This is a genomic window from Marinomonas profundimaris (assembly GCF_000508165.1).
GTDB classification, from domain to species: Bacteria; Pseudomonadota; Gammaproteobacteria; order Pseudomonadales; family Marinomonadaceae; genus Marinomonas; species Marinomonas profundimaris.
In genome coordinates this window covers 1-56,761 of sequence record NZ_AYOZ01000010.1, presented here as the reverse complement: position 1 = coordinate 56,761, position 56,761 = coordinate 1, and the positions used below count along the sequence as shown (strand labels likewise).

The following is a 56,761-nucleotide window of genomic DNA, read 5'->3' as shown; positions in this document are numbered from 1 at the left end:
TATGGGGGGTGGATTCGTTCCTTGGTTGGGTCGTTTCTTCAGTTATTAGTTAGGAGTTGCTCATGACCAAACGATGGTATGTAGTACAAGCGTACTCAGGGTACGAAAAGCACGTAATGCGTTCGCTTGCTGAGCGAGTGCAGGTTATGGGGCAGGAAGAAAATTTCGGCGAGATCTTGGTGCCAACCGAAGAAGTGGTTGAGATCCGAGACGGCAAGAAGCGCAAGAGTGAAAGAAAGTTCTATCCAGGTTATGTGTTGGTTCAAATGGATATGAATGATGACTCTTGGCATTTGGTAAAAGGCACTTCTCGTGTGTTGGGCTTTATTGGTGGTACGGCGGATAAGCCGTCACCGATTACGACTCGCGAAGCAGATGCAATTCTACAGCGTGTTAGTGATGGTGTTGATAAACCTCGTCCTAAGACTTTGTTTGAAGTGGGTGAGGTCGTTCGTGTTAACGAAGGTCCGTTTGCTGATTTCAATGGTGTTGTGGAAGAAGTGGATTACGATAAAAGTCGAATCAAAGTGGCGGTGCTTATTTTTGGGCGCTCTACGCCAGTTGATTTGGAATTTAGTCAGGTTGAAAAGGCCTGATTTTGTTGAACGGGTAGCCTTACGGCTGTGACCCAATTGGAGTTAAAAAATGGCTAAGAAAGTCCAAGCTTATATCAAGCTACAAGTTAAAGCGGGTCAAGCGAACCCAAGTCCACCAGTTGGTCCAGCACTTGGTCAACATGGTGTGAATATCATGGAATTCTGTAAAGCGTTTAATGCCAAAACTCAAGGTGTTGAACCAGGTCTTCCTACGCCAGTTATTATCACTGTTTACAGTGATCGTAGTTTCACATTTGAAACGAAATCTACTCCTGCTGCTGTTCTTCTTAAAAAGGCCGCTGGTCTGAAAAGTGGTTCTCCACGTCCAAACACTCAGAAAGTAGGTACGGTTACTCGTGCGCAGCTTGAAGAGATTGTTGCTGCTAAGCAGGCTGATTTGACTGCTTCAGATATGGATGCGGCAGTTCGTACTATCGCTGGTAGCGCTCGCGCTATGGGTCTAGATTGTGAAGGTGTGATCTAATGGCTAAGTTAACTAAACGCGCTCGCTTGATCGCAGAAAAAGTAGAAACAACAAAGTTGTACTCTGTAGAAGAGGCTGTTGCTCTATTGTCTGAACTTTCTACTGTTAAGTTCAAAGAATCTATCGATGTATCTGTTAACCTAGGTGTTGATCCTCGTAAGTCTGATCAGGCTGTTCGTGGTTCTACTGTATTACCTAACGGTGCTGGTAAAGATGTTCGTGTTGCTGTGTTCGCGCAAGGCGCAAACGCTGAAGCTGCGAAAGAAGCTGGTGCAGATGTTGTTGGTTTTGATGATTTGGCTGAACAAGTTAAAGCTGGCAACCTAGATTTTGACGTTGTTATTGCATCTCCGGACGCAATGCGCATCGTTGGTCAACTTGGTCAGATCTTGGGCCCACGTGGTCTAATGCCTAACCCTAAAGTTGGCACAGTAACGCCAGATGTTGCGACTGCAGTTAAGAATGCAAAAGCAGGTCAAGCTCGTTACCGTACAGATAAAAATGGTATTATTCATGCAGCTGTTGGTTCTATCGAATTCGCTGCTGAATCTATCAAAGGCAACCTTGAAGCGCTTTTGGCCGACTTGCGTCGTGCTAAACCTGCTTCTTCAAAAGGTGTCTACATGAAAAAAGTGACTATGTCTTCTACAATGGGACCTGGTCTACAAATTGATTTAGGTACACTTAACGCAGTTAAGTAAGTATTTAGATCATGCGCTTTGGGGTCTGCCTTCATTTGTTTGTTGAGCAGGCCGTCAAAGACCGCAGGAACCTCTTGAGGGTTTAATGAAACGTTGAAAAATGTTTGTCCTGCGCAGATGGTGTGGCCCGATTCAGATTAACTGGATCTAACTCACCAGCAAGTACTTCGAGTAATCGAAGAGTTGGTAAAAATAGGGGAATTTATTCCCTGCTAATCCAGGAGAAAACCAGTGGCATTAGGTCTAGAAGACAAAAAAGCCATTGTCGCCGAAGTTAGCGAAGTTGCTAAAACTGCCTTGTCTGCAGTGGTTGCTGATTCTCGCGGTGTTACCGTGAGTAATATGACAGCACTACGCAAAGAAGCGCGTGAAGCGGGTGTTTATGTGCGTGTAGTACGTAACACTTTGGCTCGCCGTGCGGTTGAAGGTACTGACTTCGAATGTCTAGCTGAAAGCTTTGTTGGTCCTACGTTGATCGCTTTCTCTAACGAGCACCCAGGTGCGGCAGCTCGTTTGTTGAAAACGTTCGCAAAGGCGAACAGCAAGTTTGAAGTGAAGGCGTTGGCGTTCAACGGTGAGTTGATCCCAGCTGGCGACATTGATCGTTTGGCAACACTGCCTACATACGACGAAGCTATTGCGAAACTGATGAGTGTTATTCAGGGCGCAACAAGCAAGTTTGTACGTACTCTTGCAGCGGTTCGCGATCAAAAAGAGCAAGAAGCGGCTTAATACGGTTTACCGTATCCCTTCTTGATAAATATTTTGTTTTATTACCTTCGGGTAATTTTAAAGAATGCTAGGAATCTGAGTCATGGCTCTAACTAAAGAAGATATCATCAATGCAGTAGCAGAAATGTCTGTGATGGACGTTGTTGAACTAATTTCTGCAATGGAAGAAAAATTCGGTGTATCTGCAGCTGCTGCTGTAGCTGCGGGTCCTGCAGCTGACGCTGGTGCGTCTGCTGAAGAACAAACTGAATTTGACGTTATTCTTACTGCCGCTGGCGATAAGAAAGTAAACGTTATTAAAGCAGTTCGTGCAGCGACTGGCCTTGGCTTGAAAGAAGCTAAAGCAATCGTTGACGGCGCTCCAATGGCTGTTAAAGAAGCCGTTTCTAAAGAAGACGCTGCCGCTCTTAAAGCAGCTCTTGAAGAAGCTGGTGCATCTGTCGAAGTCAAGTAATGATACTTGTATTTCCAGATTTCGACCAATAGTCGAAATGGCTGGTGACTTTTTGTCACCGGCCTTTTTGGGTTTCTGAAACTCAAATAAAACTTAAAAGAATTTTCAAGTGGGAGATAATGCTCCCATAAATGGTAAGGCCTGATTTGGGCCTTTTGCGTCAATGTGCACAAGCTGGGGAATGCTGATGGCTTACTCATACACTGAGAAAAAACGTATCCGTAAGGATTTCGGTAAACTGCCGCCCGTTTTGGATGTGCCATACTTGCTGGCAATTCAGCTTGAATCCTACCGTAATTTTTTGCAAGAAGGTAAAACTCTTGCAGAGCGTGGGGAATTAGGTCTGCATGGGGCTTTTAAATCTGTCTTTCCAATGGTTAGCTTTTCTGGTAGCGCGGCGCTTGAATACGTCGATTACCGTTTAGGCAAGCCTGTATTTGATGTTAAAGAGTGTCAGTTGCGTGGTGTTACTTATGCAGCTCCTCTTCGCGTTAGAGTTCGACTCATCATTTATGATAAAGAGTCCTCTAACAAAGCAATCAAAGACATTCGCGAGCAAGAAGTCTACATGGGTGAAATTCCACTCATGACAGATAATGGTACCTTTGTAATTAATGGGACTGAGCGAGTTATCGTTTCTCAATTACACCGTTCTCCTGGTGTATTTTTTGATCACGATCGTGGTAAGACTCACTCTTCAGGTAAATTACTACATTCTGCTCGTATTATTCCTTACCGTGGTTCTTGGTTGGATTTCGAGTTCGATCCAAAAGATTGCGTATTTGTTCGTATTGACCGCCGTCGTAAGTTGCCAGCGACTATTTTGTTGCGCGCTTTGGGCTACGGCACGGAACAAATTCTAGATGCGTTTTTCGAATCTACTCGTTTCTACTTGAAGCGCGATGGCTTTGAGATGGATTTGGTTGCCAATCGTTTGCGTGGCGACACAGCGTTATTCAATATTGCTGATGCAAATGGCGAGCTAATTGTAGAAGAAGGTCGTCGTATTACGGCTAAGCACATTCGTGTCATGGAAAAAGCGGGTCTTGAACGCTTATCTGTGCCGCTTGAATACATGCTTGGTAAAGTGACTGCCAAAAATCTTGTTCATCCTGCAACGGGTGAGTTGATTGCGGAAGCAAACACGGAATTGTCTGTTGATTTATTGGAAGCTTTGGTTGCTTCTGGTATCACAGATGTTGATACGCTTTATACGAATGATTTGGACAATGGTCCATTTATTTCTGATACGTTGCGTATTGATCCAACGAGCAATCAGTTGGAAGCCTTGGTTGAAATCTACCGCATGATGCGTCCTGGCGAGCCGCCAACCAAAGAATCAGCTGAAGGCTTATTCCAAGGTTTGTTCTTCTCAGAAGATCGCTATGATCTATCTGGCGTTGGTCGAATGAAATTCAACCGTCGTCTAGGTCGTGATGAAGATACTGGCCCAGGCATTCTAGACAATGATGACATTGTTGCCGTATTGAAAACGTTGCTCGATATTCGTAACGGCAATGGCATGGTAGATGACATCGACCATTTGGGTAACCGTCGAGTTCGTTCTGTTGGCGAAATGGCCGAAAACCAATTCCGAGTTGGCCTTGTTCGTGTTGAGCGTGCTGTTAAAGAGCGTCTGTCTATGGCAGAAGCGGACGGCCTGATGCCGCAGGATCTTTTGAATGCGAAGCCTGTGGCGGCTGCAATCAAAGAATTCTTTGGTTCTAGTCAATTGTCTCAGTTCATGGACCAAAACAACCCGCTTTCTGAAGTAACTCATAAGCGTCGTGTTTCAGCGTTAGGGCCTGGTGGTCTGACACGTGAGCGAGCAGGTTTTGAGGTACGTGACGTACACGCCACTCACTATGGTCGTGTTTGTCCAATTGAAACGCCGGAAGGTCCAAACATCGGTTTGATTAACTCGCTGTCTACTTACGCGCGCACCAATAGCTACGGCTTCTTGGAAACGCCTTACCGTAAGATTGTTGATGGCAAGATGACAGATGATACCGTTTATATCTCTGCAATCGATGAAGCAAAATACGTTATCGCTCAAGCGTCTGCCAATGTAGATGCGGAAGGTCGTTTGGTTGATGAGTTGGTTCAGGTGCGTCATATGCACGAAACCACTTTGATTCCAAAAGAAAAAGTTAATTTGATGGACGTTTCTCCACGTCAGGTTGTTTCTGTTGCGGCGTCTTTGATTCCGTTCCTAGAGCACGATGATGCTAACCGTGCCTTGATGGGCTCGAACATGCAGCGTCAAGCGGTTCCAACACTTAAGGCGGATAAGCCTGTTGTTGGTACTGGTATGGAGAAGAACGTAGCGAAAGACTCTGGTGTTTGTATTGTTGCGAATCGCGGCGGTGTGATTGAGTCTGTTGATGCAAGTCGTATCGTTGTTCGTGTTAATTCAGAAGAAACGATCGCGGGTGAGGCGGGTGTAGATATCTACAACCTGACTAAATACGTACGTTCTAACCAAAATACCTGTATCAACCAGCGTACTTTGGTAATGAAAGGCGAAAAAGTTGCGTCCGGCGATATTATGGCGGATGGTCCTTCTGTTGATATGGGTGATTTGGCCTTGGGTCAAAACATGCGTATTGCCTTTATGCCTTGGAACGGTTTCAACTTCGAAGACTCGATCTTAGTGTCTGAGCGCGTAGTTGAAGAAGATCGCTTTACTTCGATTCATATCCAAGAGCTAACGTGTGTGGCTCGTGATACGAAGCTTGGGCCAGAAGAAATTACGTCTGATATCCCTAACGTGGGTGAAGGTGCGCTTTCTAAGTTGGATCAATCCGGTATCGTTTACATCGGTGCTGAAGTTGAACCAGGCGATATTCTAGTTGGTAAAGTGACGCCGAAAGGTGAAACGCAACTGACGCCGGAAGAGAAGCTTTTGCGAGCTATCTTTGGTGAGAAAGCGTCCGACGTGAAAGACACGTCTCAGCGAGTAAAGACAGGTACGCGCGGTACGGTTATCGATGTGCAGGTCTTTACACGTGATGGAATCGAGAAAGACGATCGCGCAAAATTCATCGAAAAATCGCAACTTGACCAAGTTCGTAAAGACTTGAATGAAGAGTTTCGTATTGTCGAGAAAGCGACTTTCGAGCGTTTAGCTGAAGCCCTAGTTGGTCAGCAGGCTGAAGGTGGTCCGAGCTTGGCTCGTAACGCCATCATTACGGAAGAGTACTTGGCGAATCTAGATCACCCTGAGTGGTTTAAAATTCGCGTTGCTAATGAAGAAGCAAGTGAGCAGCTTGAAAAAGCGCAAGCGGCTTTGATTGAGCGCCGTAAAGAGCTTGATGCCAAATTCGAAGATAAGAAACGTAAACTGCAAACGGGTGATGATCTTGCGCCTGGCGTTCTTAAAATCGTTAAGGTTTATGTTGCTATTAAGCGTCGTATCCAGCCTGGTGATAAAATGGCCGGTCGTCATGGTAACAAGGGTGTAATCTCTAAGATCATGCCTGTTGAAGACATGCCGTACGATGAAAATGGTGATCCAGTTGATATCGTATTGAACCCGCTAGGTGTTCCTTCGCGAATGAACGTTGGTCAGGTCCTAGAGACTCACTTAGGTGCAGCTTCTAAAGGGTTGGGTCGTAAAATCAACGAAATGCTTGCTGTAGAGCGAGAGAAAGCAGAGGCGGTTGCAGAACTGCGTAGCTTCCTTGATGAGATCTACAACGGCTACGAAGGCGACTTGAAGTGTGCGCGTACTGAAGATTTAGACAGCTTTACAGACGAAGAGATATTGACCTTGGCGGGCAACCTGAAAGGTGGTGTTCCAATGGCGTCTGGTGCCTTTGATGGTGCAAAAGAGTCTGAAATCAAACGTATGTTGCGCTTGGCTGGCATCAACGAAAGTGGTCAAGTTAAATTGTTTAACGGTCGTACCGGTGATGCTTTCGAGCGCCCTGTTACGGTTGGCTACATGTACATGCTGAAGTTGAACCATTTGGTCGACGACAAAATGCACGCACGTTCTACCGGTTCTTATAGCTTGGTTACTCAGCAGCCATTGGGTGGTAAAGCTCAATTTGGTGGTCAGCGTTTCGGTGAGATGGAGGTATGGGCGCTAGAAGCATACGGTGCCGCTTACACGTTACAAGAAATGTTGACAGTGAAATCCGATGACGTGAATGGCCGTACGAAGATGTATAAAAACATCGTCGATGGTGATCACAGAATGGAACCTGGCATGCCTGAGTCTTTCAACGTATTGGTGAAAGAGATTCGCTCTCTTGGTATCGATATAGAGTTGGAAGCCGAATAAGCACGAATCACATTTGACCTGCTGGGGAGCAAGACTCCCCGGCCTTATGAGTGGGGCGAATACTACATGAAAGACTTATTAGGTCTTCTAAAATCACAAGGACAATCTGACGAGTTTGATGCGATCCGTATCGGCTTGGCGTCACCAGATATGATTCGTTCATGGTCTTACGGTGAAGTTAAGAAGCCGGAAACCATCAACTACCGTACGTTCAAGCCAGAACGTGACGGTTTGTTCTGTGCAAAAATCTTTGGTCCTATTAAGGACTATGAATGTTTGTGTGGTAAATACAAGCGTTTGAAACACCGTGGTGTTATTTGTGAAAAATGTGGCGTCGAAGTAGCTCTGTCTAAAGTGCGTCGTGAGCGCATGGGTCACATCGAGCTTGCGTCGCCTGTTGCGCACATTTGGTTCTTGAAATCTTTGCCATCACGTATCGGTCTTATCATGGATATGACGTTGCGTGACATTGAGCGTGTTTTGTATTTTGAATCTTTCATCGTGATCGATCCAGGTATGACAACGCTTGATAAAGGACAATTGTTGAATGATGAGCAGTACTTTGAAGCGCTAGAAGAGTTCGGTGACGAATTCGATGCCCGCATGGGTGCAGAAGCGGTTCAGATGTTGCTTCGCGATTTAGATATGCCAGTTGAAATCAACAGCATGCGCGAAGAGCTAAACAGCACCAATTCTGAAACTCGTATTAAGAAGCTTTCTAAGCGTCTTAAGCTGGTTGAAGCGTTCTATCATTCTGGTAACAACCCAGAATGGATGGTGCTGGATGTATTGCCAGTACTTCCGCCAGATCTTCGTCCATTAGTACCACTTGAAGGTGGTCGTTTTGCGACGTCTGATTTGAACGACCTTTACCGTCGTGTGATTAACCGTAACAACCGTCTAAAACGACTACTAGAGCTGTCTGCTCCAGATATCATCGTACGAAATGAAAAGCGTATGCTGCAAGAATCTGTTGATGCGTTGCTTGATAATGGTCGTCGTGGTCGCGCAATTACTGGTTCTAACAAGCGTCCTTTGAAATCTTTGGCTGATATGATCAAAGGTAAGCAAGGTCGTTTCCGTCAGAACTTGCTTGGTAAGCGTGTTGACTATTCTGGACGTTCTGTAATCACAGTAGGGCCATCACTGCGTCTACATCAGTGTGGTCTACCTAAGAAAATGGCACTTGAGCTATTCAAGCCATTCATTTTCTCTAAGCTTGAACTTCGTGGCATGGCGACGACGATCAAAGCGGCGAAGAAAATGGTTGAGCGCGAAACACCTGAAGTGTGGGATATCCTTGATGAGGTTATCCGCGAACATCCAGTGATGTTGAACCGTGCACCAACACTTCACCGTTTGGGTATCCAAGCGTTTGAGCCAATGTTGATCGAAGGTAAAGCGATTCAGTTGCACCCACTTGTGTGTGCGGCATATAACGCCGATTTCGATGGTGACCAAATGGCGGTTCACGTTCCGTTGACGATTGAAGCGCAGTTAGAAGCACGTGCTTTAATGATGTCTACGAACAACATATTGTCACCTGCAAACGGCGAACCAATCATCGTACCTTCTCAGGACGTTGTATTGGGCTTGTACTACATGACCCGCGAAAAAATTAATGCGAAAGGAGAGGGCATGGCCTTTGCTGACATTAAAGAAGTACATCGCGCGTTTGGTGCTAAGCAAGTTGAATTGCATGCCAAAGTAAAAGTTCGTATCAATCAAGTTGATACAACGCTTGATGGCGATAAAGTTCCGTCCACGTTCATCGTTGATACAACTGTTGGTCGCGCTTTGTTGTTTGATATCGTGCCTGATGGCCTACCATTCTCTGTTGTAAACCAGAGTATGAAGAAGAAAGCGATCTCAAACTTGATCAACGAGTGTTACCGTAAAGTTGGCTTGAAAGAGAGTTGTATCTTTGCTGACCAGTTGATGTACACAGGTTTTGCTTATGCAACGTATTCTGGTTGTTCTGTTGGTGTTGACGATTTCGTTATACCACCAGAAAAAGCCGACATCATTGCGAAAGCGGAAGCGGAAGTTAAAGAAATTGAATACCAATATGCGGATGGTCTTGTAACGCAAGGCGAGAAGTACAACAAGGTAATCGATTTATGGTCTCGTACGAACGAAACCGTAACTGAAGCTATGATGAAAAACTTGGCAAAAGAGACCACTACCAACAAAGATGGCGAAGTGGTTGATCAGCAATCGTTTAACTCTGTTTATATGATGGCTGACTCCGGTGCCCGTGGTAGTGTTGCTCAGATGCGTCAGTTGGGCGGTATGCGTGGTTTGATGGCGAAACCAGATGGTTCCATCATCGAAACACCGATCACTGCGAACTTCCGTGAAGGTCTATCGGTACTTCAGTACTTTACCTCCACTCACGGTGCTCGTAAGGGTCTTGCTGATACGGCATTGAAAACAGCCAACTCTGGTTACCTAACGCGTCGTCTAGTAGATGTAGCGCAAGATTTGGTAATCACTGAAGTAGATTGTGGTTCCACAAACGGTATATCTGTTGCGGCCATGATTGAAGGCGGTGATGTTGTTGTTCCTTTGGGTCATCGTGTATTGGGTCGTGTTGTTGCTCAAGATGTGATTGATTCAAAAGGCAATGACGTTCTTCCAGCTGGCACTCTGATTGATGAGCATAATGTTCGTACGATCGAAGCGGCAGGTGTGGATGAAATGTTGATCCGCTCTGTGATCACTTGTAATACACGTCACGGCGTGTGTGCTAAGTGTTACGGTCGTGATTTGGCTCGTGGTCATCAGGTGAATATCGGTGAAGCAATCGGTGTTGTGGCAGCACAATCTATCGGTGAGCCGGGTACACAGTTGACGATGCGTACGTTCCATATCGGTGGTGCGGCATCTCGAGCGTCTGCAGTAGACAGTGTTCAAGTTAAGAGCGCGGGTACGGTTCGTTTTAATAAAATGAAGAGTATCGAGCGTCATACTGGTCACTTAGTGGTTGCGTCTCGTTCTTCTGAATTGGCGATCGCTGATGAAGCGGGTCGTGAGAAAGAGCGTTACAAGCTTCCTTACGGTGCGGTTTTGAGTGTACGTGACGGTGATCAAGTAACTGCGGGTCAAATCGTAGCAAACTGGGATCCACATACACACCCAATCGTATCTGAGATGGAAGGTCGTCTTGAGTTTAGTGGTATGGAAGAGAACGTGACGATTCGTCGCCAATCTGACGAAATGACTGGCTTGACTACCATCGAAGTTTTGGAAGTTCGTGATCGTCCTTCAGCAGGTAAAGATCTTCGTCCAATGATTGCGGTTGTTGATGCAGAAGGTAATCCTGTATTGATTCCGGGTACTGATTCGCCTGTACAGTACATGTTGCCTGAAAAAGCGCTATTGAGCTTGGATCACGGTGCAACAGTTAAGTCTGGTGAGGTTCTTGCTCGTATACCTCAAGAGTCTATCGGTAACAAAGATATTACCGGTGGTTTGCCACGAGTGGCAGACCTATTTGAAGCGCGTCGTCCGAAAGATCCTGCTGTTATGGCAGAGACAACGGGTGTTGTTAGCTTCGGCAAAGAAACAAAAGGTAAGATCCGTTTGGTTATCACACCACAAGATGGCAGTGATCCAATCGAGACGTTGATTCCTAAATGGCGTCAAATCAACATCTTTGATGGTGAAGAAGTGGCAAAAGGTGAAGTTATCGCCGACGGTCCTTTGAGCCCTCATGATATCTTGCGTCTTCAGGGTGTAGAGGCTTTGGCTGATTACATTACTAACGAAGTGCAAGAAGTTTACCGTTTACAAGGCGTTGTGATTAACGATAAGCATATTGAAGTTATTGTTAACCAAATGCTGCGTAAAGTAGATGTTGGTGAGTCTGGTGATACAGATCTTATCCAAGGTGATCAGGTAGAATTTACGAAACTGTTGGATGCAAACGAAAAAGCAGAAGCAGAGGGTAAATTCCCAGCGAAGTACGAGCGTGTACTTCTAGGTATCACGAAAGCTTCTTTGGCGACTGAGTCCTTTATATCGGCAGCATCTTTCCAAGAGACAACTCGAGTCTTAACAGAAGGTGCGGTAACTGGTAAAAAAGATCACTTACGTGGCTTGAAAGAAAACGTTGTTGTGGGTCGCTTGATACCAGCCGGTACAGGTTTGGCTTACCACAATGAGCGTAAGCGTAAAAAAGAGCTTGCGCTAGCAGCGAAGGAAGGAAGTGCGACAATTAGTGCCTCAGATGTAGAAGAAGCACTAAGCGCAGCACTGAAAGACTAGTTATTTGCTGCTAAATCGCAAGGGAGGTGATTTTTTAGTCGCCTCCCTATTGACTGTTTTATAGGCGCAAATTAAACTTGCGCCTCCTTAATTTTGGCGATTTCCGTCATAAGAATTGGATTTGTGGAGCTTGTCTAATGGCAACCGTTAACCAGTTGGTTCGTAAACCACGTAAACGTAAAGTGGCAAAGAGTGACGTTCCTGCGTTACAAGCTTGTCCGCAACGCCGCGGTGTCTGCACACGCGTATATACTACTACACCTAAAAAGCCTAACTCGGCTTTGCGTAAAGTATGTCGTGTTCGCTTGACTAACGGCTTTGAAGTTACTTCATACATCGGTGGTGAAGGTCACAACCTGCAAGAACACAGCGTAGTGCTGATTCGCGGCGGTCGTGTAAAAGATCTACCGGGTGTTCGTTACCACACAGTACGTGGTAGCTTGGATACTTCAGGCGTACAAAATCGTAAGCAAGGCCGTTCTAAATACGGTACTAAACGTCCTAAGTAAGCTAACGCTACTTAATTCATCGTTTAGACATAATTTTTTAATACAGTAAGGCCGAGCAATAATTGAATTGTCTCGGGCGAACCTGAAGAGGATATAGCTATGCCTAGAAGACGCGTCGTCGCTAAGCGTGAAATCCTTCCGGATCCTAAACACGGAAGCCAACTTCTCGCTAAATTTATCAACCATGTAATGGTTAGTGGTAAAAAATCTGTTGCAGAGAGCATTGTTTATAATGCATTAAACACTGTTGCAGAGCGCGCAAAAACAGATGAGCCAATGGCCATCTTTGAAAAAGCATTGGAATCTATCCAGCCAATGGTTGAGGTTAAATCTCGCCGTGTTGGTGGTGCGACTTATCAAGTCCCTGTTGAAGTTCGTCCAGTCCGTCGTGCAGCTTTGTCTATGCGTTGGTTGGTTGATGCTTCTCGTAAGCGTGGTGAAAAATCCATGGCTTTGCGTCTTGCAGGTGAAATTCTAGATGCTGCTGAGAACAAAGGTTCTGCTGTTAAGAAGCGTGAAGACGTTCATCGCATGGCAGAAGCTAACAAAGCATTCTCTCACTACCGTTTCTAATTATCCGGAGAAGGATACACAGTGGCACGTAAAACACCTATCAACCGTTACCGTAACATCGGTATTGTTGCGCATGTTGATGCAGGTAAAACGACGACGACTGAACGCGTTCTTTTCTATACTGGTTTGTCTCATAAAATTGGTGAAGTGCATGATGGCGCGGCAACAATGGACTGGATGGAGCAAGAGCAAGAGCGCGGTATTACGATAACTTCAGCAGCAACAACATGCTTCTGGGGTGGGATGAATAAACAGTTTGAGCAGCACCGTATCAATATTATTGATACGCCTGGGCACGTAGATTTTACTATTGAAGTAGAGCGTTCTTTGCGTGTTTTGGATGGTGCTGTAGTTGTGCTTTGTGGTTCTTCGGGTGTACAGCCTCAAACCGAGACAGTATGGCGTCAAGCAAATAAGTATGAAGTTCCTCGCCTGGTGTTCGTCAATAAGATGGACCGTACGGGTGCTGATTATTTATCGGTTGTGCGTCAATTAAAAACTCGTCTTGGTGCGAACGCGGTTCCAATACAGATGAATATCGGTGCTGAAGAAGACTTTAGTGGTGTAATTGATCTGATATTGATGAAAGCTGTAATGTGGAATGAAGAAGATCAGGGGATGACGTTCTCTTTAGAAGAGGTTCCTGCTGAACTGCTTGACGATGCGTTAGAGTTGCGTGAGCAAATGATTGAGGCTGCAGCGGAAGCGAATGATGAATTGATGGAGAAGTACCTCGAAGAGGGTGAACTGACTGTCAATGATATCAAAAGCGGTTTGAGGGCTCGTACGTTGACCAATGAGATTGTCTTGGTTATGTGTGGCTCAGCCTTTAAAAATAAAGGCGTACAGGCTGTTTTGGATGCTGTTGTTGAATATTTGCCTTCTCCGCTTGAAGTTAAGGCGATAGAGGGCACGCTTGAAGATGGTGAAACGGTTGTTACTCGTATTGCTGATGATGAGGCTCCGTTCTCTGCATTGGCGTTCAAGATAGCGACAGACCCATTTGTGGGTACGTTGACATTTATTCGTGTGTATTCAGGCATGTTGCGTTCTGGGGATGCGGTCTATAATTCTGTTAAGCAGAAGCGAGAGCGTATTGGTCGAATGGTGCAGATGCACGCAAATAATCGCGAAGAAATTAAAGAAGTGCTGGCGGGTGATATCGCTGCTGCCGTGGGTATGAAGTATGTAACCACGGGTGATACGCTTTGCGATATGAATGATGTTGTTGTGCTCGAGCGTATGGAGTTTCCCGAGCCTGTTATATCGGTTGCGGTTGAGCCTAGGTCTCAAGCGGATCAGGATAAAATGGGCGTTGCGCTAGGTAAGCTAGCGCAAGAAGATCCTTCTTTTCGTGTGGAAACGCATGAAGAAACGGGTCAAACGATTATTTCCGGTATGGGTGAGCTTCATCTTGATATTCTTGTCGACCGTATGCGTCGTGAATTTAAGGTGGAGGCTAACATTGGTAAGCCTCAGGTTTCCTATCGGGAGAAAATTCGCAAAGAAGTGGTGGTTAATCACAAATTTGTGCGTCAATCCGGTGGTCGTGGTCAATACGGTCACGTCGTAATGAAGTTAATCCCAACGGATAAAGATGGGCTTGAGTTTGTTAACGAGATTGTTGGTGGTGCTATTCCTAAAGAATACATCCCTGCAATAGAAAAAGGCGTTTCAGAGCAAATGAAGAATGGTGTGATTGCGGGTTACCCTTTGTTGGGTATCAAGGTCGTATTGTTCGATGGTTCATTCCATGATGTTGACTCTAATGAAATGGCTTTTAAAATTGCAGCTTCTCAGGGCTTAAGAAAAGGGGCAGTGGATGCTGATCCTTGTGTTCTTGAACCTGTAATGAAAGTGGAAGTTGTGACTCCTGAAGAATATATGGGGGATGTGATGGGAGACCTGAATCGTCGCCGAGGTATTGTTCAGGGGATGGACGATTCCCCGTCAGGGAAAATTATCCGTGCTGAAGTTCCTCTTGGGGAGATGTTCGGGTATGCAACTGACGTGCGTAGCTTGTCGCAAGGGCGTGCAAGTTATGCGATGGAGTTTGAGAAATACGCTGAAGCACCGGCTAGTGTGGCAGACGCGATCATCAAAAATGAAGATTAATCATCATACTTACTAATTCTTAAGGTGTATGTATCATGGCAAAGAGTAAATTCGAACGTAATAAACCACACGTTAACGTTGGTACTATCGGTCACGTTGACCACGGTAAAACAACTCTAACTGCAGCATTGACTCGTGTATGTGCAGAAGTATTCGGCGGAACCGCTGTTGCTTTTGACGGTATCGATAATGCTCCTGAAGAGCGTGAGCGTGGTATCACTATCTCGACTTCTCACGTTGAGTACGATTCTCCAGTGCGTCACTATGCGCACGTGGATTGTCCTGGACACGCCGATTATGTTAAAAACATGATCACTGGTGCTGCTCAAATGGATGGCGCTATCCTAGTTTGTGGTGCGACTGACGGCCCTATGCCTCAGACTCGTGAGCACATCTTGCTTTCTCGTCAAGTAGGTGTTCCTTACATCGTAGTTTTCCTAAACAAAGCTGACTTGTTGGCTGAAGACTGTGGCGGTGCGGATTCTGAAGAATACGCTGAAATGCTAGAGTTGGTTGAAATGGAATTGCGTGACCTTCTTTCTGAATACGACTTCCCAGGTGATGATACTCCAATCATTCCAGGTTCTGCGCTAATGGCGTTGAACGGTGAAGATGATAACGAAATGGGTACAACTGCAGTTAAGAAGCTTGTTGAAACTCTTGATTCTTACATTCCTGAGCCAGAGCGTGCTATCGACGGTGCATTCCTAATGCCGATCGAGGACGTATTCTCTATCCAGGGTCGTGGTACTGTTGTAACTGGTCGTGTTGAGCGCGGTATTGTTCGCATCCAGGAAGAAGTTGAAATTGTTGGTATCGTTGATACTACTAAAACAACTTGTACTGGTGTAGAGATGTTCCGTAAGCTTCTTGACGAAGGTCGTGCTGGTGAGAACTGTGGTATCTTGTTGCGCGGTACTAAGCGTGAAGATGTTCAGCGTGGTCAAGTATTGGCTAAGCCTGGTTCAATCACTCCTCACACTGAGTTTGAAGCAGAAGTATACGTGTTGGGTAAAGATGAAGGTGGTCGTCACACTCCATTCTTCAAAGGTTACCGCCCTCAGTTCTACTTCCGTACAACTGACGTAACTGGTGCTTGTTCTTTACCTGAAGGCGTAGAAATGGTTATGCCAGGTGATAACATTCAGATGACTGTTGCTCTAATTCACCCAATCGCAATGGACGAAGGTCTACGTTTTGCGATTCGTGAAGGCGGACGTACAGTTGGTGCTGGTGTTGTAGCTAAAATCATCAAGTAATTAGATATTTATATCTTATTGCTTTATGTTTGAAAAAAGGCCGCCCAACTTGGGTGGCCTTTTTATTTTGTGGTTTATTTGTTTGTTCAGAAATTGGTTACTTGACAACCAGTTTTTGAATGGCTAATATTCGCCGTCCTTAAAAAAGGATTGTGGCTTAATAAATGTACAGTTAAGTCATACAAAACATTGTATTTGGAGTTGGAAATGCAAAGCCAAAAAATCCGTATTCGTCTGAAAGCGTTCGATCATCGTCTGATTGATGCTTCAACACAAGAAATTGTGGACACAGCGAAACGTACAGGTGCGCAAGTACGTGGACCGATTCCACTTCCTACTCGCAAAGAGCGTTATACAGTATTGATTTCTCCACACGTAAACAAAGATGCGCGTGATCAGTATGAAATCCGTACACATAAACGTGTTCTAGACATCGTTGAGCCAACAGAAAAAACTGTTGACGCATTGATGAAGCTAGATCTTGCGGCAGGCGTGGAAGTACAAATTTCTTTGGGTTAATAGCTCAAAGTTTGGGGTGCGACAACCGACTGGTTATCAGTCGGCTTATGCACAATAGTGGAATGATCTGGAATGATCAGCCGTAGCGGGTGATAGCCCCTTACACAACTGGCAAATGAGGTAAAAAATGACTATTCAATTAGTCGGACGCAAAGCCGGAATGACACGTGTCTTCACTGAAGATGGTGTATCCGTGCCAGTAACCGTCATCGAGGTTGAACCGAACCGCGTTACTCAGGTGAAAACAGCAGAAACTGACGGCTACAAAGCTATTCAGGTTACTGTGGGTTCTCGCCGTTCGAGCCGCGTTAACAAAGCTGCTGCAGGTCACTACGCAAAAGCGAACGTTGAAGCAGGTCGTGGTTTGTGGGAGTTCCGCCTGGCAGGTGATGAAAAAGAAATCAATGTTGGTGATGAGCTAACTGTTGCTGATTTCGAATCTATCCAAATGGTTGATGTAACTGGTCAATCAAAGGGTAAAGGGTTTCAAGGTGCCATTAAGCGTCATAATTTCAGTATGCAAGACGCTACACATGGTAACTCGTTGTCTCACCGTGCTCCTGGCTCTATCGGTCAATGTCAAACACCAGGTCGTGTTTGGAAAGGCAAGAAGATGGCTGGCCATATGGGCGCCGCACAAGTTACTACGCAATCACTAGAAGTGGTTCGTGTTGACGCAGAACGTAACCTTATCCTAGTGAAAGGTGCCGTACCTGGTGCAGTGAATGGTGATGTTATTCTTCAATCAGCTGTTAAAGCTCGCTAAGAGGGGTAGACAATGAACTTGAATCTTACAGGCGCAGAGGGAACGGTAGAAGTTTCTGATGTAGCCTTTGCTCGTGAATATAACGAAGCGTTGGTTCACCAAGTAGTAACATCATACTTGGCTGGCGCTCGTCAAGGCTCACGCGCTCAAAAAACACGCTCTGAAGTAGCTGGCGGCGGACGCAAACCTTGGAAACAAAAAGGTTCTGGTCGCGCTCGTGCAGGTACTATCCGTAGCCCTCTATGGCGCTCTGGTGGTGTGACTTTTGCTGCAAAACCGCAGGATCACTCTCAGAAAGTGAACAAGAAGATGTACCGTGCAGCGATGCGCACCATCTGGTCTGAACTTGTACGTCAAGACCGTCTTGTTGTAGTTGAAGAGCTTGCATTAGAAGCTCCAAAAACTAAGCTATTCATAGCAAAAATGGCAGAATTGAATATTGAGAACGCTTTGATTGTTTCCAATGATTTGGATGACAATTTATTCTTAGCGGCTCGCAACATTCCTAACGTAGATGTGCGTGATGCAGCATCTATCGACCCTGTTAGCTTGATCGCTTACGACAAAGTGTTGGTGACAGTTGGTGCTCTGAAACAAGTTGAGGAGGCACTAGCATGATCGGCGAACGCATTTATAAAGTTCTGTTGGGTCCACATATTTCCGAAAAAGCAACAATCGTAGCCGAAGGCAACGGTCAGTATGTTTTTCGTGTTACTGGTGATGCAACGAAACCTGAAATCAAACAAGCTATCGAAGCGCTTTTTGAAGTCAAAGTTGAGTCTGTACATACGTTGAACCAAAAAGGTAAAACTAAGCGTACAGTTCGTGGTCTAGGCAAGCGTAAAGACGTGAAAAAAGCGTATGTACGTCTAGCTGAAGGTCAAGACATTGATTTCATGGTCGCTGAATAAGGGGAGATAGGTCAATGGCTGTTGTTAAAAGTAAGCCAACGTCTGCAGGCCGTCGTCACGTTGTTAAGGTTACTAACAACGATTTGCACAAAGGCGCACCATATGCACCTTTGCTAGAAAAGAAAAGCAAATCGGGTGGACGTAACAATAACGGGCGCATCACTACGCGTCACGTAGGTGGTGGTCATAAGCAGCATTATCGTATGGTTGATTTCCGTCGTAACAAAGATGGAATTCCAGCGGTAATTGAGCGTTTGGAATATGATCCAAACCGTTCTGCAAATATTGCATTGATTAAATATGCTGATGGTGAGCGTCGTTACATTATCGCTTCCAAAGGTATGGTGGCTGGTGCTGTTGTTTTTAGTGGTGCAGATGCGCCTATCAAAGCTGGTAATACTTTGCCTCTGCAAAATATTCCTGTTGGTAGTACGGTTCACTGTATCGAGCTTAAGCCTGGTAAGGGTGCGCAAATTGCACGTTCTGCCGGAACTTCTGCTCAGCTAGTTGCTCGTGAAGGTCGTTACGTTACTCTTCGTCTACGTTCAGGCGAAATGCGTAAAGTACTGACTGAATGTCGTGCTACTTTGGGTGAAGTATCAAACTCTGAGCATAGCTTACGAGTTCTTGGTAAAGCTGGTGCTACGCGTTGGCGTGGTGTTCGTCCTACCGTTCGCGGTTCGGCGATGAACCCAGTGGATCACCCACATGGTGGTGGTGAAGGTCGTAGCAAAGGTGGTCGTCACCCAGTTACGCCATGGGGTGTGCCTACTAAAGGGTACAAAACACGCAGCAACAAGCGTACTGATAAACTTATTGTACGTCGCCGTACTAAGTAATAAGAGGAAACGACTGTGCCACGTTCACTAAAAAAAGGTCCTTTTATCGACCTTCATTTGTTGAAAAAGGTAGAGGCTGCGGTAGAGAAAAAAGATCGTCGTCCAATTAAGACTTGGTCGCGCCGTTCTACTATCTTCCCTGATTTTGTAGGGTTGACTATCGCTGTCCATAATGGTCGCCAGCATGTTCCAGTTCTTGTAACTGAAGACATGGTCGGTCATAAATTGGGTGAGTTCGCTCCGACCCGTACATATCGTGGTCATACTGCGGACAAGAAAGCCAAACGGTAATAAGGGGTATTAACATGAGTGAAGTAAAAGCTTCATTGAAGGGTGCTCGCCTCTCAGCGCAGAAGGCCCGTTTGGTTGTAGATCAAATCCGCGGTAAATCTGTTAGCGAAGCACTGAACATATTAGCGTTCAGTCCTAAGAAGGCGGCAGTAATTGTCAAGAAAGTACTAGAGTCTGCTATAGCTAACGCTGAGCATAACGAAGGTGCTGATGTAGATGATTTGCGCGTTTCTACGGCTTACGTTGATGAGGCTATGACTCTGAAGCGTATTATGCCACGTGCCAAAGGCCGTGCTGACCGTATTTTAAAACGCGGTTGTCATATAACAGTTAAAGTCGCTGACTAATTAGGAGAAACCCAATGGGTCAGAAGGTTCATCCAACTGGTATACGCCTAGGGATAGTTAAAGATCATACTTCTACTTGGTATGCGAATAATCAAAACTACTCTAAGCTACTATTAAATGATCTTCAGGTTCGTGAGTACTTGGAGAAAAAATTGGTCCAGGCTTCTGTTTCTCGTATTGAGATTCAGCGTCCTGCTCAGACAGCCCGAATTACTATTCATACTGCCCGTCCGGGTATCGTGATTGGTAAGAAAGGCGAAGATGTTGAGAAACTACGTAATGCAGTTTCTGAGATGATGGGCGTTCCTGTCCACATCAACATCGAAGAGATTCGCAAGCCTGAAATGGACGCGAAATTGGTTGCGCAGAATATCGCTAGCCAACTTGAGCGTCGCGTTATGTTTCGTCGTGCTATGAAGCGCGCAGTACAGAATGCAATGCGTGCAGGCGCGAAGGGTATCAAGGTTCAGGTAAGTGGTCGTTTAGGCGGTGCAGAAATTGCACGTGCTGAGTGGTACCGTGAAGGCCGCGTGCCTCTACATACACTGCGTGCTGACATCGACTACGCCCCTTATGAAGCTCTTACTACTTACGGCATTATTGGCGTAAAAGTATGGATCTTTAAAGGCGAAATCTTGGGCGGTATTGAACAAGTGCGAGCTGACAAAGGCGCACAAAAGAAGAAGTCTAAGTAGGGGGTAAGTCATGTTACAACCGAAACGTACTAAGTTCCGCAAGATGCAAAAAGGCCGTAACCGCGGTCTTGCTCTTCGCGGAAACCAAGTTAGCTTTGGTGAATTCGGATTGAAGTCCACAGAACGTGGACGTCTTACCGCTCGTCAAATTGAAGCGGCGCGTCGTGCAATGACTCGTCACATCAAACGTGGTGGTAAAATCTGGATTCGTGTATTCCCTGATAAGCCGATTACTCAGAAACCTCTAGAGGTTCGTCAGGGTAAAGGTAAGGGTAACGTAGAATACTGGGTTGCACAGATTCAACCTGGCAAGATGCTTTATGAAGTTGAGGGCGTTTCAGAGCAACTAGCACGCGAAGCTTTCGCACTAGCTGCTGCTAAACTTCCTTTGTCCACAACTTTCGTAACGCGTACGGTGATGTAGATGATAGCAAAAGAACTGCAAGAAAAGTCTGTAGCAGAGCTACAAGCGACCTTGATTGAGCTACTACGTGAGCAATTTACATTGCGCATGCAGAAAGCTACTGGTCAGCTGGCGCAAACTCATTTGCTTTCGCAAGTTCGCCGCAATATCGCACGTGTTAAAACCGTGCTTAATGATAAGGCAGGTAACTAAGATGGCAGAAACAAAAGCGCGTACAGCTACTGGTAAAGTAGTCAGCGACAAAATGGATAAAACCATTACAGTACTAGTTGAACGTACAGAAAAACATCCTCTATACGGTAAGTTTGTACGTCGTTCAACTAAACTACACGCTCACGATGAAAACAATGAGTGCCAGATTGGTGATACTGTTAAGGTCGTAGAAACACGTCCTTACTCTAAGTCTAAGACTTGGAACCTGGTTCAAGTTGTTGAGAAAACAGCAGCCCTATAAGCTGCTCTTTTCCCTTCGTGAGACTTGTTATCTAATTTGATTGGAGAGCAGAAATGATTCAAACAGAATCGATGCTTGATGTTGCAGATAACAGCGGCGCAAAGCGTGTTCAGTGTATTAAAGTACTGGGTGGCTCACATCGTCGTTATGCTGCTATCGGTGACATTATTAAAGTCACAGTGAAAGAAGCGATCCCTCGTGGTCGTGTAAAAAAAGGGCAAGTTCTTAACGCCGTAGTCGTTAGAACTAAGAAAGGTGTTCGTCGCTCTGATGGTTCCGTAATCCGCTTTGATGTAAATTCAGCGGTATTGTTGAATGCTTCAGGACAGCCACTTGGTACTCGTATCTTTGGCCCTGTAACACGTGAATTGCGTACAGAGCAGTTCATGAAAATTGTTTCTCTTGCACCAGAAGTGCTGTAAGAGGGAGAGGGGACATTATGCGTAAGATCAAACGTAACGACGAAATTATCGTGATTGCTGGGAAAGACAAAGGCAAGCGCGGTAAAGTTGTTAAGGTAGTAGACGAAAGCCGAGTTCTAGTTTCTGGTATTAATACTGTTAAGAAACATGAAAAACCAAACCCTATGAAGGGTTCAACTGGCGGCATCGTTGAACAAGAAGCACCTATTCAGGTTTCGAATGTAGCCATTTTTAACAGTGCTACTGGTAAAGCGGATCGCGTCGGCTTTAAGTTGAATGAAGATGGTACGAAAGTACGTATTTTTAAATCTAACAGTGAAGCGATCGACGCCTAAGAGCGGGAATTATAGCCATGGCGAGACTTAAGCAAGTTTATAAAGATAATGTTGTTGGCACTCTTATCGAAGAGTTCAGCTACAAAAATGTGATGGAAGTGCCGAAAATCACTAAAATCACACTAAATATGGGTGTTGGTGAAGCTATCGCAGACAAGAAACTTCTTGAGCATGCGGTAAATGATCTTGAAGCACTTAGCGGCCAGAAAGTTGTAGTGACTAAGGCGCGTAAATCAGTAGCAGGCTTTAAAATCCGTGACGGTTACCCGATCGGTTGTAAAGTTACGCTACGTGGTGAGCGTATGTGGGATTTCTTCGACCGTTTGGTTGATGTTGCTATTCCACGTATCCGTGACTTCCGTGGACTTAATCCTAAGTCTTTCGACGGTCGTGGTAACTATAGCATGGGTGTTAAAGAGCAAATCATCTTCCCTGAGATCGACTACGATAAAGTAGACCGTGTACGTGGTATGGATATTACCATTACAACGACTGCTCGTACCGACGAAGAAGGTCGTGCTTTGTTAGCCGCCTTTAATTTCCCTTTCAAGAAATAAGAGGTAGGAATCATGGCTAAAGTATCAATGATTCAGCGCGAAGCAAAACGTACTAAATTAGTAGCTAAGCATGCTGAAAAGCGTGCGGCTCTAAAGGCGATCATTAGTGACGTTAATGCATCGGACGATGAAAAGTGGGAAGCGACGCTTAAACTGCAAGCGCTTCCACGCGATTCATCTTCTTCTCGCCAGCGTAACCGTTGCCAAATTACAGGTCGTCCACACGGTGTTTACCGTCGTTTCGGCTTGTCTCGTATCAAGTTGCGTGAAGCAGCGATGCGTGGTGACGTACCAGGCTTGAAGAAAGCTAGTTGGTAAGCAAGTAGAGCGCGATCATAATACATGGCAGTGAGTGGGGTGTCTAAGTACAAGTACTGGACATTGTGCTCGCTGCTGTGTACTATGCGCGAGCTCTATTTGCTGCACAATGGTTTTTAAATTAGGAGCTCTTAAATGAGTATGCAAGATACCCTTGCGGATATGTTCACACGTATTCGTAATGCACAGATGGCTGCAAAGACCTCTGTGAGCATGCCTTCATCAAAAATGAAGGCATCTGTCGCTGCAGTTCTACGCGAAGAAGGTTACGTAGGTGACTTTTCTGTAGACGAAGCGATTAAGCCGACCCTTACTATCGAATTGAAATATTACGAAGGTAAGCCGGTTATTGAACAAATTAAACGCGCATCTCGCCCAAGCTTGCGTCAATACAAAGGCACTACTGCACTACCTAAAGTAGAAGCAGGCCTTGGTGTTGCAATCATCTCTACCTCTAAAGGTGTGATGACAGACCGTGCAGCTCGTGCTGCTGGTATTGGTGGCGAAGTGATCTGCACTGTATTCTAGGAGTTACTATGTCTCGAGTTGCTAATAGTCCCGTGACGCTTCCTAGTGGTGTAGATCTAACTCTGAAAGGCCAAAACGTCGTTGTTAAAGGCGGTAAAGGTTCTTTAGAGTTTAATGTTCACACAAGCGTACAAGTGTCTAAAGAAGAAAATGTTATTACCTTCGCTGCGCGCGATGGTGCCAAACAAAGCCGTGCCTTAGCTGGTACAACTCGTGCTTTGGTTAACAACATGGTTGTTGGTGTTAGCCAGGGTTTTGAGAAAAGATTGCTTCTTCAAGGTGTTGGTTATCGTGCTGCTCTTAAAGGCAACGTGCTTAACCTTTCTCTGGGTTTTTCTCATCCAGTAGATTATGAACTACCTGAAGGCATAACAGCTGAATGTGCTTCTCAAACAGAAATCGTGATCCGTGGTGTTGATAAACAAGCCGTTGGTCAGGTTGCTGCAGAAGTTCGCGGTTTCCGTCCACCTGAGCCATATAAAGGTAAGGGTGTTCGTTATGCTGACGAAATTATTCGTCGTAAAGAAGCTAAGAAGAAGTAGGTAAGCATTCATGAACACTAAAAAACAATCTCGGATTCGTCGTGCACGCCGTGCACGCTTGCATATTCGTGACTTAGGTGCGAATCGTCTTACTGTACATCGCACGCCACGCCATATGTATGCTCAAGTGATTTCTCCATGTGGTAGTAAAGTGCTAGCAAGCGCTTCTACACTTGAAGAAGCTCTTCGCGGTACAGCGACAGGTAACAAAGTAGCGGCTAAAGAAGTCGGCACTTTGATCGCTACTCGCGCTAAAGAAGCAGGTGTCACTTCGGTCGCTTTTGACCGTTCTGGCTTCAAATACCATGGCCGCGTTCAGGTTCTTGCTGACGCAGCACGTGAAGCCGGTCTAGAGTTCTAAGGGGTAGCAAATGGCAGTTAATGATCAACAAACTAGCGACCTCCAAGAGAAGCTAGTTCAAGTAAACCGCGTTGCTAAAGTTGTAAAGGGTGGTCGTATCTTCTCTTTCACAGCTTTAACTGTAGTCGGTGATGGAAATGGTAAAGTTGGCTTTGGTCGTGGTAAAGCGCGTGAAGTTCCTCAGGCTATTCAAAAAGCAATGGAACAAGCGCGCCGCAACATGGTCTCTGTGAAACTTAATGGTGATACTCTTCAGTATCCAGTTAAGGCAAATCATGGAGCATCTAAAGTTTACATGCAGCCTGCTTCTCAAGGTACTGGTATCATCGCCGGTGGTGCAATGCGTGCGGTTCTAGAAATCGCTGGCGTTCACAACGTATTGGCTAAATGTTACGGTTCTACAAACCCAGTAAACGTAGTTCGCGCTACGATTAAAGGTTTGCAGGATATGAAAGCACCTGAACAAATCGCGGCTAAACGCGGTAAGTCAGTCGATCAAATTTTGGGGTAATGTGTCATGGCGAATAAAACCATCACAGTTCAACTAACCCGCAGCCCGATCGGTCGTCTTCCAAAGCACCGTGAAACTGTTAAAGGCTTGGGTTTGCGTAAAGTTGGCCAAACTCGTCAGTTGGAAGATACTCCAGCTGTACGTGGTATGGTTAATAAAGTTTATTACATGGTTAAAGTGGTAGGGGAATAACATGTTCTTAAATACACTTAGTCCTGCTGAGGGTAGCAAACATGCTCCTAAACGTGTTGGTCGCGGTATTGGTAGCGGCTTGGGCAAAACCGGCGGACGAGGCCATAAAGGTCTTAAATCTCGCTCTGGTGGCTCAGTAAAACCTGGTTTTGAAGGTGGTCAAATGCCTTTGCAGCGTCGTCTGCCAAAATTCGGTTTTACTTCACGTCAAGCAAAGTATGTTGCTGAAGTTCGTTTAAACGAACTTGCTGCTGTAAATGCTGAAGTTGTAGATTTGGCTGCTCTTAAAAGCGCCGACATTCTTGGTCATCAAATTAAGACAGCGCGTGTAATTTTGTCAGGTTCTATCGACAAAGCAGTTACTGTTCGTGGTCTTAAAGTGACTAAAGGTGCTCGTGCCGCTATTGAAGCAGCTGGCGGAAAAGTCGAGGAATAAATGGCAAAGCGTGGCTCACTACCTGCTGGGATGCAAAACGGATTAAGCGAGCTTTGGTCTCGTATCCGTTTCGTTTTTTTAGCGATTATTGTATACCGAATCGGTGCGCACATTCCTGTTCCAGGTATTAATCCTGACAGATTGTCTGCGTTGTTTGATCAAAATGAAGGCACTATTCTGAGTTTATTTAACGTATTCTCAGGGGGCGCGCTTGAGCGCATGAGTATTTTTGCGCTCGGGATTTTGCCCTATATTTCTGCCTCTATTATTATGCAGTTATTGACGGTTGTGAGTCCGCAGCTAGAGCAACTTAAGAAAGAGGGTGAGGCGGGTCGTCGCAAGATTACTCAATACACTCGCTACGGTACTGTGCTTCTTGCTCTTGTTCAATCTGCCAGTATGGCGGTTGGGTTGGCAAGTCAGGGTATATCCTTTAGCAGTGGCATGGAATTCTATGCTGTTGCGGTGGTTACCTTGGTGGCAGGTACTGTTTTCTTAATGTGGTTAGGCGAGCAAGTTACTGAAAAAGGTATAGGTAATGGTATATCCATCCTTATCTTTGCCGGTATTGTGGCTGGTCTGCCTTCTGCTTTAGGCCGTTCATTTGAGTCGGCTCGTCAAGGCGATATTAATATTCTTGCTTTGTTGTTGATTGGTATTATGGCCATTGCGACTATCGCGTTCGTTGTTTTCATCGAGCGTGGCCAACGTCGTATAACGGTTAATTATGCTAAGCGTCAACAAGGCAAAAAAGTGTTTGCTGCACAAAAGAGTCATTTGCCTCTTAAAGTGAATATGGCTGGTGTTATACCACCTATCTTTGCTTCAAGTATCCTTTTGTTTCCTGCTTCGATCGGACAATGGTTTGGTCAAGGTGAGGGTATGGAATGGTTGCAAAATATCTCTTTGGCTTTGGCTCCTGGGCAACCGCTCTATGTGCTGTTGTTTGCGATAGCAATTGTTTTCTTTTGCTTTTTCTATACAGCGCTAGTGTTCAACCCAAAAGATGTAGCAGATAACTTGAAAAAATCCGGTGCTTTTTTGCCGGGTATTCGTCCAGGCGATCATACTGCTCGATATATTGATGGTGTAATGACTCGTTTGACACTGTTTGGTGCTTTGTACATCACATTAGTGTCGTTGATGCCTCAATTCTTTGTTGTTGCGTGGAATGTTCCATTCTACTTTGGCGGGACTTCTATGTTGATCGTAGTCGTTGTTGTCATGGACTTTATGTCGCAAGTGCAAAGTCATTTGATGAGTCAGCAATACGAGTCGTTAATGAAGAAATCTAATCTGACTGGTTATGGTCCAAATGGCCTAATGCGTTAAGCGTTGGTTGGAGTTGAACATGAAAGTACGTGCATCTGTAAAGAAAATCTGTCGTAACTGTAAAATCGTGCGTCGTCACGGTTCAGTTCGAGTGATTTGCGTTGAGCCTCGTCACAAACAGCGTCAAGGTTAATAGCGAGTTCGCTCGATGATGGGAAAGGGTGGTTGATTTATGTCCTAAAGATAGGCATAATCAGCCGCCCTCATGAAAGTAAAGTGATGAATTATTAAATAATCATCAATAACAACGGAGTAATATGAATGGCTCGTATAGCCGGTGTCAATATTCCTGACAATAAACATGCGGTCATTTCTCTGACTTACATCTTCGGAATTGGTCGCACTCGTTCGCGCGCTATTTGCGCTGCGACTGGTGTTGCAGAAACTGCGAAAATCGGTTCATTAAGTGATGATATCCTTGATGAACTTCGTGGCGAAGTTGCAAAGTATATTGTAGAGGGTGACTTACGTCGTGAAGTCAGTATGTCTATCAAACGTTTGATGGACTTAGGTTGTAATCGCGGGATTCGTCATCGCCGCAGCCTACCAGTTCGTGGTCAACGTACCAAAACGAACGCCCGTACTCGAAAAGGCCCTCGTAAGCCTATTCGTAAGTAATTTAAACGCGTTTCGCTCTAATTACACAGTTAATTAGAGCTGAGCATTAAATAGGAAAGTGCAATATGGCTAAGCCAGCTACGCGCAATACCAAGAAAAAAGTCAAAAAGACAGTCGTCGATGGTGTTGCTCATGTACACGCATCATTTAATAACACGATTGTGACTATCACCGACCGCCAAGGCAACGCATTGTCTTGGGCTACTGCAGGTGGTTCTGGTTTTCGCGGTTCTCGAAAAAGTACACCTTTCGCAGCTCAAGTAGCAGCGGAACGTGCCGGTACTGTCGCACAAGAATTCGGCCTTAAAAACGTTGACGTAATGATTAAGGGCCCTGGTCCTGGTCGTGAGTCCGCAGTTCGCGCATTAAATGCATTGGGCTTGCGTATCAATAACATCACAGATGTGACGCCAATCCCGCACAACGGTTGCCGTCCACCTAAGAAACGTCGCGTTTAACTGAGGAGACAGATACATGGCTCGTTATATAGGTCCAACTTGTAAGTTGTCTCGTCGTGAAGGTACCGACTTGCAATTGAAGAGCGGTTCACGCGCTCTTGAGTCAAAATGTAAAGCAGATACGGTTCCTGGTGTGCACGGTGCACGTCGCGGTCGTCTTTCTGATTACGGCTTGCAATTACGTGAGAAACAAAAAGTTCGTCGTATGTACGGCGTTCTTGAGAAACAATTTAGTAATTACTACAAATCTGCCGCTCGTCTAAAAGGCGCAACTGGTGAAAACCTTTTGCAACTTTTGGAATCACGTTTAGATAACGTTGTTTATCGTGCAGGTTTCGGCTCTACACGTGCGGAAGCTCGTCAACTAGTTGGCCATAAAGGCATTCTAGTTAACGGCGCGACTGTTAACATTGCATCTTACCAAGTTAAAGCTGGTGACGTAGTGTCAATTCGTGAAAAAGCTAAGAAGCAATTGCGTGTACAAAGCGCACTAGAGCTATCTAAAGGTCGCGCACCGATCCATTGGATCGAAGTTGATTCAACTAAACTGGAAGCAACTTACAAAGCTGCTCCAGAACGTGCCGATTTATCAGCTGAAATTAATGAGAACCTAATTGTCGAACTTTACTCTAAGTAAGTTGGTGATTAGGATTAAGAAATAGGTGGATCTATGCAGCGTTCAGTGAGCGAATTGTTAACCCCACGCAACATTGAAGTTCAGGAATTAGGCAATACTCGCGCTAAAGTTACACTGCAACCGCTTGAACGTGGTTTTGGTCATACTTTGGGTAACGCGTTGCGCCGAATTCTTCTGTCTTCAATGCCAGGTTGTGCGATTGTTGAAGTTGAAATCGACGGTGTATTACATGAATACAGCGCAATCGAAGGGGTTAAAGAAGATGTAATTGAGATTCTTCTTAACCTGAAAGGAGTTGCGATCGCTCTACACGGGCAGGATGAAGCAACTCTTACTCTAAGTAAAAAGGGTCCTGGTATCGTAACAGCTGGAGATATTCAGTTGGTTGCTGATGCAGAGATCGCTAACCCTGACCATGTTATTGCGCACTTGGATGATACTGCAGAGTTAACTATGCAGATCAAAGTCGCTCGTGGTCGTGGTTATGAGCCTGCTGATGCTCGTATTGCTGGCGACGATGAGACTCGTCCAATTGGTCGCTTGCAACTGGATGCCTCGTTCAGTCCTGTACGTCGTGTTGCTTACAGTGTTGATAATGCTCGAGTTGAGCAGCGTACTGATCTAGATAAGTTAGTCTTAGACATCGAATCTAACGGTACAATCGACCCTGAAGAAGCTATCCGTCGCGCAGCGACTATTCTACAACAACAAATTGCTGTATTCGTCGCCCTTGAAAGCGAGAGTGAAGCACCTGTTGTAGAAGAAGAGGATGAAATTGATCCAATTTTGCTACGCCCGGTTGATGATCTTGAATTGACCGTTCGCAGTGCTAACTGTTTAAAAGCAGAGAACATTTATTACATCGGTGATTTGATTCAACGTACTGAGGTTGAGCTTCTTAAGACGCCTAACCTAGGTAAGAAGTCGTTAACTGAAATCAAAGATGTTTTAGCACAGCGTGGTTTGTCTTTGGGAATGCGTTTGGAAAACTGGCCGCCGGCTAGTTTGAAAGACGATAGCAAAGTTCTAGCTCGCTAGGTCATTGTTCCCTGACCACCGTAGTTTGGTAAGGAATGTAAAATGCGTCATCGTAAGAGTGGACGTCACTTAAACCGTACTAGCTCACATCGTAAAGCGATGTTTAAAAATATGGCTGCTTCTTTGTTTGAGCACGAAGTTATTAAAACTACGTTGCCTAAAGCAAAAGAATTACGTCGTGTTGCTGAGCCATTGATCACACTGGCGAAAATCGATTCCGTTGCGAATCGTCGTCTAGCCTTTGCTCGTACTCGTAGCAAAGACGCAGTAGGTAAATTGTTTACTGAACTTGGTCCTCGTTACCAAGCTCGTCCTGGCGGCTACATTCGCATTTTGAAATGCGGATTCCGTACAGGTGATAACGCGCCTATGGCTTACGTTGAATTGGTCGATCGACCAGTAGCGGAAGCAGCTGAGTAATATCAGTTAGTAACAAAAAAGCCGAGCTTATAGCTCGGCTTTTTTTTGTTTTTGAAAAGGTGATTACCAGTTGGTAAAAAAATACCCGATGAAGCGAACCTGCTTGATCGGGTATTTTAATTCCAGAGTGACTACATCAGTCTAGCATCAGTTTTAAGAATCTTCCTGTGTGTGAATTCTCTGTTTTGGCAATATCTTCTGGTGTTCCTTCCGCAATAATGTAGCCGCCACCACTTCCGCCTTCTGGTCCCAAATCTACGACCCAGTCAGCTGTTTTGATAACATCTAAATTATGTTCGATAACCACGACAGTATTGCCGTGGTCTCTTAGTCGATGAAGTACTTTAAGGAGTTGCTCGATATCGGCAAAATGCAATCCTGTTGTGGGTTCATCTAATATATACAACGTGGTACCTGTGTCGCGTTTAGAGAGCTCTTTAGCCAGCTTAACTCGTTGAGCTTCGCCACCAGAAAGTGTTGTGGCAGCCTGTCCAAGGCGTATGTAGCCAAGGCCAACATCCATTAGCGTTTGCAGCTTACGTGCAATAGAAGGCACTGGATCGAAGAATTCACGCGCGTCTTCAATGGTCATTTCTAAGCATTGACGAATGTTCTTGCCCTTATAATGTATCTCCAATGTTTCACGATTATAGCGTTGGCCCTTACAGACATCGCAGGGCACATACACATCCGGTAGAAAGTGCATTTCTACCTTGATGACACCATCGCCTTGGCACGCTTCACAGCGCCCGCCTTTTACATTGAAACTAAAGCGGCCTGGTTTATAACCACGTGAACGAGCTTCTTGTGTTGCTGAGAAAAGCTCTCTCATCGGTGTGAAAATACCAGTATAAGTTGCAGGGTTAGAGCGAGGAGTTCGGCCGATAGGGCTTTGGTCTATGTCGACACACTTATCAAATAGGTCAAGACCTTCAATACGTTCATGCGGTGCTGCTTTTAGGGTTGTTGCACCGTTTAATGCGGTTGCGGCAAGAGGGTATAAAGTGCCATTAATTAATGTCGACTTACCTGACCCCGAAACACCAGTGATGCACGTCATGACACCCACTGGGATTTTAAGGTCAACGGTGTTTAGGTTGTTTCCCGTTGCACCAATTAGGTTAAGAAGCTGTTTGTCTTTCGCGGTATGGCGAATGGAGGGGATCTCAATTTTACGTTTTCCGGTTAAAAACTGGCCGGTAACAGAATCAGGGCAATCCATAATATCTTGAGGTGTGCCACTGGCAATGATTTGTCCACCATGAACGCCTGCGCCTGGACCAATATCAACAACGAAATCCGCCACGCGAATCGCGTCCTCATCGTGCTCAACCACGATCACTGTATTGCCTAAATCTCTTAGTCTAGTGAGCGTTGCAATAAGGCGTTCATTGTCACGTTGGTGTAGGCCTATTGAGGGCTCATCAAGTATGTACATAACGCCGACTAAGCCGGCGCCAATTTGACTTGCTAAACGAATACGCTGGGCTTCGCCGCCAGACAAAGAATCTGCTTTGCGATCAAGGGTTAAGTATTCCAGTCCGACATTAACTAAGAAAGTCAGTCGGTCACGAATCTCTTTCAATATCTTAGAGGCAATTTCACCGCGTGCGCCCGGTAGGTCCAGTGTTTCAAAATATTTTAGGCATTCGGCAATGGGATAGGTGACTATTTCAGGCAGTGTTTGTTCTGCGATGAATACATTGCGTGCCGAACGATTGAGTCGACTGCCATGGCAATCTGGGCAAGGTTGAATGCTGATGTATTGAGAGAGATCATCCCGAACACTTTCAGATTCGGTTTCATGGTAGCGGCGTTGTAAGTTTGGAAGCACGCCTTCAAAGGCATGTGAACGCGTCATTTTGTCGCCACGTTCATTGATGTAAACGAAATCGATTTTGTCTTTACCGGAGCCTTGTAACACACGTTTTTTAAAATCTGCTGGAATGTCCTGATATTTTAATTCGATATCAAAACCATAATGTTTCGCGAGTGCGGTGAGTTGTTGGTAGTAGAAAATACTGCGACGTCCCCAGCCTCGAATCGCGCCTTCGGCCAGCGTGAGTGTCTCATCTTGGATGATTCTGTCAGGGTCAAACGTTTGATGCGTGCCAAGGCCGTCACAGGTTTGGCAGGCACCATTTGGGTTATTGAACGAGAATAGTCGAGGTTCGAGTTCGGTTAAGCTGTATCCACAGACTGGGCAAGCGAATTTACTGGAAAAAATATACTCTTCTTTTTCATCGTCCATGTTAATGACTTTGGCGATGCCATCGGATAGGCCAAGGCATGTCTCAAAGGATTCCGCGAGACGAAGCTGTAGATCAGATCGCACTTTAAATCTGTCAATCACCACTTCAATCGTGTGCTTTTTGTTTTTTTCTAGCGTAGGGGCGTCATCTAGGTCGACGACAATGCCATCGATGCGTGCACGAATGAAGCCCTTAGAAAGTAAGTCGCTAATGGTGTGTAAATGCTCACCTTTTCTATCCTTTACGATAGGCGCCAGCAGCATCATTTTTGTTTCTTCTGGTAGCGATATAACTTTATCAACCATCTGTGATATGGTTTGCGCTTCTAATGGTTCACCGTGATCTGGGCAGCGTGGCTGTCCTGCTCGAGCAAATAATAATCGAAGATAGTCGTAGATTTCTGTTATTGTGCCGACGGTTGATCTTGGATTGTGGGAGGTGGATTTTTGTTCAATTGAAATCGCCGGAGACAGTCCTTCGATATGGTCAATGTCTGGTTTTTCCATCATGGATAAAAACTGACGAGCGTATGTCGAAAGCGATTCTACATAGCGACGTTGGCCTTCGGCGTATAGCGTATCGAAGGCGAGCGAGGATTTACCAGAGCCTGATAGTCCAGTTATCACCACCAATTTGTCTCTTGGGATGTCTAGGTCCACATTTTTAAGATTGTGAGTGCGGGCCCCGCGTATGGTAATGGTATCCATGAGTCTCCAATGTGAAGTCGATCTACAGAAATAAATCTGCGAGTAAATTAAATAACTGTCTATTTTTACAGTAGTTGAAATGGAGCTTCAACGGTATTTTTTGTAAAATGGCCATCTTTTTTTCTTAACCCCTAAGTTAAGCGGTTGTAACTTCCTTATGGATCTACTCGAACGTCGTTCTGTCCTTGCTTTAGCCATGATCTATTTATTTAGAATGCTGGGCTTATTTCTTATCATGCCAGTAATAAGTGTTGCGGCAGATGGTTTAACAGGCGCAGACGCTGCATTAATTGGAACAGCGATTGGTATTTATGGGCTCACACAAGCAAGCTTGCAAATCCCGATGGGAATGTGGTCCGATAAAATAGGTCGGAAGCGTGTGATTGTCATCGGCCTTTTGTTGTTTGCGACTGGTAGCTTAATTTGTGCAAATGCCAATGACATTAATGTGCTCATCATTGGTCGTGCGGTGCAGGGTGCTGGCGCCATTGCGAGTACTTTAATGGCATTATTAAGTGATGTAACAAGAGAGCAAAATCGCACCAAAGCCATGGCAATTGTCGGCATTAGTATTGGTGCATCGTTTATGTTGTCCTTGGTGCTGGGGCCTTGGGTTTTTGATTTGGTCGGTCTTTCAGGGCTTTTTTATCTCTCTTTTGTGTTGTCTTTAGTGGGCATCGTGCTGATTGTTTTTGCGGTTCCCAATAGTGTTCAGCATACTTTTCGCCGTGACACGACACCGAGTCTATTGGCGCTGGGGTTGGTGCTAAAAGATTCAAAATTACGTTTCTTGAATGTCAGTGTATTGCTGTTGCATGGCAGTTTAACGGCACTGTTTGTTACTGTGCCCGGATTATTGATTCATCAGTATGGTTTAGCACTGTCTCAGCACAGTTGGTTATACTTAGCCGTCATGGGTTTTGCGTTTGTAGGTATGTTACCATTGGTCATTGTTGCTGAGTCAAAAGGCAAAATGAAAGGCGTGCTCGTTACTGTGATTGTTTTATTGGGTTTGAGCTCAATATTATTACAATGGGCGCCTTATCTTTGGGTTTTTGGCCTCTTGCTATGGGTGTATTTTGTAGGCTTTAATTCTTTAGAAGCTACATTGCCCTCACTGGTCAGTAAATTGGCTCCTGTTGGTTATCGTGGTACGGCAATGGGTGTATTTTCGACGCATCAATTCATGGGCTCTTTTTTGGGCGGTGTCGGAGGTGGTTGGCTGCTACAGCATCATTCGAACAGCGGTGTTTTTTGGGTCGTTGGTGTGGTGTTTCTGGCTTGGTCTTTAGTTGGTTTGGCACAACCTGCACCGCCTCAATTGAGCAGCTTGGCGTTTAGCTTGCCCAATATGACAGCAGATGAAATAACGAAGTTGGCGGATCAACTTTCTAAAATCCAAGGAGTGGAAGGTATGCAAATCTTCAAAGATGAGCAAACAGCTTATCTTAAAATCGATAAGAAATTATTAGACAAAGACACCTTGATGCGTCTTGCACCACAAGTGATTCTTTAAAAAAACATATATTGAACTTTTAAGCTGGAGAACAACGTCATGGCGCGTGGAATAAACAAAGTAATCTTGATTGGTAACGCAGGCAATGATGCCGAAGTGCGTTTTATGCCATCTGGCGCAGCGGTTGCAAACGTTAACCTTGCGACGTCTGAAAGCTGGCGTGACAAGCAAACGGGTCAAATGCAAGAGCGTACAGAATGGCACCGTGTTGCCTTTATGGATCGTGGTAACTTCCGTCTTGGTCAGATCGCGGGCGATTTTATTAAGAAAGGCTCGAAAGTGTACGTTGAAGGCTCATTGCGTACTCGTGAATGGGAAAAAGACGGCGTTAAGCGTTACACCACAGAAATCGTTGCGAACGAAATGCAGTTATTAGACGGTCGTGGTGATGGTGGTAATGCAGGCCAACAGGGCGGATACGACGCGGCTCCAGCAGGCGGGCAAGGTGGGTACGGACAAGCACCACAACAGACACCTCAGCAAGGTGGTTACGGCCAAGCGCCACAGCAAGCGCCTCAGGGATTTAATCAGCCTCAAGCTGGCGGTTATGGACAGGCACCACAGCAAGCCGCGCCACAACAAGCTGCGCCACAATCTTTTGGAAGTTGGGGCAACGCACCTCAGCAAGCACCTGCTCAAGCCGCTCCACAACAGCGCGCGCCTCAGCAAGCTGCACCTCAGCGTGCCGCAGCGCCAAAAGCCCCAGAGCCAAAGCCTCAGCAAGCGCCAAATTTTGATGACTTTGATGATGACATCCCGTTCTAGATTACGTGTAATCTAAAATGGTTGATTTTAAGCTTAAAGGCTCCTGTTTAGGGGCCTTTATTGTTATATATAGAGGCTGAAAAGCCGATGAATTCATGAGGTATGGGCGGTGAGTGACGAAGATGAAGCGTCTTTGTTTGCGCAAGAAGTAGCGGGTATTAAGCCGCTTAAAAAAGGCGAAGTATATCTGCGGAAAAAAGGTCCACAGGTGGATTTTTACGTTCGTAAACAGGCCGCCTCGATCGCTCAAGAAGCAGACAGAAACCACTTGTCACATGATTTCGTTGAGAAAGTGGAGCCGAACGATGTGCTTGAATATAAGCGTTCCGGTGTCCAAGATGGTGTTTTTAAACGTTTAAGACAAGGGAAATATGGAATCGAGGCACGTTTAGATTTGCATCGTCATACGGTGGCTCAAGCTCGCGAGCAAGTGTATCAATTCGCGGATGATTGTATGCGTAATGATATTCGAGTGGCAATCATCGTGCATGGAAAAGGCGATCGAACACCTGAGCCAGAAAATCAGGCCATGATTAAAAGCTATATTAATAAATGGCTTAGAGATCTCGACGTGGTGATGGCATTTCACAGCGCGCAGCGACACCACGGTGGTCTGGGTGCAGTTTATGTGCTGTTCAAGAAAACAGAAAAAGCCCGTTTAGACGATTGGGAAAAACATCAAAAGCGCTAGTGTTGTATTGGACCTGAAAGGAAAGCGTTCACGTTATTTCGTGCAGTAAATGGCAGTTTTTTGCTATAATTTCGCCACTTTGCTGTCTTGGACTTATGTTGTCTTGAATGTATCCAAGCTGCCCCAAAACATTGTAATCATCGTATTCAAAATCCTATCGAGGTAGAGAATGGCAAACCGCACCGCGCATCATCCTGCATTTACATTTCTTCGCAGTGAATTTATCGACGCTCTTAACGTGACTGTTCAGGAGTTTGAGCACACCGTAACGGGTGCCAAGCACTTTCATATTGCATCAGAGAATGATGAAAACGTATTTTTAGTCGGCTTAAAAACCATTCCGACGGATTCTTGTGGTGTGGCGCACATTCTTGAGCACACGGTATTGTGTGGTTCTGAGCGTTTTCCCGTTCGTGACCCTTTCTTTATGATGATTCGTCGTTCGCTGAATACTTTCATGAACGCGTTTACGTCGTCTGATTGGACCGCTTACCCGTTTGCTAGCAAGAATAAGAAAGACTTCCATAACCTGTTGGATGTGTATTTAGACGCGGTGTTCTTTTCCCGCTTGGATGAGATGGACTTTTCTCAAGAAGGCCATCGTTTAGAGTTTGCTGAGCCTGAAAATTCCGAGTCAGACTTGACGTTCAAAGGTGTTGTGTTCAATGAGATGAAAGGCGCCATGAGTTCGACGACGTCTGTATTGTGGCAAACGTTGACGAAGTACTTGTTTCCAAATAACACGTATCATTTCAATTCAGGTGGCGAGCCAACGGACATTCCTGATTTATCGTATCAAGATTTATTGGCGTTTTATCGCACGCATTACCATCCTTCTAACGCCGTGTTTATGACATTTGGTGATATTCCTGCTGAGACACTACAAGCTGAGTTTGAAGCGAAAGTATTAAGTCGTTTTGAGCGCCTAGAAGAGCAGGTGAGTGTGCCAAACGTGAAACGTTATTTTTCTCCGGTTCGAGTCGAAGAAGGCTACGCGGCGGATGAAGTAAAAGAAGATGGCAGTCACGTCGTGGTTGGCTGGTTGCTGGGAGAAAGCACCGATTTGAATCAGCAATTTGAAGCGCAACTGTTATCGAGTGTGTTGCTCGACAACAGTGCTTCACCTTTGCTTAGAGTCTTAGAAAATAGTGATCTTGGCCGTGCGCCGTCCCCTTTGTGCGGTCTGGAAGACAGCAATAAAGAAATGAGTTTTATGTGTGGTTTGGAAGGTGTGAAACGTGACGACGCTGCCAAAGTAGAAGCGTTGATTATTACCACGCTAGAAGAGATCGCAAAAAATGGCGTGCCACAAGAGTCCGTAGACGCCATGTTGCACCAATTGGAATTGAGTCAACGAGAAGTGGGTGGCGGTAGCTACCCATATGGTTTGCAGTTGATCTTAGCGGGATTGTCGACCGCTGTGCACGATGGTGATGTAATTGCTCAGCTGGATTTGGATCCGGTGATTGATGCGATGCGCGAAAAAGTACGTGATGCGCAATACATTCCCAATCTGATCGAAACGTTACTGTTGTCGAACGCTCATCGAGTTTCCATCACATTGAGCCCTGATGATGCATTAGAAGCGCGTCGTAATCAGGCCGAAACCGATCGATTAAGTAAGATCAAAGCGGCGTTGTCCGACGAAGATAAAGCAGACATTGTGGCTCGTAGCGCGGCACTGAAAGCGCGTCAGTCACAAGTTGATGATATGAGTATTTTGCCAAAAGTGGGCTTAGAAGATGTGCCTGCGCGTTTGCCTGAATATGAGAAAGCAAAAATAGCGGGTGATTTGCCTGTTACCTTCTACCCTCAAGGGACGAACGGTTTGGTGTACCAGCAATTGGTGATTGATTTACCGGCGCTGGACGAAGAAGAAATTGAATATTTGCCTTTGTTCTCTTCGATGATGACGGAGCTGGGTATAGGTGAAGAAGATTATTTGACGGTTCAAGAGCGTCAAGCTCAAGTGTGTGGTGGTTTGGGAGCGTCTAATTCCATTCGAGCGACGATTGAAGATCGCCAAGCATTGAATGGCTACTTTATATTGTCGTCCAAAGCCTTGGTGCCGAATGTAAAAGCCATGAGCGAATTATTAAAAGACACCATGTTGAATGTACACTTCGACGAAACAAGTCGTGTCAAAGAGTTGGTCGCGCAGCGTCGTGCTCGCCGTGAGCAATCCATTACTGGGCAGGGTCATTCACTGGCAATGACAGCGGCATCGAGTGCGCTATCAGGTTTGGCGGCGCAACAAGAAAAATGGGGTGGCATGTCGGGGATTCGTGCAGCCATTGCACTAGATGATGCCATGAAGGCGGACAGCGAGACCGTTGATACTGTATTGGCGGTGTTTAAACGTTTGCATGCAAAGCTGCTGTTGGCGAATAAACAGCTTCTCTTGGTCGCAGAGCCTCAGCATGAAGCGAGTATTTTGGCGGATGTTCAGGCAATTTTTGCCAACCTACCGGTGGGCAGTGCAGTGACGAAGTTTGCTTTGGTGCCTACGGATTCTAAAGTAAATGTTGCTTGGTTGACGTCCACTCAGGTGAGCTTTTGCAGTAAAGCGTTCCGTACGGCATTTGGAGATCACCCTGATGTTGCGGCATTGACTGTATTGGGCGGCTTCCTTCGCAACGGTTTCTTGCATCGAGTGATTCGAGAGCAAGGTGGTGCTTACGGCGGTGGTGCAAGCTTTGATGGCAGCACTGGGTCGTTCCGATTCTATTCTTATCGTGATCCGCGCTTGACGGAAACCTTGGCGGATTTCGATGCCTCTATTGAATGGATGTTAAACGAAACACACACAGACGACGCGCTTGAAGAAGCCATTTTGGGTGTAATTGGCTCTATGGATAAACCAGGGTCGCCAGCGGGTGAAGCGCAAAGCGATTTTTATGTTTATCTGCATGGTCGTAGTTTGGCGTATCGTGAAGCGTTTCGAGCCAAAATATTGGCAGTGACCATTGACCAATTGAAGCAGGTAACTAAGACGTATTTAACCAAAGAAAATGAAAATACCGCCGTGGTAACGTCCACGTCAAAACGAGCAGAATTAGAAATGTTAGGGTTTGATATTCAATCTCTATAATTCGATATTTTTATAATAAAATGCATAACATTTTACTGACGGAAAATTAAATGGATCAGTTTCACGATATCCGCCCCTACAACGATGAAGAGGTCGTTGAGGTGCTACATAACCTGGTTGAAACACCGGATTTTATTAATACGATCATTGGTTTTCGATTTGCCAAGTGGCCTACGTTCTTACGAGCGCCGTTGGTGTTTGGTGTGAAGTTTGCTTTAAAGCGTCAAATTGCAAAAATTTCAAATGTGCATGATTTTCAATCGATTGTTGCGAACTACATGGAGCGAATGATTAAAACCACGACGTCCAATGTGGAATATCGTGGTATTGAAAAATTGGACAAAGGAACGGGTTACTTGTTTCTATCGAATCATAGAGACATTGCGATGGACCCAGCCTTCGTCAATTATGGTTTGTATTTGGCTGGTTTGAATACCGTGCGAATTGCGATAGGCGATAACTTATTGCGCCGTCCTTTTGTGTCGGACCTGATGCGACTGAACAAAAGTTTTATTGTGAAGCGTTCTGCGAATGGAATTCGAGAAATGATGGCGGCTTTTGGTCAGCTATCAAGCTACATCACACATTCTTTGGTGAAGGATCAGTGCAATATTTGGATTGCTCAAAAAGAAGGGCGTGCAAAAGATGGTTTGGATCAAACAGATCCAGCCATTATTAAAATGTTCTTTATGAGTCAGAAAAAAGAGAAAAAACCCTTTTCTGAGGCCATGGCAAATTTGAAAGTCGTGCCTGTTTCGATTTCTTATGAATACGATCCTTGCGCCTTTGATAAGGCCCGTGAGTTACATCAAAAATCGACAACCGGCGCTTATGAAAAAGCAGAGTTTGAAGACATAGACAGCATCAAGAATGGAATCGTTGGTCAGAAAGGTAAGGTGGTTGTGACCTTTGGTGATGTGATTGCAGACGGTTTTGAAACACCAGAAGAATTCGTAGCTGAAGTCGATCGTCAAATCATTACCAATTATGCGATTCATTCAACGAATGAAGCGGCGTTAGCGTTACAGCAAGGCGGTTCTTCAACGGACAGTGCTTTCTCGAGTTATCTTGAGCGCTGCCCTGACAATCTTAGGGAGACGGTGTTGGCTATGTACGCTAATCCATTAAAGCAGCAGCAAAAATATCTGAATAAATAACCTTAAGGAGTAAGGCGTCAATGAGTGTGTGGGAGTCATTAAAGTCGTGGGTCGGCTCAGTCGTATTTTTTATCTATTATGCGGTTTCTACCATACTATTTGGAGCGCTTGCGCCTTTCGCAACGGTGTTGTTACCGAAAGCGTACCGTCAGCCTGTACTGAATCTGCATAACAAAGGGCTACTGTTTGTATTCCGTATTGTTTGTGGTGTGAAAGTCGAGATTGTTGGTCGAGAGCATATCAATAAAGACCGTCCTTTCGTCCTGGTGGCAAACCATCAGAGCGAATGGGAGACGTATGTGCTTCAAGTGCTGATGGCGCCTGTTTCCACTGTGTTGAAGAAAGAACTATTGTCGGTGCCTTTCTTTGGTTGGGGGTTGCGTATGGTTCAGCCCATCGCCATTGACCGTTCTCAACGTACTAATGCGCTCAAGCAAATTATCAGCCAAGGAAAGGAGCGTTTAGAAGATGGACGTTCTGTGCTAATTTTTCCTGAAGGGACCAGAATCGCGCCAAACAAAGAGCAAGCCTTTAACAAAGGGGCGGCGATGTTGGCAACGTCTGCAGGCGTGCCTATTCTTCCTGTTGTTCATAATGCAGGCTATGTTTGGCCTGGCAAGCGCTGGCGCAAATTCCCTGGCTCGATTCGAGTCGTGATCGGCCCGGTTATTGAGTCTGAAGGGAAGAAAACATCGGCATTGCATGAAGAAATGGACGTTTGGATGCGTGCTGAAATGGCTAAGCTGCCAAAGGGAAATTCATTTTTGGAATAGAGCTAAAAAATAGACATAAAAAAGCCGCTTCCATAATAATGAAAGCGGCTTTTTTGTGAGCGAGGAATTTACGCTTGGTATTTTTTGAATACTAAGCTGGCGTTTGTTCCGCCAAAACCAAAGCTGTTAGACATGATCAAGTTAAGATCAGCGTTGTCTTTACGAGTTGTCACAACAGGAATATTACCCGCTGCCGGATCAAGGTCATCCACATTTGCTGATGCCGCGATGAAGTTATTTTCCATCATTAGCAAGCAGTAAACGGCTTCGTGTACACCAGCTGCACCCAAAGAGTGACCAGACAAAGACTTCGTAGAGCTAATCAATGGGATATTCTCACCAAAGGTTTCGTTAACGGCTTGAAGTTCTTTCATGTCACCAGCAGGCGTACTTGTACCGTGGGTATTGATGTAATCAATATCGCCATCGATTGTGCTCATTGCCATCTGCATACAACGCACTGCGCCTTCACCAGAAGGAGCAACCATGTCGTAGCCATCGGATGTCGCGCCATAACCTACCAATTCAGCGTAGATTTTTGCACCACGAGCTTTGGCGTGTTCTAGTTCTTCAATTACCAACATGCCGCCGCCGCCAGCGATAACGAAACCATCACGGTTTGCATCGTAAGCACGAGACGCTTTTTCTGGTGTTTCGTTGTACTTAGAAGACAGAGCGCCCATCGCATCAAACATACACGTTTGAGTCCAGCTTTCTTCTTCGCCGCCGCCAGCAAAGACAATGTCTTGCTTGCCAAGTTGGATTAGCTCCATGGCATTACCAATACAGTGAGCGCTGGTTGAGCAGGCAGATGTGATTGAATAGTTAACGCCTTTGATTTTAAAAGGTGTTGCTAAACAAGCTGAAACCGTACTGCCCATAGTTTGAGTGACACGGTATGGACCTACGCGTTTAACGCCTTTTTCGCGTAAAGTGTCCGCTGCTTCTACTAGATTTTGAGCAGATGCACCACCTGAACCCGCAACGAGACCAGTGCGTACGTTAGAGACTTGCTCTTCAGTTAGGCCTGAGTCTGTAATTGCTTGTTGCATGGATACGTAAGCGTAAGTCGCCGCGTCGCCCATAAAGCGACGAACTTTGCGATCAATGTTGCTTGCGTCTAAATCAATGCGACCACAAATGTGGCTACGAAATCCGTGTTCTTTGTAATCTTCTGCGAAACGGATACCAGATTTACCTTCACGCAAGGAGTTTAGAACGCTCTCTTTGTCATTACCTAGGCAGCTGACAATGCCAAGACCTGTTACTACTACACGACGCATAAATGTGCCTCTTTCATTCTTAATCTTTAGAAGTTTTCAGTTGAAGTGAATAAGCCAACACGCAAATCTTTTGCGGTGTAAATTTCACGACCATCAACTTTTACGCTTCCGTCTGCAATACCCATAACCAACTTGCGTTCAATAACGCGCTTAAGTTGAATATGGAAGGTGACTTTTTTAGCGGTTGGCAAAATCTGCCCCGTAAATTTCACTTCGCCGGAACCCAGTGCGCGACCGCGACCTTTGTTGCCTTTCCAGCCTAGGAAAAAGCCAACGAGTTGCCACATAGCATCTAAGCCAAGGCAGCCAGGCATAACTGGATCGCCAGGGAAGTGGCATGCAAAAAACCAAAGATCAGGGTTGATGTCTAGCTCAGCAATAATTTCGCCTTTGCCATGTTCCCCGCCGTCAGTTGAGATGTGTGTTATGCGATCCATCATTAGCATATTGCCGACAGGAAGTTGGGCATTACCTGCACCAAACATTTCTCCGTGGCCGCATTTTAATAGTTCGTCTTTTTCAAAAGATGAAGCTGTAGTCATTGTAATCCTATATCCACATCCAACCGATGACTCAAAATGGTCAGGTGGATTAATGTGGTCCAGTTTGCAGTATAAAATCTAGCTGATTATATCGGTTTGGAAACTTAATATGAATGTTTGAGCGGAAAAAAACCAAATAACCTGCATGAAAAATGATCATTCTTGTGTTATTTCAAGAAAACAGGAAGAAAGAGGGTGTTGTGAGTAAGGTTTGTTATTACTTTCGCGCTTGGTTTTTTCTGTTAGGATATTTGTTTTGGTAATATCTTGTCGGTTTGAGAGTCTTTATGAACATGAAGAAAAATAACAATTTAACGGCGTGGCAGCATCAGGTAGGTGAGGGTCATATACAGGGTTATTTAGGGCCAATTGAACCGCATCAACCAACGATACACTTTCTTCATGGTAATGGTTTTTCTGTGAAAACCTATCAGTGTTTTTTGGATAAGCTTGCAGGCTACAATTTGGTTATGCAAGATGCGGCAGGGCATGGAGATTCAACTGCTGGCGAGCATTTTATCGGTTGGAATGCCACGGCTTCACGTTTTACGGAATCCTTAAATTCGCAGCGAAGTTATTTGCCAAACACTGAACTGATCGGGGTTGGTCACAGCTTTGGCGGTTGCATGACCGCATTAATGAGTGAGCAAACCCCGTCTCTTTTTTCTCGTTTGGTTTTATTAGATCCTGCGCTGTTTCCTCCTCGGCTGTTGTGGATGATGCGTGGCGTGAAGCTGGCGGGATTGAAAAGTCAGATTCCTTTGGTTAAGCAGGCTCGTCGACGTCGAACTCAATGGGAAAGCGAGGCACAAGTTAGAAAAAGTTTCTATGAGAGAGGCACGTTTAAAGGTTGGGAAGATGCGTGTCTTGAGGATTATATTAACTCATCCATTAAGCGAGATGGGGAGGGGCATTATCAACTTGGCTGTCCGCCATGGATGGAGGCCGCTATATTTTCAAGTTATCCGAAAGGACTTTGGAGGGCTCTCGCGAAGGTGTCTGTGCCAACCACGATTATTCAAGGCAAGGACACGTTTGACTATTTTAAAGAGGCGTATCAGCTTGCGGCGAAGCGTAATCCCAATATTCGAGTCGTTGAAGTGGGAGGAGGGCATTGTTTCATGCAGCAAAACTCCACGCTGGCGGCACAAGCGTTGATGAATGTATTGGCGGAAAGTGCATAAAACCAAACACATATTACGGCCTGTGTTTGGTTTTATAAGAAGGGTTAGTTACGGCGTTTTACGGAAGCGTTTGCCAGTGCAATCAAGGCCGTTTTGTAGTCGGAGTCTGGTAGTGTTGCAATGACATCGATGGCCAGGTCGGCTTGTTCTTGTGCTTTTTGTTGTGTGTACTCAATGGCGCCACAGCTCTGCACGTCATTGATTATGGTGTCTAGTTGTTCTAGTCCGCCGGTTAGGATGGCTTGCCTTACTCTCTCAATGGCGTCTTTTTGACCGTGTTTCATGGTATAAATCAGCGGTAAAGTAGGCTTGCCTTCTGCAAGGTCGTCGCCCACACTTTTGCCCATCTCTTCAGCTGTGCTGGTGTAGTCCATTACATCGTCAATGAGCTGGAAGGCCGTTCCAATGTACATGCCATATTGTCTTAAGGCTTCTTGGTGTTCAGCGCTCGCCTCTGCAATGACCGCACCACATAGTGCGGCGCCTTCAAATAGCTTCGCTGTTTTGTACTGGATGACTTTTAGGTAGCTTTCTTCCGTTGTGTCAGGGTCGCCGCAATTTATTAGTTGCTGGACTTCCCCTTCCGCAATGATGTTGGTGGTTTTTGCCAAAATGCTCATGCATCGCATGCTCCCGACATCGACCATGATTTGGAACGCGCGCGAATAAAGGAAGTCGCCGACCAAAACACTCGGTGCATTACCCCATTCTTCATTGGCGGTTTTTTTGCCACGGCGCATGTCTGATTCGTCAACAACGTCATCGTGTAGCAGGGTGGAGGTATGGATGAATTCTATTATGGTGGCCATTTGAATGGCTTGATCAAGCTTGCTTGTGTCAAGCTCTGCGCTGGCTCTTGCTGCCAACAGTACGAGCAATGGGCGAAGTCGTTTTCCGCCGTTGCTAATAATGTAGTAGCCAATTTGTTCTATTAAAGGGATGTCACTACTAAGTTGTGACACAATATACTCGTTCACTTGGCCAAATTCATTGGCCACAACGTCATGTATTTGTATAGGTTGCATGCAATTTCCGAAGCTAAATAGTCTCAAGCTGATCAGCAAGTGTGCCTCATGCTAGGTAAGGCTTGTGTCAGGGTCAACCCAAAATACGAAAAATGTATAAAGACAGTGCTTTTAGCTTGTATTGGGTGGTGTGATTTTGTACAATCTCGCGTCCGATTTACCCACATTTTGCTCCCTATCATATGGTTGGTGAGTTTTTGTCTTAATTAGGACGAAAATTTATTGCCACTAGAAGTAGGTCAAATTCAATTTCAGTAGCCGGGTAAATCTCATTGGAGAAGAACATGTTTGCAGTGATCAAAACTGGCGGTAAGCAATACCGTGTAGAAGAAGGCCAAACCCTTAAGGTTGAGAAATTAGCTGTTGAAGAAGGTGGCGCGATTCAGTTCGACGACGTTCTTCTTGTATGCAATGGCGACGACGTTAAAGTTGGTGCACCAGTTGTAGAAGGCGCTAAAGTAACAGCTGAAGTTGTTGCTCATGGTCGCGGAGATAAAGTTAAAATCTTGAAATTCCGTCGTCGTAAGCATTCTATGAAGCGTATGGGTCATCGTCAGTGGTTCACGGAAGTGAAAATAACTGGTATTAACTAAGCGCTAACTATTCAAATTTAAGGAGTAAGTCATGGCTCATAAAAAGGCGGGTGGTAGTACTCGTAACGGTCGCGATTCCGAGTCGAAACGATTAGGTGTCAAACGTTTTGGTGGTCAAGTTGTGATCCCAGGTAACATTCTTGTACGTCAGCGTGGCACTCAGTTCCACCCTGGTGTTGGTGTTCAAATTGGTAAAGATCACACTTTGTTCGCTGTTGTTGAAGGCCAAGTGAAGTTTGAAGTAAAAGGTAAGTTGAAGCGTCGTACAGTTTCTGTCGTAGCTGCTTAATTACTTGCTAAAAACTTAAAAAAAGCTCCGCGACGCGGGGCTTTTTTTTTGGAAGAATTCTATAATCAGTTTTGTTGAAGCTGATTAAACCACCGAAGAGGTGTTACTGTGAAATTTGTTGATGAAGCCAGTATCTACGTAAGAGCGGGTAAAGGCGGGAATGGAGCGTTGAGTTTTTGGCGTGAGAAATTTGTCGCTAAAGGTGGCCCAGATGGTGGCGATGGCGGTAATGGCGGCAGTGTTGTGCTGGTGGCCGACGAAGCGCTAAATACCTTGATCGATTTTCGTTTTACGAAAAAGTACATCGCGGAAAGTGGTGAAGGTGGTCAAGGTCGCGACATGACCGGATCGAAAGGGCCTGACCTTGAGATTAAAGTGCCAATTGGTACGACGGTAATAGATGAAGATACCGGTGAGACGCTTGGCGACCTTGTTCGTGATGGTGAGAAGCTGAAAGTCGCTCAAGGCGGGCATCATGGTCTTGGGAATACGCGATTTAAATCGAGCACTAACCGCGCGCCGCGTCAGACGACGAAAGGGACTGTGGGTGAAGAGCGTACGCTTAAGCTAGAAATGAAGGTGTTGGCAGATGTTGGTTTGCTTGGGCTGCCGAATGCGGGCAAGTCGACGTTTATTCGTTCTGTTTCTTCTGCGAAGCCAAAAGTGGCGGACTACCCTTTTACAACTCTGGTGCCGAATCTAGGTGTGGTAAAAGTTAAAAAGCATCAAAGTTTTGTTATTGCCGATATTCCTGGAATTATCGAAGGCGCATCTGAAGGTGCTGGTCTTGGTATTCGTTTCTTGAAGCACTTGGTCCGTAACCGAATTTTGTTACACATCGTCGATTTGGCGCCTTGGGATGAAATTACCCCAGCGGAAGCGGCTGTGATTGCGGTCAATGAATTGCATCAGTTTAGTCCAGCTTTGGCGGAGCGAGATCGTTGGTTGGTGTTGAATAAGACAGACATGGTGCCAGAAGGTGAGTTGGAAGAACGCTGTCAAAGCGTTATCGATGCGCTGGGCTGGGAAGGCAAGGCGTACCGAATCTCTGCAATTTCAGGGGAAGGTACAGAAGTGTTGTGCTTGGATTTGATGACGGCTTTGGAAGAAAAACGTGAGTTATTGTTAGAAAGTCCGGAAGCGCGCGAGAAAGAAAAGGCCATGCGTACCTTGATTGATGAGGAAGGCCGAAATCGTATTATGTCATTGCGTGAAAAACGTCGTAAGGCAGGGCTGCTGCTGGATGATGACGACTTTGATGAAGATGATTATGACGTTGATGTTGAATACGTCAGCTAGTTTGATTGGTGGGAAGCAGTAGAATCATGGAAATGCGAGAGAAAATAGCGAAGGCGCAGCGTATCGTTGTCAAAATTGGCAGCGCGTTACTGACAAACGACGGCCAAGGGTTGGATGTTGCTCGAATTGGCCTTTGGGTTGCTCAGATTGCTCAGTTGCGAGCGCAAGGGAAAGAAGTCGTTTTGGTGTCTTCTGGTTCTATTGCTGCAGGTATGAAGCGCCTCGGTTTTTCCTCTCGCCCCACCCAGGTTAATGAGTTGCAGGCGGCGGCCGCAGTGGGTCAAATGGAGTTGGTGGGTGTCTATGAGTCCCATTTTGAAAAGCATGGATTGTGTACGGCGCAAATCCTACTAACACACGATGATTTATCCAATCGTCGGCGTTACTTGAACGCACGATCTTCATTGAGAACTCTACTAGGTTTTGGTGTTGTACCTATAATTAATGAGAATGACACCGTTGTAACCGATGAAATTCGTTTTGGCGACAACGATACGCTAGGGGCGCTGGTTGCAAACTTGGTGGAAGCAGATGTGTTGATTATTTTGACAGACCAGCAGGGTTTGTTTGATAAAAACCCACGAGATCATAAAGATGCAACATTGATATCTTATATTTCTGCGTCAGATGATCGTCTTGAATCGATGGCGAGTGGTGGTGCGGGTGTGTTAGGTAGCGGTGGAATGTTGACGAAAGTGCGCGCTGCACGCCTTGCTGCACGATCAGGTGCGGACACCTTGATTGCCTCTGGGCGTGAAGACAATGTTATTGTTCGGGTGGCATCAGGTGAGCTATTGGGCTCGTGGTTGCAGCCGGAACATGGTCGAGTGGCTGCTCGCAAGCAGTGGTTGGCGGGTCATTTAAAGAGCCGCGGCGCTTTGATCTTGGATGATGGTGCGGTGAAGGCCTTAAGGAAGGAGGGAACGAGCCTGCTTTCGGTTGGTGTGAAAGACGCGCAGGGTACTTTTTCTCGTGGTGATATGGTTATTTGTGTGGATGAGCGGGGCGGTTTAGTGGCGCGCGGTTTAGTAAATTACAGTGTGGCCGAAACGCTCAAATTGCTTGGTCAGCCATCGTCTAGTATTGGTGATATCCTTGGCTATAAAGGTGAGCCTGAATTAATCCATCGTGATGATTTAGTTATTATTTAATAAGGTGAGAAGGTGTTATGGCAAAGCCGGGTAAAGTGGGTTTAGATCGAGTATTGAGTGCTTCTAAGTATTCGTATCAAGGTTTGCGAGCTCAATGGAAGCATGAAGCGGCTTTTCGTCAAGAGGCGTGCTTGTTTTTGATTTCTTTGCCTTTTGCTATTTGGCTCGGTGATAGCGGTTTAGAGCGGGCGTTGCTTATTTTTTCGGTTGGCATGGTGCTGATTGTTGAAACGCTTAACTCAAGTGTTGAGGCGGTTGTTGATAGAATAAGTCATGAGCATCACGAACTGTCTGGTCGAGCGAAGGATTTAGGGTCTGCGGCGGTTATGCTGGCGCTGATTTTTGCGGCGGTTGTGTGGCTGGTTATTTTGTCGGGCTAGTGTCGTTGAATAATGTTTGACTAAAAAAGATATAAAAAAACCGGCCTGCGCCGGTTTTTTTATAGGTATTAGGCCAGTGCTTTGATTTTAGCACTCAAGCGGCTCTTATGACGAGCTGCTTTGTTTTTGTGATATAGGCCTTTGTCAGCGGCTTTGTCTAGCTTAGAAGTTGCTAGAACGTAAGCTGCTTGTGCGTCAGCTTGATTGCCTGATTCGATAGCTGCATCTACTTTTTTCAAGTATGTGCGAACCATTGAACGAAGGCTACCATTGTGAGCGCGGCTTTTAATAGCTTGGCGCGCGCGTTTTTTTGAACCGGCGGAATTTGCCACGGTCTGGCTCCTTTAATTTTGAATAAGAAATGACTCAGCACTCTGCTGCGTCACGAAATTAATGTCAAGTTTAAACTTTAAAATCTCGCGGCGGATTTTACCAGTTTTTGGCGTTGTCACAACCCTATTATACAATTAATAGGCAAATGAGTTTATTAATTTGGCTGCGTTACGCTGTCGGCAGGTGTTATTCTTGGGGGCTATGTTTATTGGGTGCGTCATGAAATTGTATGTCTGAAATAAATTCAACCTCTGGCAAGGCGCGTAAGTCTTTGTCTTTATTGCGTTCTGGTGTCTTGGTTTCTGCTTGTACCTTTCTTTCCCGTATTTTGGGTTTAGTGAGGGATGCTGCTTTGGCTTATGTTTTAGGAGCGAGTGGCAGTGCGGACGCATTTTATGTTGCTTTTAAAATCCCTAATTTTTTTCGTCGATTGTTTGCCGAAGGGGCTTTTGCTCAAGCGTTTGTCCCTGTGTTAAGTGATTACCGAGTCAATGAGTCGAAGGCGGAGGTTCGTGCACTGGTTGCTGCGGTGTCTGGGTCGCTTGCATTGGTGTTGTTGTTTTTCACTGCGGTATTTATGTTATGCGCGCCTTGGGTTGTGTATGTTTTTGCGCCGGGTTTCTCGGCTGGCAGTGAGCAGTCTGCGCTGGCTGCGGAGTTATTGACCATTACCTTTCCTTATCTATTGTTTATTTCGTTAACGGCATTAGCCGGCGGTATTTTAAACGCGCATGGTGAATACGCCGTTCCTGCCATCACGCCTATTTTTCTGAATATTTCACTGATTGTCGCAACGATGTTTTTTGCTCGCTCGGCGGCGCAAGCGGAAACGGCGGTCGCTTGGGGTGTGTTTTTTGCCGGTTTGATACAGTTAATGTTCCAGATGCCGTTTTTGGCAAGGCTGCGACTATTGCCGATGCCGACGCTGGGTTTTCGTCATCCTGGTGTGAAGCGTATTTTGCTGTTAATCGGTCCTGCGTTATTTGGTGTGTCGGTGAGTCAGATTAATTTGCTTTTGGACACCGTGCTGGCGTCGTTTTTACAAACGGGCAGTATTACATGGTTGTATCTGTCGGATCGTTTGTATGAGTTGCCCTTGGGGATTTTTGCGATTGCCATCAGTACGGTGATTTTGCCGTCGTTGTCGCGGAGTTTCTCTGGCGGCGAGTCAAACAAATTTTCTGACACGTTGGATTGGGCGCTGCGTATTTTATTGCTTATTGCGATTCCGTCGTCGATTGCTCTCTTTATGTTGGCTGAGCCTTTGATCGTGACGATTTTCTATCGCGGTGAGTTGACGGTGAATGATGTACAAATGGCGGCGCAGAGTTTGCAGGCGTATTCACTGGGGTTGGTGTTTATGATGCTGATTAAAGTGTTGGCACCTGGGTATTATGCGAGACAGGATACGCGGACGCCGGTGCGTATCGGCATTATCGCGATGGTGTCGAATATGGTTCTTAATCTGATTTTGGTGTGGCCGCTTGGTCATGTCGGCCTGGCTTTGGCGACAAGTTTGTCGGCTGGCTTAAATGCCTTCTTGCTTTGGCGGGGATTGTATAAAAAGCAATATCATGTGTTCTCTACTCAATGGAAGCGTTTGCTGAGCATATTGTCGAGCGCAACACTGGCGCTGGGTGCCTGTTTGTACCTGTTTTCTCAGCTTGGGTGGCAATGGACTCAAATGGACGATTTGTCTCGAGTTGGTAGTATGACGTTGGTGGTGGCTTGTGGTGTGTTTGTTTATGTCGCTGTTGCTGTTGCGGCGGGTTTACGGCCTTCTATTTTTAAGCATTAGGCGTTTTAAGTGCGTTTTTTCTGTTGAGGTGTAGATTGCACGGCTTGTGCAAGTTCTGGCCTACCTTCATCTTCGTAACTGCTATATAATCGCGGTTATTTTTTCGACGCTGGATTTAATTGTTTTGTACGGGGTTCTATGGAGTTAATTCGCGGTATTCATAATATCCGTTCAAAGCATAAAGAATGTGTGCTGACGATTGGTAACTTTGATGGTGTCCATTTAGGCCATAGTGCTATTTTGGCGCGTGTCAAGGCGCTGGCTAAGCAGTACGATTCGCCAGCGGGGATTATGATTTTCGAACCTCAGCCAAGAGAGTTTTTTGCGCCTGAAACGGCACCTGGTCGAATCGGTCGTTTACGAGACAAGGTACGTTTACTGGAAGGGCAGGGGATAGATTATGTGCTTTGCATGCCATTTAACCCTAAGCTTCAGCAATTAACGGCTCAAGATTTCTGTCAGTACATTTTGTTAGAGGGATTGTCTGTAAAGCATTTGGTGGTTGGTGATGATTTTCGTTTTGGTTGTGATCGCCAAGGTGACTTTGATTACTTGCAAACGTTTGGTCTCGGTCATGATTTTGATGTTGAGAATACGCCATCCGTTATGAATTTTGCTGGCGAACGCGTCAGCAGTACGTTAGTGAGAAATGCGCTAGAGCGTGGTGACGTCGTTGCAGCACAGGACAATATGGGGCACTCGGTAACCTTGAGTGGTCGAGTGATTCATGGGCAGCAGCTTGGTCGAAAATTGGGTTTTCCAACCGCCAATGTTCATCTGAAAGGTATCAAGTCTGCGCTTTCTGGCGTGTACGCGGTGACATTTATGGTGAATGGCGTTTCTCATAATGGCGTTGCAAATATAGGTGTTCGTCCAACGGTACAGGGTAAAACGCCGATATTGGAAGTGCATTTGTTCGATTTTAATGGTGACTTGTACGATCAATATGTACAGGTGACTTTCTGTCATTTTATTAGGGCAGAGCGAAAAATGGCCGGCTTAGAAGCGCTGGAAAAACAAATTCAATGTGACAAAGAAGAGGCGTTACGTTTCTTTGTCCAATCAGTGAACTGATGATCTTTGAGGATAAATCGATAAACCATGAGTGATTATAAACCGACTCTGAATTTGCCAAACACTGATTTCCCAATGCGTGGAGATTTGGCAAAACGTGAACCTGCAATGCTTAAGCATTGGCAGGATATGGATCTGTACCAAAAAGTACGTGATGTAAGCAAAGGCCGAAAGACGTTTATTCTTCATGACGGCCCTCCGTACGCAAATGGCAGCATTCACATTGGTCATGCGGTTAACAAAATCCTCAAAGATATTATTGTTAAATCAAAAACGGTCAGTGGCTTTGATGCGCCTTACATTCCTGGTTGGGATTGTCATGGATTGCCAATCGAACACAAGGTTGAGCAGTTGATTGGTAAAGCGGGCACGAAGGTGTCTTATAAAGAGTTCCGCGCTAAATGCCGCGAATACGCTTATACGCAAATCGAAGAACAGAAAAAAGACTTTATCCGTCTTGGTGTAATGGGCGATTGGGAAAATCCATATCTCACGATGAATTTCCAAACGGAAGCGAACATTGTTCGCGCCTTAGGGAAAATCGCAAAAAATGGCCACCTAGTTAAAGGTTTTAAGCCCGTTTACTGGAGTGTTGTGGGTGGTTCTGCACTGGCTGAAGCAGAAGTGGAATACCAAGATAAAACGTCTTTGTCTTTGGATGTGCGTTATGCACCACAAGACGAAGCGGCATTGTTGGCGAAGTTTTCTGATGTGGAAGGCGAAGGTAAAGTGTCTGTTGTGATTTGGACAACCACGCCATGGACATTGCCAGCAAGTCAGGCGGTATCGGTTCACCCTGAATTTAACTATGCCTTGGTCGAAGTTGATATGGGCTTGGGCAAAGAGCGTTTAATCGTTGCCGAAGACATGGTTGAAGGTGTGATGGCGCGCTATAGCGTTGCAGACTTCCGTATTGTTGGTCGTGCCGTTGGCGCCGATTTGAATGGTACGGTGTTGAATCACCCATTCTTAGAGCGTGATATTCCTGTGATCTTAGGCGAGCACGTTACGACCGAAGCGGGTACGGGTTGTGTTCATACCGCACCAGATCATGGCGTAGATGACTTTAATGTCGGCCGTGAAAACGGCTTAGGCACCATTAATTTGGTTCAGGATAACGGTGTTTATTCTGACGCGGCTGGCGAGTTTGCCGGTTTGCATGTTTATAAAGTCGATGGCGCGATTCTAGAAGCGCTTAATCGCAACAGTGCGTTGGTGTTTGAATCGAAAATATTCCACAGTTACCCGCATTGCTGGCGTACAAAAACGCCTTTGATTTTCCGTGCGACACCTCAATGGTTTATCAGCATGACCAAAGAAGGCTTGTTGGATTCTGCAAAAAATGCCGTTGAAGGTGTGAAATGGGTGCCAAGCTGGGGACAAAATCGCATGGAAGGGATGTTGAATAACAGCCCTGACTGGTGTGTGTCTCGTCAGCGTACTTGGGGTGTGCCGATCGCATTGTTTATCAACAAAGAAACGCAAGAGCTTCATCCAGAAACACCTCGCTTGATCGAAGAGGTAGCAAAGCGCATCGAAGTCGAAGGCATCGACGCTTGGTTTGAAATGGAAGCCGAAGAATTACTGGGTGCGGACGCGGAAAAATACAGCAAGGTTACCGATACGTTGGATGTGTGGTTCGATTCAGGTGTCACGCATTATTCTGTGATCGATCAGCGTGATGAATTGAGCTTCCCCGCTGATTTGTACTTGGAAGGATCCGATCAGCATCGTGGTTGGTTCCAGTCTTCGCTTAAAACGTCCATCGCGATCCGTGGTGTGCCGCCTTATAAGCAAGTACTTACTCACGGTTTCACCGTAGATGGTGATGGTCGCAAGATGTCTAAGTCTTTGGGTAATGTTTTATCGCCACAAAAAGTGATGGACACCTTGGGCGCGGACATCATTCGTCTGTGGGTAGCGGCAACGGATTACACGACTGAAATGACAGTGTCTGATGAAATTCTAAAACGTGTTGCGGATTCGTATCGTCGTATTCGTAATACCGCTCGCTTCATGATGGCCAACTTGAACGGTTTTGATCCTGTGAAGCACATGGTGCCAGCAAACGAGATGATTGCGTTGGATCGTTGGATTGTCGATCGTGCCGCCTTGCTTCAGAAAGACCTAGATTCAGCGTATAACGAATATCAGTTCCATACAGTGAATCAAAAAATCCAGAACTTCTGTTCTGTTGATTTAGGTGGTTTCTATCTTGACGTAATCAAAGACCGTCAATACACAACGCAAGAAGACAGTTTGGCGCGCCGCTCTGCGCAAACGGCGTTGTATCATGTTATGGAAGCCTTTACTCGTTGGATCTCGCCAATTTTGAGTTTTACTGCAGATGAGATTTGGCAAGCGCTTCCAGGTGATCGCAGTGAGTCTGTGTTCTTGTCGACTTGGTATGAAGGGCTTGCGGAACTAAGAGGCGACGAGCCAATGGGTCGTGAATTCTGGAAGCAAGTGTTAGAGGCGAAAGTTGCAACAAACAAAGTGATCGAAGCAGCGCGTAGCGAAGGCAAAATGAAAGCCAGCTTGAGTGCAGAAATTACGCTTTATTGTGATGAGGCTTTGCAAGCGACGTTAAATCGTTTGGGTGAAGAGTTGCGTTTTGTTTTGATTGCCTCAGACGTTAAAGTTCTGCCTTTGTCTGACGCAGACGATACCGCCGTTTCTACGGATCTTGATGGCCTTAAAGTGCATGTCGAATTGAGTAAAAATACGAAATGTGTGCGTTGTTGGCATCACCGTGAAGAAGTAGGCAAGCGAGAGGCGCATCCTGAATTGTGTGATCGTTGTATTTCTAACCTTCCAGACGGAGAAGGTGAGCAGCGCCTTTACGCTTAATGACGACATTCATCATGTTGAAACGAGTTCAGCGCTGGTGGGCGCTGGCTCTCATTTTATTTGTATTGGATTGGGTGACCAAACAAGCGATTGAGACGAACTTGTTTTATGGTCAGGAAATTGCCGTATTGCCATTTTTTGATCTGACGCTTCGATACAATACTGGGGCTGCGTTTAGTTTCTTAGCGCAGGCTGGTGGTTGGCAGCGTTGGTTCTTTTCGTTTATTGCGTTGGCGGTGGTGGTTGGTATTAGTTGGCGCCTTGTGAAAATAGCCAATACGAATCGACTTGAAGCGCTCGCATTAAGTTTTGTGCTTGGTGGTGCAATCGGGAATTTATACGATCGGTTGGTGTATGGGCATGTTGTTGATTTTCTTCAATTCCATTGGCAGCAGGCGTGGTATTTTCCCGCCTTTAATGTTGCAGACAGCGCGATCACGATTGGTGTGATTCTGATGTTGCTGGAAAGTGTGGTAACAAAGAAGCAAGAGGATGTGAAAGAGTGAATGTAGTTAAAAAAGATAGCCGAGTGACATTGCACTTCGAGTTGTCCCTTGAAGATGGTCAAATCGTCGACTCTAACTTCGAGCAAGCGCCAGCGAGTTTTGTGTTTGGTGATGGCAGTTTGTTACCTGATTTTGAACTTGCGCTTTTGGGTATGTCCGCTGGTGAAGAGGCATCTTATGTTATGTCGCCAGAGAAGGCGTTCGGTGCTCATAATGAAAGCAACGTTCAGCGCATGCCTCGCTCTCAGTTCTCGATGGATTTAGAGGAAGGTATGGTAGTTTCATTTGCGGATATGAGTAAAAACGAATTGCCCGGTGTTATCGCTGATATTGGTGAAAAAGAAGTGCTGGTGGATTTCAATCATCCTCTAGCGGGTCGCTCTCTGACTTTTAAGGTGCAGATTGTCGCTATTGAGGCGGCTGCATGAGTTTCGCGATTCAACTTGCCAACCCTCGCGGTTTTTGTGCTGGCGTCGATAGAGCGATCGATATTGTAAATCGTTGCTTGGACTTGTTTGAAGCGCCTATTTATGTTCGCCATGAAGTGGTTCATAACAAGTTTGTTGTTGAGTCCCTAAAAGCGCGCGGTGCGGTCTTTGTTGATGAGCTAGACCAGGTGCCAGATGACAACATTGTGATTTTTAGTGCGCACGGTGTTTCCAAAGCTGTGCGTGACGAGGCGACGAATCGTGGCTTAAAAGTGTTTGATGCGACTTGTCCATTGGTTACAAAAGTGCATTTGGAAGTGCTACGTTATTCTCGTGATGGGATGGAGTGCATTTTAATCGGCCATGACGGGCACCCAGAAGTGGAAGGAACCATGGGACAATACGATGATCGTCAAGGCGGTGCTATTTATTTAGTCGAGCATCCTGAAAATGTTGTTAACCTTCCGATTAAAAATCCAGAGCGTCTTGCGTTTGTAACGCAAACAACCTTATCCATGGATGACACATCGGTTGTTATTGACACACTTCGTCAGCATTATCCGATGATTCGTGGACCTAAAAAAGACGATATTTGTTATGCAACACAGAATCGACAAGACGCAGTGAAAACGTTAGCGGAAGAGTCTCAACTTGTTTTAGTGGTTGGTTCTGTTAATAGCTCTAACTCAAACCGCCTTAAAGAACTTGCTGAGCGCATGGGTGCACAAGCCTTCCTTATAGACAATGCGAGTGAGATTGATCCTGATTGGTTGCAAGGTGTGACCAGTGTTGGTGTTACTGCTGGGGCATCAGCGCCTGAAGTGTTGGTAAATGAGGTGATTGCTCGTCTTATTGCTGAAGGAGGAAGTGTTCCTCAAGAGTTGAAAGGCCGAGAAGAAAACGTTTCTTTCTCTATGCCGAAAGAACTTCGAATTATTGAACTCTAATCCAGAAAGCCTCTTTTGTATAAATAATTTAAATAATTGTAAAAAAGGGGTTGCACAAAATCTGTAGATCCTTAATATACGCCCTCGCTGACACGGACAACGCGTCACAACAACGAAGACGATGTTCAGGTTAACTTCTTAATTGAAGGGGCCATGTTTTGTTAGCGCGCTCTTTAAAATAGATAATCAGATAATT

The 56,761-nt window shown here is 45.6% G+C and carries 63 protein-coding genes (1 of these 63 cut by a window edge); 58 read left to right on the top strand and 5 right to left on the bottom strand.

Translation table 11 applies throughout. From position 1 onward, the window contains the following. The 40 genes from secE to rplQ all read left to right on the top strand — a co-directional run. Window positions 1-53 carry the 3' portion of a preprotein translocase subunit SecE gene (gene secE / locus D104_RS25820; protein ID WP_024023540.1) on the top strand. It extends 316 nt beyond the left edge of the window, so 53 of the gene's 369 nt are visible here — the last part of the coding sequence; its start codon lies off the left edge, out of view; it ends in the stop codon at window positions 51-53. A gap of 9 nt (window positions 54-62) precedes the next feature. Then, a complete protein-coding gene (gene nusG / locus D104_RS25815; protein ID WP_024023539.1) occupies window positions 63-596 on the top strand; it encodes a transcription termination/antitermination protein NusG in 534 nt (177 codons plus the stop codon). A 49-nt stretch (window positions 597-645) separates the two neighbouring features. Then, window positions 646-1,080, top strand: coding sequence for a 50S ribosomal protein L11 (gene rplK, locus D104_RS25810; RefSeq protein WP_024023538.1), 435 nt, complete (start codon window positions 646-648; stop codon window positions 1,078-1,080). Beyond that, window positions 1,080-1,781, top strand: a complete 702-nt coding sequence (gene rplA / locus D104_RS25805) for a 50S ribosomal protein L1 (RefSeq protein ID WP_024023537.1) — start codon at window positions 1,080-1,082, stop codon at window positions 1,779-1,781. The genes rplK and rplA overlap by 1 nt, the downstream gene beginning before the upstream one ends. 231 nt (window positions 1,782-2,012) lie before the next feature. After that, window positions 2,013-2,513, top strand: coding sequence for a 50S ribosomal protein L10 (gene rplJ, locus D104_RS25800; protein WP_024023536.1), 501 nt, complete (start codon window positions 2,013-2,015; stop codon window positions 2,511-2,513). Window positions 2,514-2,595: 82 nt separating this feature from the next. Continuing rightward, window positions 2,596-2,967: a 50S ribosomal protein L7/L12 gene (rplL, locus tag D104_RS25795; RefSeq protein ID WP_024023535.1), complete on the top strand. Its 372-nt coding sequence runs from the start codon at window positions 2,596-2,598 to the stop codon at window positions 2,965-2,967. A 187-nt stretch (window positions 2,968-3,154) separates the two neighbouring features. Further along, on the top strand, window positions 3,155-7,255 hold the full coding sequence (gene rpoB / locus D104_RS25790; RefSeq protein WP_024023534.1) for a DNA-directed RNA polymerase subunit beta: 4,101 nt from the start codon (window positions 3,155-3,157) through the stop codon (window positions 7,253-7,255). A 66-nt stretch (window positions 7,256-7,321) separates the two neighbouring features. Beyond that, the gene (gene rpoC, locus D104_RS25785; RefSeq protein WP_024023533.1) at window positions 7,322-11,524 is read left to right on the top strand and encodes a DNA-directed RNA polymerase subunit beta'; all 4,203 of its coding nucleotides are present in this window, start codon (window positions 7,322-7,324) and stop codon (window positions 11,522-11,524) included. A 137-nt stretch (window positions 11,525-11,661) separates the two neighbouring features. Beyond that, the gene (rpsL, locus tag D104_RS25780; protein WP_013659444.1) at window positions 11,662-12,033 is read left to right on the top strand and encodes a 30S ribosomal protein S12; all 372 of its coding nucleotides are present in this window, start codon (window positions 11,662-11,664) and stop codon (window positions 12,031-12,033) included. Window positions 12,034-12,132: 99 nt separating this feature from the next. Next, window positions 12,133-12,606, top strand: coding sequence for a 30S ribosomal protein S7 (gene rpsG, locus D104_RS25775; RefSeq protein ID WP_024023532.1), 474 nt, complete (start codon window positions 12,133-12,135; stop codon window positions 12,604-12,606). 21 nt (window positions 12,607-12,627) lie between these two features. Further along, on the top strand, window positions 12,628-14,721 hold the full coding sequence (gene fusA, locus D104_RS25770) for an elongation factor G (RefSeq protein WP_024023531.1): 2,094 nt from the start codon (window positions 12,628-12,630) through the stop codon (window positions 14,719-14,721). 35 nt (window positions 14,722-14,756) lie between these two features. Next, the gene (tuf, locus tag D104_RS25765) at window positions 14,757-15,980 is read left to right on the top strand and encodes an elongation factor Tu (RefSeq protein ID WP_024023530.1); all 1,224 of its coding nucleotides are present in this window, start codon (window positions 14,757-14,759) and stop codon (window positions 15,978-15,980) included. A 207-nt stretch (window positions 15,981-16,187) separates the two neighbouring features. Further along, a complete protein-coding gene (rpsJ, locus tag D104_RS25760) occupies window positions 16,188-16,499 on the top strand; it encodes a 30S ribosomal protein S10 (protein ID WP_012071937.1) in 312 nt (103 codons plus the stop codon). A gap of 127 nt (window positions 16,500-16,626) precedes the next feature. Further along, a complete protein-coding gene (gene rplC, locus D104_RS25755) occupies window positions 16,627-17,265 on the top strand; it encodes a 50S ribosomal protein L3 (protein WP_024023529.1) in 639 nt (212 codons plus the stop codon). 12 nt (window positions 17,266-17,277) lie between these two features. Next, window positions 17,278-17,883 carry a 50S ribosomal protein L4 gene (rplD, locus tag D104_RS25750; protein ID WP_024023528.1) on the top strand — a complete coding sequence of 202 codons (606 nt, stop codon included), beginning with the start codon at window positions 17,278-17,280 and terminating at the stop codon, window positions 17,881-17,883. Continuing rightward, complete coding sequence (gene rplW / locus D104_RS25745) at window positions 17,880-18,176, top strand: 50S ribosomal protein L23 (RefSeq protein WP_024023527.1); 297 nt, start codon at window positions 17,880-17,882, stop codon at window positions 18,174-18,176. Before rplD ends, rplW begins: the two co-directional genes overlap by 4 nt. Window positions 18,177-18,190: 14 nt before the next feature. Beyond that, a complete protein-coding gene (rplB, locus tag D104_RS25740) occupies window positions 18,191-19,015 on the top strand; it encodes a 50S ribosomal protein L2 (RefSeq protein WP_024023526.1) in 825 nt (274 codons plus the stop codon). 15 nt (window positions 19,016-19,030) lie between these two features. After that, the gene (gene rpsS / locus D104_RS25735; protein WP_024023525.1) at window positions 19,031-19,306 is read left to right on the top strand and encodes a 30S ribosomal protein S19; all 276 of its coding nucleotides are present in this window, start codon (window positions 19,031-19,033) and stop codon (window positions 19,304-19,306) included. 14 nt (window positions 19,307-19,320) lie between these two features. Next, a complete protein-coding gene (rplV, locus tag D104_RS25730; RefSeq protein ID WP_024023524.1) occupies window positions 19,321-19,653 on the top strand; it encodes a 50S ribosomal protein L22 in 333 nt (110 codons plus the stop codon). A 14-nt stretch (window positions 19,654-19,667) separates the two neighbouring features. Beyond that, window positions 19,668-20,348, top strand: a complete 681-nt coding sequence (gene rpsC / locus D104_RS25725) for a 30S ribosomal protein S3 (RefSeq protein WP_024023523.1) — start codon at window positions 19,668-19,670, stop codon at window positions 20,346-20,348. A gap of 10 nt (window positions 20,349-20,358) precedes the next feature. Further along, window positions 20,359-20,772: a 50S ribosomal protein L16 gene (gene rplP, locus D104_RS25720; RefSeq protein WP_024023522.1), complete on the top strand. Its 414-nt coding sequence runs from the start codon at window positions 20,359-20,361 to the stop codon at window positions 20,770-20,772. Continuing rightward, entirely contained in the window at window positions 20,773-20,964 is a 192-nt protein-coding gene (rpmC, locus tag D104_RS25715) for a 50S ribosomal protein L29 (protein ID WP_024023521.1), read from the top strand. A 1-nt stretch (window position 20,965) separates the two neighbouring features. Beyond that, a complete protein-coding gene (gene rpsQ / locus D104_RS25710; protein ID WP_024023520.1) occupies window positions 20,966-21,226 on the top strand; it encodes a 30S ribosomal protein S17 in 261 nt (86 codons plus the stop codon). A 53-nt stretch (window positions 21,227-21,279) separates the two neighbouring features. Then, window positions 21,280-21,648, top strand: coding sequence for a 50S ribosomal protein L14 (rplN, locus tag D104_RS25705; protein WP_024023519.1), 369 nt, complete (start codon window positions 21,280-21,282; stop codon window positions 21,646-21,648). A 17-nt stretch (window positions 21,649-21,665) separates the two neighbouring features. Beyond that, window positions 21,666-21,983: a 50S ribosomal protein L24 gene (rplX, locus tag D104_RS25700; RefSeq protein WP_024023518.1), complete on the top strand. Its 318-nt coding sequence runs from the start codon at window positions 21,666-21,668 to the stop codon at window positions 21,981-21,983. A 17-nt stretch (window positions 21,984-22,000) separates the two neighbouring features. Further along, window positions 22,001-22,540, top strand: coding sequence for a 50S ribosomal protein L5 (gene rplE, locus D104_RS25695; RefSeq protein WP_024023517.1), 540 nt, complete (start codon window positions 22,001-22,003; stop codon window positions 22,538-22,540). Between the two features lie 12 nt (window positions 22,541-22,552). Next, the gene (gene rpsN / locus D104_RS25690; RefSeq protein WP_024023516.1) at window positions 22,553-22,858 is read left to right on the top strand and encodes a 30S ribosomal protein S14; all 306 of its coding nucleotides are present in this window, start codon (window positions 22,553-22,555) and stop codon (window positions 22,856-22,858) included. Between the two features lie 135 nt (window positions 22,859-22,993). Further along, window positions 22,994-23,386: a 30S ribosomal protein S8 gene (gene rpsH / locus D104_RS25685; RefSeq protein WP_024023515.1), complete on the top strand. Its 393-nt coding sequence runs from the start codon at window positions 22,994-22,996 to the stop codon at window positions 23,384-23,386. 8 nt (window positions 23,387-23,394) lie between these two features. Then, a complete protein-coding gene (gene rplF, locus D104_RS25680) occupies window positions 23,395-23,928 on the top strand; it encodes a 50S ribosomal protein L6 (RefSeq protein ID WP_024023514.1) in 534 nt (177 codons plus the stop codon). Window positions 23,929-23,938: 10 nt separating this feature from the next. Further along, window positions 23,939-24,289 carry a 50S ribosomal protein L18 gene (rplR, locus tag D104_RS25675; RefSeq protein ID WP_024023513.1) on the top strand — a complete coding sequence of 117 codons (351 nt, stop codon included), beginning with the start codon at window positions 23,939-23,941 and terminating at the stop codon, window positions 24,287-24,289. 10 nt (window positions 24,290-24,299) lie between these two features. Further along, a complete protein-coding gene (gene rpsE, locus D104_RS25670) occupies window positions 24,300-24,800 on the top strand; it encodes a 30S ribosomal protein S5 (protein WP_024023512.1) in 501 nt (166 codons plus the stop codon). Between the two features lie 6 nt (window positions 24,801-24,806). Beyond that, on the top strand, window positions 24,807-24,992 hold the full coding sequence (gene rpmD / locus D104_RS25665) for a 50S ribosomal protein L30 (protein WP_024023511.1): 186 nt from the start codon (window positions 24,807-24,809) through the stop codon (window positions 24,990-24,992). A 1-nt stretch (window position 24,993) separates the two neighbouring features. Then, the gene (rplO, locus tag D104_RS25660) at window positions 24,994-25,428 is read left to right on the top strand and encodes a 50S ribosomal protein L15 (RefSeq protein ID WP_024023510.1); all 435 of its coding nucleotides are present in this window, start codon (window positions 24,994-24,996) and stop codon (window positions 25,426-25,428) included. Further along, window positions 25,429-26,760, top strand: coding sequence for a preprotein translocase subunit SecY (gene secY, locus D104_RS25655; protein ID WP_024023509.1), 1,332 nt, complete (start codon window positions 25,429-25,431; stop codon window positions 26,758-26,760). A gap of 19 nt (window positions 26,761-26,779) precedes the next feature. Further along, the gene (gene rpmJ, locus D104_RS37140; RefSeq protein WP_084546001.1) at window positions 26,780-26,893 is read left to right on the top strand and encodes a 50S ribosomal protein L36; all 114 of its coding nucleotides are present in this window, start codon (window positions 26,780-26,782) and stop codon (window positions 26,891-26,893) included. A 128-nt stretch (window positions 26,894-27,021) separates the two neighbouring features. Beyond that, a complete protein-coding gene (gene rpsM / locus D104_RS25650; RefSeq protein ID WP_024023508.1) occupies window positions 27,022-27,378 on the top strand; it encodes a 30S ribosomal protein S13 in 357 nt (118 codons plus the stop codon). Window positions 27,379-27,443: 65 nt separating this feature from the next. Then, entirely contained in the window at window positions 27,444-27,836 is a 393-nt protein-coding gene (gene rpsK, locus D104_RS25645) for a 30S ribosomal protein S11 (protein WP_012071913.1), read from the top strand. A 16-nt stretch (window positions 27,837-27,852) separates the two neighbouring features. Beyond that, window positions 27,853-28,473, top strand: a complete 621-nt coding sequence (gene rpsD / locus D104_RS25640) for a 30S ribosomal protein S4 (protein ID WP_024023507.1) — start codon at window positions 27,853-27,855, stop codon at window positions 28,471-28,473. Window positions 28,474-28,506: 33 nt separating this feature from the next. Next, the gene (locus tag D104_RS25635) at window positions 28,507-29,511 is read left to right on the top strand and encodes a DNA-directed RNA polymerase subunit alpha (RefSeq protein ID WP_024023506.1); all 1,005 of its coding nucleotides are present in this window, start codon (window positions 28,507-28,509) and stop codon (window positions 29,509-29,511) included. A gap of 42 nt (window positions 29,512-29,553) precedes the next feature. Continuing rightward, entirely contained in the window at window positions 29,554-29,931 is a 378-nt protein-coding gene (rplQ, locus tag D104_RS25630; protein ID WP_024023505.1) for a 50S ribosomal protein L17, read from the top strand. 136 nt (window positions 29,932-30,067) lie between these two features. On the opposite strand, the gene uvrA is transcribed toward rplQ, so the two are convergent. Further along, a complete protein-coding gene (gene uvrA / locus D104_RS25625) occupies window positions 30,068-32,890 on the bottom strand; it encodes an excinuclease ABC subunit UvrA (protein WP_024023504.1) in 2,823 nt (940 codons plus the stop codon). A 157-nt stretch (window positions 32,891-33,047) separates the two neighbouring features. Between uvrA and D104_RS25620 the strand changes: the two genes are divergently transcribed. The 6 genes from D104_RS25620 to D104_RS25595 all read left to right on the top strand — a co-directional run bounded on the left by D104_RS25620 (window position 33,048) and on the right by D104_RS25595 (window position 40,883). Continuing rightward, window positions 33,048-34,406 (top strand): MFS transporter, encoded by a 1,359-nt coding sequence (locus D104_RS25620; protein WP_024023503.1) that lies wholly within the window; start codon window positions 33,048-33,050, stop codon window positions 34,404-34,406. 39 nt (window positions 34,407-34,445) lie between these two features. Then, on the top strand, window positions 34,446-35,171 hold the full coding sequence (gene ssb / locus D104_RS25615) for a single-stranded DNA-binding protein (RefSeq protein ID WP_024023502.1): 726 nt from the start codon (window positions 34,446-34,448) through the stop codon (window positions 35,169-35,171). 109 nt (window positions 35,172-35,280) lie between these two features. Next, on the top strand, window positions 35,281-35,862 hold the full coding sequence (gene smrA / locus D104_RS25610; RefSeq protein WP_024023501.1) for a DNA endonuclease SmrA: 582 nt from the start codon (window positions 35,281-35,283) through the stop codon (window positions 35,860-35,862). 169 nt (window positions 35,863-36,031) lie between these two features. Beyond that, on the top strand, window positions 36,032-38,953 hold the full coding sequence (locus tag D104_RS25605; protein WP_024023500.1) for an insulinase family protein: 2,922 nt from the start codon (window positions 36,032-36,034) through the stop codon (window positions 38,951-38,953). Window positions 38,954-39,003: 50 nt separating this feature from the next. Beyond that, a complete protein-coding gene (locus D104_RS25600; protein WP_024023499.1) occupies window positions 39,004-40,110 on the top strand; it encodes a 1-acyl-sn-glycerol-3-phosphate acyltransferase in 1,107 nt (368 codons plus the stop codon). A 20-nt stretch (window positions 40,111-40,130) separates the two neighbouring features. Continuing rightward, window positions 40,131-40,883 carry a lysophospholipid acyltransferase family protein gene (locus tag D104_RS25595; RefSeq protein WP_024023498.1) on the top strand — a complete coding sequence of 251 codons (753 nt, stop codon included), beginning with the start codon at window positions 40,131-40,133 and terminating at the stop codon, window positions 40,881-40,883. A 68-nt stretch (window positions 40,884-40,951) separates the two neighbouring features. Here D104_RS25595 and fabB read toward each other — a convergent pair whose 3' ends face one another. Further along, window positions 40,952-42,166: a beta-ketoacyl-ACP synthase I gene (gene fabB / locus D104_RS25590; RefSeq protein WP_024023497.1), complete on the bottom strand. Its 1,215-nt coding sequence runs from the start codon at window positions 42,164-42,166 to the stop codon at window positions 40,952-40,954. Window positions 42,167-42,192: 26 nt separating this feature from the next. Further along, window positions 42,193-42,708 carry a bifunctional 3-hydroxydecanoyl-ACP dehydratase/trans-2-decenoyl-ACP isomerase gene (gene fabA, locus D104_RS25585; RefSeq protein WP_024023496.1) on the bottom strand — a complete coding sequence of 172 codons (516 nt, stop codon included), beginning with the start codon at window positions 42,706-42,708 and terminating at the stop codon, window positions 42,193-42,195. A gap of 287 nt (window positions 42,709-42,995) precedes the next feature. Between fabA and D104_RS25580 the strand changes: the two genes are divergently transcribed. Continuing rightward, a complete protein-coding gene (locus D104_RS25580; protein ID WP_024023495.1) occupies window positions 42,996-43,892 on the top strand; it encodes an alpha/beta fold hydrolase in 897 nt (298 codons plus the stop codon). Between the two features lie 44 nt (window positions 43,893-43,936). On the opposite strand, the gene ispB is transcribed toward D104_RS25580, so the two are convergent. Next, window positions 43,937-44,917, bottom strand: a complete 981-nt coding sequence (gene ispB / locus D104_RS25575) for an octaprenyl diphosphate synthase (RefSeq protein ID WP_024023494.1) — start codon at window positions 44,915-44,917, stop codon at window positions 43,937-43,939. A 284-nt stretch (window positions 44,918-45,201) separates the two neighbouring features. Between ispB and rplU the strand changes: the two genes are divergently transcribed. From rplU to D104_RS25550, 5 genes are all read left to right on the top strand, one after another. Beyond that, window positions 45,202-45,510 carry a 50S ribosomal protein L21 gene (gene rplU / locus D104_RS25570; protein WP_012071898.1) on the top strand — a complete coding sequence of 103 codons (309 nt, stop codon included), beginning with the start codon at window positions 45,202-45,204 and terminating at the stop codon, window positions 45,508-45,510. Between the two features lie 31 nt (window positions 45,511-45,541). Beyond that, complete coding sequence (gene rpmA / locus D104_RS25565; protein ID WP_012071897.1) at window positions 45,542-45,799, top strand: 50S ribosomal protein L27; 258 nt, start codon at window positions 45,542-45,544, stop codon at window positions 45,797-45,799. Window positions 45,800-45,907: 108 nt separating this feature from the next. Further along, window positions 45,908-47,098, top strand: a complete 1,191-nt coding sequence (cgtA, locus tag D104_RS25560) for an Obg family GTPase CgtA (RefSeq protein WP_024023493.1) — start codon at window positions 45,908-45,910, stop codon at window positions 47,096-47,098. A 26-nt stretch (window positions 47,099-47,124) separates the two neighbouring features. Beyond that, window positions 47,125-48,249, top strand: a complete 1,125-nt coding sequence (gene proB / locus D104_RS25555; RefSeq protein ID WP_024023492.1) for a glutamate 5-kinase — start codon at window positions 47,125-47,127, stop codon at window positions 48,247-48,249. A 17-nt stretch (window positions 48,250-48,266) separates the two neighbouring features. Next, entirely contained in the window at window positions 48,267-48,629 is a 363-nt protein-coding gene (locus D104_RS25550; RefSeq protein ID WP_024023491.1) for a diacylglycerol kinase, read from the top strand. A 68-nt stretch (window positions 48,630-48,697) separates the two neighbouring features. Here the strand turns inward: D104_RS25550 and rpsT are convergent, their stop codons facing one another. After that, window positions 48,698-48,961, bottom strand: a complete 264-nt coding sequence (gene rpsT, locus D104_RS25545; RefSeq protein ID WP_024023490.1) for a 30S ribosomal protein S20 — start codon at window positions 48,959-48,961, stop codon at window positions 48,698-48,700. Window positions 48,962-49,191: 230 nt separating this feature from the next. Here rpsT and murJ point away from each other — a divergent pair, with 230 nt between their 5' ends. The 6 genes from murJ (at window position 49,192) to ispH (ending at window position 56,565) form a co-directional block, all read left to right on the top strand. Further along, window positions 49,192-50,760, top strand: coding sequence for a murein biosynthesis integral membrane protein MurJ (gene murJ / locus D104_RS25540; protein ID WP_024023489.1), 1,569 nt, complete (start codon window positions 49,192-49,194; stop codon window positions 50,758-50,760). 138 nt (window positions 50,761-50,898) lie between these two features. Next, entirely contained in the window at window positions 50,899-51,834 is a 936-nt protein-coding gene (gene ribF, locus D104_RS25535) for a bifunctional riboflavin kinase/FAD synthetase (RefSeq protein ID WP_024023488.1), read from the top strand. 27 nt (window positions 51,835-51,861) lie between these two features. Further along, window positions 51,862-54,684, top strand: coding sequence for an isoleucine--tRNA ligase (gene ileS / locus D104_RS25530; protein ID WP_024023487.1), 2,823 nt, complete (start codon window positions 51,862-51,864; stop codon window positions 54,682-54,684). 14 nt (window positions 54,685-54,698) lie between these two features. Then, a complete protein-coding gene (lspA, locus tag D104_RS25525) occupies window positions 54,699-55,190 on the top strand; it encodes a signal peptidase II (protein WP_235075908.1) in 492 nt (163 codons plus the stop codon). After that, window positions 55,187-55,618 (top strand): FKBP-type peptidyl-prolyl cis-trans isomerase, encoded by a 432-nt coding sequence (locus tag D104_RS25520; protein WP_024023485.1) that lies wholly within the window; start codon window positions 55,187-55,189, stop codon window positions 55,616-55,618. Before lspA ends, D104_RS25520 begins: the two co-directional genes overlap by 4 nt. After that, the gene (gene ispH, locus D104_RS25515; protein WP_024023484.1) at window positions 55,615-56,565 is read left to right on the top strand and encodes a 4-hydroxy-3-methylbut-2-enyl diphosphate reductase; all 951 of its coding nucleotides are present in this window, start codon (window positions 55,615-55,617) and stop codon (window positions 56,563-56,565) included. Before D104_RS25520 ends, ispH begins: the two co-directional genes overlap by 4 nt. The last annotated feature ends 196 nt before the right edge of the window (window positions 56,566-56,761 follow it).

Coding starts and splice junctions, on each gene's coding strand:
- rpmC (WP_024023521.1), top strand. CDS start 20,773: ATGATAGCAAAAGAACTGCAAGAAAAGTCTGTAGCAGAGCTACAAGCG.
- rpsJ (WP_012071937.1), top strand. CDS start 16,188: ATGCAAAGCCAAAAAATCCGTATTCGTCTGAAAGCGTTCGATCATCGT.
- rpsE (WP_024023512.1), top strand. CDS start 24,300: ATGGCAGTTAATGATCAACAAACTAGCGACCTCCAAGAGAAGCTAGTT.
- D104_RS25580 (WP_024023495.1), top strand. CDS start 42,996: ATGAACATGAAGAAAAATAACAATTTAACGGCGTGGCAGCATCAGGTA.
- rpoC (WP_024023533.1), top strand. CDS start 7,322: ATGAAAGACTTATTAGGTCTTCTAAAATCACAAGGACAATCTGACGAG.
- rpmD (WP_024023511.1), top strand. CDS start 24,807: ATGGCGAATAAAACCATCACAGTTCAACTAACCCGCAGCCCGATCGGT.
- D104_RS25550 (WP_024023491.1), top strand. CDS start 48,267: ATGGCAAAGCCGGGTAAAGTGGGTTTAGATCGAGTATTGAGTGCTTCT.
- rpmJ (WP_084546001.1), top strand. CDS start 26,780: ATGAAAGTACGTGCATCTGTAAAGAAAATCTGTCGTAACTGTAAAATC.
- D104_RS25605 (WP_024023500.1), top strand. CDS start 36,032: ATGGCAAACCGCACCGCGCATCATCCTGCATTTACATTTCTTCGCAGT.
- rpsC (WP_024023523.1), top strand. CDS start 19,668: ATGGGTCAGAAGGTTCATCCAACTGGTATACGCCTAGGGATAGTTAAA.
- rplU (WP_012071898.1), top strand. CDS start 45,202: ATGTTTGCAGTGATCAAAACTGGCGGTAAGCAATACCGTGTAGAAGAA.
- fabB (WP_024023497.1), bottom strand. CDS start 42,166: ATGCGTCGTGTAGTAGTAACAGGTCTTGGCATTGTCAGCTGCCTAGGT.
- tuf (WP_024023530.1), top strand. CDS start 14,757: ATGGCAAAGAGTAAATTCGAACGTAATAAACCACACGTTAACGTTGGT.
- rpsD (WP_024023507.1), top strand. CDS start 27,853: ATGGCTCGTTATATAGGTCCAACTTGTAAGTTGTCTCGTCGTGAAGGT.
- rplX (WP_024023518.1), top strand. CDS start 21,666: ATGCGTAAGATCAAACGTAACGACGAAATTATCGTGATTGCTGGGAAA.
- lspA (WP_235075908.1), top strand. CDS start 54,699: ATGTTGAAACGAGTTCAGCGCTGGTGGGCGCTGGCTCTCATTTTATTT.
- ileS (WP_024023487.1), top strand. CDS start 51,862: ATGAGTGATTATAAACCGACTCTGAATTTGCCAAACACTGATTTCCCA.
- ispH (WP_024023484.1), top strand. CDS start 55,615: ATGAGTTTCGCGATTCAACTTGCCAACCCTCGCGGTTTTTGTGCTGGC.
- D104_RS25620 (WP_024023503.1), top strand. CDS start 33,048: ATGGATCTACTCGAACGTCGTTCTGTCCTTGCTTTAGCCATGATCTAT.
- murJ (WP_024023489.1), top strand. CDS start 49,192: ATGTCTGAAATAAATTCAACCTCTGGCAAGGCGCGTAAGTCTTTGTCT.
- ribF (WP_024023488.1), top strand. CDS start 50,899: ATGGAGTTAATTCGCGGTATTCATAATATCCGTTCAAAGCATAAAGAA.
- rpsL (WP_013659444.1), top strand. CDS start 11,662: ATGGCAACCGTTAACCAGTTGGTTCGTAAACCACGTAAACGTAAAGTG.
- rplV (WP_024023524.1), top strand. CDS start 19,321: ATGAGTGAAGTAAAAGCTTCATTGAAGGGTGCTCGCCTCTCAGCGCAG.
- proB (WP_024023492.1), top strand. CDS start 47,125: ATGGAAATGCGAGAGAAAATAGCGAAGGCGCAGCGTATCGTTGTCAAA.
- secY (WP_024023509.1), top strand. CDS start 25,429: ATGGCAAAGCGTGGCTCACTACCTGCTGGGATGCAAAACGGATTAAGC.
- nusG (WP_024023539.1), top strand. CDS start 63: ATGACCAAACGATGGTATGTAGTACAAGCGTACTCAGGGTACGAAAAG.
- rplW (WP_024023527.1), top strand. CDS start 17,880: ATGATCGGCGAACGCATTTATAAAGTTCTGTTGGGTCCACATATTTCC.
- uvrA (WP_024023504.1), bottom strand. CDS start 32,890: ATGGATACCATTACCATACGCGGGGCCCGCACTCACAATCTTAAAAAT.
- ssb (WP_024023502.1), top strand. CDS start 34,446: ATGGCGCGTGGAATAAACAAAGTAATCTTGATTGGTAACGCAGGCAAT.
- rplA (WP_024023537.1), top strand. CDS start 1,080: ATGGCTAAGTTAACTAAACGCGCTCGCTTGATCGCAGAAAAAGTAGAA.
- rplQ (WP_024023505.1), top strand. CDS start 29,554: ATGCGTCATCGTAAGAGTGGACGTCACTTAAACCGTACTAGCTCACAT.
- rplK (WP_024023538.1), top strand. CDS start 646: ATGGCTAAGAAAGTCCAAGCTTATATCAAGCTACAAGTTAAAGCGGGT.
- rpsM (WP_024023508.1), top strand. CDS start 27,022: ATGGCTCGTATAGCCGGTGTCAATATTCCTGACAATAAACATGCGGTC.
- D104_RS25595 (WP_024023498.1), top strand. CDS start 40,131: ATGAGTGTGTGGGAGTCATTAAAGTCGTGGGTCGGCTCAGTCGTATTT.
- rplB (WP_024023526.1), top strand. CDS start 18,191: ATGGCTGTTGTTAAAAGTAAGCCAACGTCTGCAGGCCGTCGTCACGTT.
- rpsN (WP_024023516.1), top strand. CDS start 22,553: ATGGCTAAAGTATCAATGATTCAGCGCGAAGCAAAACGTACTAAATTA.
- rpsG (WP_024023532.1), top strand. CDS start 12,133: ATGCCTAGAAGACGCGTCGTCGCTAAGCGTGAAATCCTTCCGGATCCT.
- rpsK (WP_012071913.1), top strand. CDS start 27,444: ATGGCTAAGCCAGCTACGCGCAATACCAAGAAAAAAGTCAAAAAGACA.
- rpsH (WP_024023515.1), top strand. CDS start 22,994: ATGAGTATGCAAGATACCCTTGCGGATATGTTCACACGTATTCGTAAT.
- rplC (WP_024023529.1), top strand. CDS start 16,627: ATGACTATTCAATTAGTCGGACGCAAAGCCGGAATGACACGTGTCTTC.
- rplF (WP_024023514.1), top strand. CDS start 23,395: ATGTCTCGAGTTGCTAATAGTCCCGTGACGCTTCCTAGTGGTGTAGAT.
- rpoB (WP_024023534.1), top strand. CDS start 3,155: ATGGCTTACTCATACACTGAGAAAAAACGTATCCGTAAGGATTTCGGT.
- rpmA (WP_012071897.1), top strand. CDS start 45,542: ATGGCTCATAAAAAGGCGGGTGGTAGTACTCGTAACGGTCGCGATTCC.
- rplD (WP_024023528.1), top strand. CDS start 17,278: ATGAACTTGAATCTTACAGGCGCAGAGGGAACGGTAGAAGTTTCTGAT.
- rplR (WP_024023513.1), top strand. CDS start 23,939: ATGAACACTAAAAAACAATCTCGGATTCGTCGTGCACGCCGTGCACGC.
- ispB (WP_024023494.1), bottom strand. CDS start 44,917: ATGCAACCTATACAAATACATGACGTTGTGGCCAATGAATTTGGCCAA.
- rplO (WP_024023510.1), top strand. CDS start 24,994: ATGTTCTTAAATACACTTAGTCCTGCTGAGGGTAGCAAACATGCTCCT.
- rplP (WP_024023522.1), top strand. CDS start 20,359: ATGTTACAACCGAAACGTACTAAGTTCCGCAAGATGCAAAAAGGCCGT.
- fabA (WP_024023496.1), bottom strand. CDS start 42,708: ATGACTACAGCTTCATCTTTTGAAAAAGACGAACTATTAAAATGCGGC.
- rpsQ (WP_024023520.1), top strand. CDS start 20,966: ATGGCAGAAACAAAAGCGCGTACAGCTACTGGTAAAGTAGTCAGCGAC.
- rplN (WP_024023519.1), top strand. CDS start 21,280: ATGATTCAAACAGAATCGATGCTTGATGTTGCAGATAACAGCGGCGCA.
- D104_RS25635 (WP_024023506.1), top strand. CDS start 28,507: ATGCAGCGTTCAGTGAGCGAATTGTTAACCCCACGCAACATTGAAGTT.
- rplL (WP_024023535.1), top strand. CDS start 2,596: ATGGCTCTAACTAAAGAAGATATCATCAATGCAGTAGCAGAAATGTCT.
- D104_RS25600 (WP_024023499.1), top strand. CDS start 39,004: ATGGATCAGTTTCACGATATCCGCCCCTACAACGATGAAGAGGTCGTT.
- rplE (WP_024023517.1), top strand. CDS start 22,001: ATGGCGAGACTTAAGCAAGTTTATAAAGATAATGTTGTTGGCACTCTT.